The 57,671-nt window shown below is 40.4% G+C and carries 53 protein-coding genes; 9 read left to right on the forward strand and 44 right to left on the reverse strand.

The window, feature by feature from the left end:
• The 12 genes from DCC39_RS09735 to DCC39_RS09790 form a co-directional block, all read right to left on the reverse strand.
• Positions 1 to 322 (reverse strand): TRAP transporter small permease (locus DCC39_RS09735; RefSeq protein WP_240613596.1); only part of this gene is annotated, 322 nt, incomplete at its 3' end.
• 66 nt (positions 323 to 388) lie between these two features.
• Entirely contained in the window at positions 389 to 1,504 is a 1,116-nt protein-coding gene (gene dctP, locus DCC39_RS09740) for a TRAP transporter substrate-binding protein DctP (RefSeq protein WP_116554707.1), read from the reverse strand.
• 227 nt (positions 1,505 to 1,731) lie between these two features.
• Positions 1,732 to 2,490: an IclR family transcriptional regulator gene (locus DCC39_RS09745; protein WP_116554708.1), complete on the reverse strand. Its 759-nt coding sequence runs from the start codon at positions 2,488 to 2,490 to the stop codon at positions 1,732 to 1,734.
• Positions 2,491 to 2,693: 203 nt separating this feature from the next.
• Positions 2,694 to 3,092, reverse strand: a complete 399-nt coding sequence (locus tag DCC39_RS09750) for an acyl-CoA thioesterase (protein ID WP_116554709.1) — start codon at positions 3,090 to 3,092, stop codon at positions 2,694 to 2,696.
• A gap of 270 nt (positions 3,093 to 3,362) precedes the next feature.
• Positions 3,363 to 3,896 carry a gamma carbonic anhydrase family protein gene (locus DCC39_RS09755; RefSeq protein ID WP_116554710.1) on the reverse strand — a complete coding sequence of 178 codons (534 nt, stop codon included), beginning with the start codon at positions 3,894 to 3,896 and terminating at the stop codon, positions 3,363 to 3,365.
• 16 nt (positions 3,897 to 3,912) lie between these two features.
• Positions 3,913 to 4,314 (reverse strand): FxsA family protein, encoded by a 402-nt coding sequence (locus DCC39_RS09760; protein WP_116554711.1) that lies wholly within the window; start codon positions 4,312 to 4,314, stop codon positions 3,913 to 3,915.
• Positions 4,315 to 4,427: 113 nt separating this feature from the next.
• A complete protein-coding gene (gene pyk / locus DCC39_RS09765) occupies positions 4,428 to 6,182 on the reverse strand; it encodes a pyruvate kinase (RefSeq protein WP_116554712.1) in 1,755 nt (584 codons plus the stop codon).
• Between the two features lie 26 nt (positions 6,183 to 6,208).
• Positions 6,209 to 7,168 carry a 6-phosphofructokinase gene (gene pfkA / locus DCC39_RS09770; RefSeq protein WP_116554713.1) on the reverse strand — a complete coding sequence of 320 codons (960 nt, stop codon included), beginning with the start codon at positions 7,166 to 7,168 and terminating at the stop codon, positions 6,209 to 6,211.
• Positions 7,169 to 7,193: 25 nt separating this feature from the next.
• Entirely contained in the window at positions 7,194 to 8,177 is a 984-nt protein-coding gene (gene accA, locus DCC39_RS09775) for an acetyl-CoA carboxylase carboxyl transferase subunit alpha (RefSeq protein WP_116554714.1), read from the reverse strand.
• Positions 8,167 to 9,030: an acetyl-CoA carboxylase, carboxyltransferase subunit beta gene (gene accD, locus DCC39_RS09780; protein ID WP_116554715.1), complete on the reverse strand. Its 864-nt coding sequence runs from the start codon at positions 9,028 to 9,030 to the stop codon at positions 8,167 to 8,169. The genes accA and accD overlap by 11 nt, the downstream gene beginning before the upstream one ends.
• Before the next feature lie 249 nt (positions 9,031 to 9,279).
• Complete coding sequence (locus DCC39_RS09785; RefSeq protein WP_116554766.1) at positions 9,280 to 10,518, reverse strand: NAD(P)-dependent malic enzyme; 1,239 nt, start codon at positions 10,516 to 10,518, stop codon at positions 9,280 to 9,282.
• A gap of 385 nt (positions 10,519 to 10,903) precedes the next feature.
• On the reverse strand, positions 10,904 to 14,257 hold the full coding sequence (locus DCC39_RS09790; RefSeq protein ID WP_116554716.1) for a DNA polymerase III subunit alpha: 3,354 nt from the start codon (positions 14,255 to 14,257) through the stop codon (positions 10,904 to 10,906).
• A 127-nt stretch (positions 14,258 to 14,384) separates the two neighbouring features.
• Here DCC39_RS09790 and DCC39_RS09795 point away from each other — a divergent pair, with 127 nt between their 5' ends.
• Positions 14,385 to 14,714, forward strand: a complete 330-nt coding sequence (locus DCC39_RS09795) for a YtrH family sporulation protein (protein ID WP_116554717.1) — start codon at positions 14,385 to 14,387, stop codon at positions 14,712 to 14,714.
• Complete coding sequence (ytrI, locus tag DCC39_RS09800; protein WP_116554718.1) at positions 14,714 to 15,217, forward strand: sporulation membrane protein YtrI; 504 nt, start codon at positions 14,714 to 14,716, stop codon at positions 15,215 to 15,217. Before DCC39_RS09795 ends, ytrI begins: the two co-directional genes overlap by 1 nt.
• Here the strand turns inward: ytrI and DCC39_RS09805 are convergent.
• Entirely contained in the window at positions 15,204 to 16,157 is a 954-nt protein-coding gene (locus tag DCC39_RS09805) for a DHH family phosphoesterase (protein ID WP_116554719.1), read from the reverse strand. The two genes, ytrI and DCC39_RS09805, sit on opposite strands and share 14 nt — an antisense overlap.
• 109 nt (positions 16,158 to 16,266) lie before the next feature.
• On the opposite strand from DCC39_RS09805, the gene DCC39_RS09810 reads away from it, so the two are divergent.
• The gene (locus DCC39_RS09810; protein WP_116554720.1) at positions 16,267 to 16,575 is read left to right on the forward strand and encodes a YtpI family protein; all 309 of its coding nucleotides are present in this window, start codon (positions 16,267 to 16,269) and stop codon (positions 16,573 to 16,575) included.
• 4 nt (positions 16,576 to 16,579) lie between these two features.
• Here the strand turns inward: DCC39_RS09810 and DCC39_RS09815 are convergent, their stop codons facing one another.
• The 6 genes from DCC39_RS09815 to DCC39_RS09840 form a co-directional block, all read right to left on the reverse strand.
• Positions 16,580 to 17,893: a DRTGG domain-containing protein gene (locus tag DCC39_RS09815; RefSeq protein WP_116554721.1), complete on the reverse strand. Its 1,314-nt coding sequence runs from the start codon at positions 17,891 to 17,893 to the stop codon at positions 16,580 to 16,582.
• 67 nt (positions 17,894 to 17,960) lie between these two features.
• Positions 17,961 to 18,191 (reverse strand): hypothetical protein, encoded by a 231-nt coding sequence (locus DCC39_RS09820; protein WP_116554722.1) that lies wholly within the window; start codon positions 18,189 to 18,191, stop codon positions 17,961 to 17,963.
• 215 nt (positions 18,192 to 18,406) lie between these two features.
• Positions 18,407 to 19,093: a metal-dependent hydrolase gene (locus DCC39_RS09825; RefSeq protein WP_116554723.1), complete on the reverse strand. Its 687-nt coding sequence runs from the start codon at positions 19,091 to 19,093 to the stop codon at positions 18,407 to 18,409.
• Positions 19,094 to 19,175: 82 nt separating this feature from the next.
• Positions 19,176 to 20,300 (reverse strand): alanine dehydrogenase, encoded by a 1,125-nt coding sequence (ald, locus tag DCC39_RS09830; protein ID WP_116554724.1) that lies wholly within the window; start codon positions 20,298 to 20,300, stop codon positions 19,176 to 19,178.
• A 97-nt stretch (positions 20,301 to 20,397) separates the two neighbouring features.
• Positions 20,398 to 20,766: a hypothetical protein gene (locus tag DCC39_RS09835; protein WP_116554725.1), complete on the reverse strand. Its 369-nt coding sequence runs from the start codon at positions 20,764 to 20,766 to the stop codon at positions 20,398 to 20,400.
• A 144-nt stretch (positions 20,767 to 20,910) separates the two neighbouring features.
• The gene (locus tag DCC39_RS09840) at positions 20,911 to 21,669 is read right to left on the reverse strand and encodes an SDR family oxidoreductase (protein WP_116554726.1); all 759 of its coding nucleotides are present in this window, start codon (positions 21,667 to 21,669) and stop codon (positions 20,911 to 20,913) included.
• Positions 21,670 to 21,848: 179 nt separating this feature from the next.
• On the opposite strand from DCC39_RS09840, the gene DCC39_RS09845 reads away from it, so the two are divergent.
• Positions 21,849 to 22,310 carry a universal stress protein gene (locus DCC39_RS09845; RefSeq protein ID WP_338066549.1) on the forward strand — a complete coding sequence of 154 codons (462 nt, stop codon included), beginning with the start codon at positions 21,849 to 21,851 and terminating at the stop codon, positions 22,308 to 22,310.
• A gap of 54 nt (positions 22,311 to 22,364) precedes the next feature.
• On the opposite strand, the gene argH is transcribed toward DCC39_RS09845, so the two are convergent.
• The 19 genes from argH to ezrA form a co-directional block, all read right to left on the reverse strand.
• Positions 22,365 to 23,756: an argininosuccinate lyase gene (gene argH / locus DCC39_RS09850; RefSeq protein WP_116554728.1), complete on the reverse strand. Its 1,392-nt coding sequence runs from the start codon at positions 23,754 to 23,756 to the stop codon at positions 22,365 to 22,367.
• Entirely contained in the window at positions 23,753 to 24,961 is a 1,209-nt protein-coding gene (locus tag DCC39_RS09855) for an argininosuccinate synthase (RefSeq protein ID WP_116554729.1), read from the reverse strand. The genes argH and DCC39_RS09855 overlap by 4 nt, the downstream gene beginning before the upstream one ends.
• A 300-nt stretch (positions 24,962 to 25,261) precedes the next feature.
• Entirely contained in the window at positions 25,262 to 26,080 is an 819-nt protein-coding gene (locus tag DCC39_RS09860; RefSeq protein WP_116554730.1) for an EcsC family protein, read from the reverse strand.
• A 6-nt stretch (positions 26,081 to 26,086) separates the two neighbouring features.
• Positions 26,087 to 27,082, reverse strand: coding sequence for a class I SAM-dependent methyltransferase (locus DCC39_RS09865; protein WP_116554731.1), 996 nt, complete (start codon positions 27,080 to 27,082; stop codon positions 26,087 to 26,089).
• A 73-nt stretch (positions 27,083 to 27,155) separates the two neighbouring features.
• Positions 27,156 to 27,653 (reverse strand): thiol peroxidase, encoded by a 498-nt coding sequence (tpx, locus tag DCC39_RS09870; protein ID WP_116554732.1) that lies wholly within the window; start codon positions 27,651 to 27,653, stop codon positions 27,156 to 27,158.
• Positions 27,654 to 27,876: 223 nt separating this feature from the next.
• Positions 27,877 to 28,350, reverse strand: a complete 474-nt coding sequence (locus DCC39_RS09875; RefSeq protein WP_116554733.1) for an RDD family protein — start codon at positions 28,348 to 28,350, stop codon at positions 27,877 to 27,879.
• Between the two features lie 8 nt (positions 28,351 to 28,358).
• Positions 28,359 to 29,366, reverse strand: a complete 1,008-nt coding sequence (gene sppA, locus DCC39_RS09880) for a signal peptide peptidase SppA (RefSeq protein WP_116554734.1) — start codon at positions 29,364 to 29,366, stop codon at positions 28,359 to 28,361.
• Between the two features lie 218 nt (positions 29,367 to 29,584).
• Positions 29,585 to 31,171, reverse strand: a complete 1,587-nt coding sequence (gene mbcS, locus DCC39_RS09885; protein ID WP_116554735.1) for an acyl-CoA synthetase MbcS — start codon at positions 31,169 to 31,171, stop codon at positions 29,585 to 29,587.
• 206 nt (positions 31,172 to 31,377) lie between these two features.
• Positions 31,378 to 33,360 carry an acetate--CoA ligase gene (locus DCC39_RS09890; protein ID WP_116554736.1) on the reverse strand — a complete coding sequence of 661 codons (1,983 nt, stop codon included), beginning with the start codon at positions 33,358 to 33,360 and terminating at the stop codon, positions 31,378 to 31,380.
• 39 nt (positions 33,361 to 33,399) lie between these two features.
• Positions 33,400 to 34,191 (reverse strand): ABC transporter ATP-binding protein, encoded by a 792-nt coding sequence (locus tag DCC39_RS09895; RefSeq protein ID WP_116554737.1) that lies wholly within the window; start codon positions 34,189 to 34,191, stop codon positions 33,400 to 33,402.
• A 169-nt stretch (positions 34,192 to 34,360) separates the two neighbouring features.
• The gene (locus DCC39_RS09900) at positions 34,361 to 35,617 is read right to left on the reverse strand and encodes an ABC transporter substrate-binding protein (RefSeq protein WP_116554738.1); all 1,257 of its coding nucleotides are present in this window, start codon (positions 35,615 to 35,617) and stop codon (positions 34,361 to 34,363) included.
• A gap of 62 nt (positions 35,618 to 35,679) precedes the next feature.
• The gene (locus DCC39_RS09905; RefSeq protein WP_116554767.1) at positions 35,680 to 36,741 is read right to left on the reverse strand and encodes a branched-chain amino acid ABC transporter permease; all 1,062 of its coding nucleotides are present in this window, start codon (positions 36,739 to 36,741) and stop codon (positions 35,680 to 35,682) included.
• 4 nt (positions 36,742 to 36,745) lie between these two features.
• Positions 36,746 to 37,630 (reverse strand): branched-chain amino acid ABC transporter permease, encoded by an 885-nt coding sequence (locus DCC39_RS09910; protein ID WP_116554739.1) that lies wholly within the window; start codon positions 37,628 to 37,630, stop codon positions 36,746 to 36,748.
• A 2-nt stretch (positions 37,631 to 37,632) separates the two neighbouring features.
• Positions 37,633 to 39,540, reverse strand: coding sequence for an AMP-dependent synthetase/ligase (locus DCC39_RS09915; protein ID WP_240613597.1), 1,908 nt, complete (start codon positions 39,538 to 39,540; stop codon positions 37,633 to 37,635).
• A gap of 17 nt (positions 39,541 to 39,557) precedes the next feature.
• Positions 39,558 to 40,331, reverse strand: coding sequence for an ABC transporter ATP-binding protein (locus DCC39_RS09920; protein ID WP_116554740.1), 774 nt, complete (start codon positions 40,329 to 40,331; stop codon positions 39,558 to 39,560).
• A gap of 172 nt (positions 40,332 to 40,503) precedes the next feature.
• Complete coding sequence (locus tag DCC39_RS09925; RefSeq protein ID WP_116554741.1) at positions 40,504 to 40,701, reverse strand: alpha/beta-type small acid-soluble spore protein; 198 nt, start codon at positions 40,699 to 40,701, stop codon at positions 40,504 to 40,506.
• A gap of 99 nt (positions 40,702 to 40,800) precedes the next feature.
• On the reverse strand, positions 40,801 to 42,006 hold the full coding sequence (gene thiI / locus DCC39_RS09930) for a tRNA uracil 4-sulfurtransferase ThiI (RefSeq protein ID WP_116554742.1): 1,206 nt from the start codon (positions 42,004 to 42,006) through the stop codon (positions 40,801 to 40,803).
• A 5-nt stretch (positions 42,007 to 42,011) separates the two neighbouring features.
• Positions 42,012 to 43,154: a cysteine desulfurase family protein gene (locus DCC39_RS09935; RefSeq protein WP_116554743.1), complete on the reverse strand. Its 1,143-nt coding sequence runs from the start codon at positions 43,152 to 43,154 to the stop codon at positions 42,012 to 42,014.
• Between the two features lie 201 nt (positions 43,155 to 43,355).
• Entirely contained in the window at positions 43,356 to 45,065 is a 1,710-nt protein-coding gene (gene ezrA, locus DCC39_RS09940) for a septation ring formation regulator EzrA (protein WP_165820829.1), read from the reverse strand.
• A gap of 191 nt (positions 45,066 to 45,256) precedes the next feature.
• Here ezrA and hisJ point away from each other — a divergent pair, with 191 nt between their 5' ends.
• Positions 45,257 to 46,084 carry a histidinol-phosphatase HisJ gene (gene hisJ, locus DCC39_RS09945; protein ID WP_116554745.1) on the forward strand — a complete coding sequence of 276 codons (828 nt, stop codon included), beginning with the start codon at positions 45,257 to 45,259 and terminating at the stop codon, positions 46,082 to 46,084.
• Here hisJ and refZ read toward each other — a convergent pair.
• Positions 46,074 to 46,736, reverse strand: a complete 663-nt coding sequence (gene refZ / locus DCC39_RS09950) for a forespore capture DNA-binding protein RefZ (RefSeq protein WP_116554746.1) — start codon at positions 46,734 to 46,736, stop codon at positions 46,074 to 46,076. The genes hisJ and refZ overlap by 11 nt on opposite strands.
• Before the next feature lie 512 nt (positions 46,737 to 47,248).
• On the opposite strand from refZ, the gene rpsD reads away from it, so the two are divergent.
• Positions 47,249 to 47,851 carry a 30S ribosomal protein S4 gene (gene rpsD / locus DCC39_RS09955; RefSeq protein ID WP_116554747.1) on the forward strand — a complete coding sequence of 201 codons (603 nt, stop codon included), beginning with the start codon at positions 47,249 to 47,251 and terminating at the stop codon, positions 47,849 to 47,851.
• Positions 47,852 to 47,997: 146 nt separating this feature from the next.
• On the opposite strand, the gene DCC39_RS09960 is transcribed toward rpsD, so the two are convergent.
• Positions 47,998 to 48,522, reverse strand: coding sequence for an ATP-binding protein (locus tag DCC39_RS09960; RefSeq protein WP_116554748.1), 525 nt, complete (start codon positions 48,520 to 48,522; stop codon positions 47,998 to 48,000).
• A 207-nt stretch (positions 48,523 to 48,729) separates the two neighbouring features.
• Between DCC39_RS09960 and DCC39_RS09965 the strand changes: the two genes are divergently transcribed.
• From DCC39_RS09965 to DCC39_RS19105, 3 genes are all read left to right on the forward strand, one after another.
• Positions 48,730 to 49,500 carry a class I SAM-dependent methyltransferase gene (locus DCC39_RS09965; protein WP_116554749.1) on the forward strand — a complete coding sequence of 257 codons (771 nt, stop codon included), beginning with the start codon at positions 48,730 to 48,732 and terminating at the stop codon, positions 49,498 to 49,500.
• Between the two features lie 127 nt (positions 49,501 to 49,627).
• Positions 49,628 to 49,822 carry a hypothetical protein gene (locus DCC39_RS09970; protein WP_116554750.1) on the forward strand — a complete coding sequence of 65 codons (195 nt, stop codon included), beginning with the start codon at positions 49,628 to 49,630 and terminating at the stop codon, positions 49,820 to 49,822.
• Between the two features lie 25 nt (positions 49,823 to 49,847).
• Positions 49,848 to 50,000, forward strand: a complete 153-nt coding sequence (locus DCC39_RS19105; RefSeq protein WP_165820830.1) for a hypothetical protein — start codon at positions 49,848 to 49,850, stop codon at positions 49,998 to 50,000.
• A 71-nt stretch (positions 50,001 to 50,071) separates the two neighbouring features.
• Here the strand turns inward: DCC39_RS19105 and DCC39_RS09975 are convergent, their stop codons facing one another.
• From DCC39_RS09975 to DCC39_RS09990, 4 genes are all read right to left on the reverse strand, one after another.
• Positions 50,072 to 51,340, reverse strand: a complete 1,269-nt coding sequence (locus DCC39_RS09975; protein WP_116554751.1) for a hypothetical protein — start codon at positions 51,338 to 51,340, stop codon at positions 50,072 to 50,074.
• A 292-nt stretch (positions 51,341 to 51,632) separates the two neighbouring features.
• A complete protein-coding gene (locus DCC39_RS09980; protein WP_116554752.1) occupies positions 51,633 to 53,288 on the reverse strand; it encodes an AMP-binding protein in 1,656 nt (551 codons plus the stop codon).
• A 255-nt stretch (positions 53,289 to 53,543) separates the two neighbouring features.
• Complete coding sequence (locus tag DCC39_RS09985) at positions 53,544 to 55,475, reverse strand: AMP-binding protein (protein ID WP_116554753.1); 1,932 nt, start codon at positions 55,473 to 55,475, stop codon at positions 53,544 to 53,546.
• Between the two features lie 130 nt (positions 55,476 to 55,605).
• Positions 55,606 to 56,985 carry an MFS transporter gene (locus tag DCC39_RS09990; protein WP_116554769.1) on the reverse strand — a complete coding sequence of 460 codons (1,380 nt, stop codon included), beginning with the start codon at positions 56,983 to 56,985 and terminating at the stop codon, positions 55,606 to 55,608.
• Positions 56,986 to 57,671 lie beyond the last annotated feature (686 nt).

A 57,671-nucleotide genomic window follows, 5' to 3' on the forward strand; every position in this document is an offset into this window, starting at 1 on the left:
GCTGCATTTCATTTTTATGGTTTAGGAAAACCCCGACATAAATGTAGGCAATAATCAGCGTGACCACAACATTTAACAGGCTGCCAATCGCATCCATCACAAGCTGGCCTTTCTGTGGGAACCTATCCACGACAATCCCGATTGAAATATGGCCATCGACCCGTTGCGTGTAGGCAAGCCCGCACATGATAAGGACGATCATGCCTAGCTGAACGATTTCCACATCACCGATGATTGGAGTAACCGTCAGACGGCTAATCACGGCAATCGCAATAAAAAACATCATAAATGCCATGACAGCTAAAGCAATCCATCGTGTCACNTATTCTTTTTAAAATGGAAAGCTTCTAACCCTTCGAAAATTAGGATTAGAAGCTTCTGTTGCTACTTAGAATGGTTTTTGCAATCCTTCTTCTTCCATTATTTTAAATAATTCATCAACCATTTCTTGGCCATTGTATCCTTTTTTGTCTGCATCTTCAATCCAAGCATCCCATGCTGGTTTGCCGGCTTCTTTAAAACGTTGGGCTTCCTTGTCAGATAGTGTAATGATTTCTCCGCGTCCTTCTACTTCTTTCTCTAATGTTTTATAAGATTTTTCGAGCTCTTTTGTATAGCTTTCGATAAACATTTCGCTAAGCTTTGGCCCAAATTCCTCATCAAACATTTTTTGGATATCTTCCGGAAGCGACTCGTAGAAATCTTTATTCATCATTGGAATGATTGGTGTTACTGAAGCCTGAAGCTTTGTAATGTAAGGTGCTGGTTCGTAAAATTTCAGCCCGACTGCCCCAATCGGTGTATAGAATGATGTATCAATTTGTTTCTTTTGAAGGCCTTCATACGTATCATCCACTGTTAAAGAAACAGGAACAGCTCCGATCGATTTTTCGAGTTCTGTTTCACTTTTTCCGCTCGCGCGCATTTTTGTTTTTTTCAAATCATCAACAGATTTAATTGGTTTTGTAGCGAACAAATCATACGGGTCAGTTGTTATCGGATCGAAAACGATTACATCTTTTGATAACGTTTCGTTTGCGTATTTCTCCCCGAATTTTTTCATTACTTTCGCAGCATCTTCAGCGTTATCAAAAGCAAACGGCAAGTTTCCAATCGTATACGGGAACATATCCGTATCGTAAAAATAGTTTGCTACTGCAAGGCTAAGCTCGTAAACGCCGCCTTTCACATCTTGGTATACGGATGAAGATTTTCCTAATGAACCGCCATGGTACAGATTAACCTTCACTCTACCTTCTGTTTTTTCTTCTACCATTTCTTTCCAAGGATCAAATACGTTGTAAACATAATGGTGCATCGATGGGTTCCAGTTGTTTACGTTAAGTTCGTATACTTTACCTGAACTTTCATCCTTTTTCTCACCTTCGCCACTGTTAGCGCTTTCATTTCCGCCGGAATTTTTACTTCCACAGGCTGTTAGCGCTAACAATAAACCAAGTAGTAAAACAACAAATCCTAAAAAACTCTTTCTCTTTGAAAACATTGTTCTCCCCCTCATTTTTTCTTACTAGATTGAGATGTTTTGCAATTCTCAATATTTACCGGAATAGCGTACCACTTTTCTATTCCTTGAAAAAGATAATATCATAGGAAAATTAATAGTTCAACAAACTTTTACAAAATAATTATTTTCCAACAATTCTATAAAGTATTAATTTACCATATAGAAAAACAAAAACCTGGAAAGGCAGCTACTTTCCAGGTTGAAATTTAAAGCATTCGGTTTGAGATTTCTTTTGCAGTTTCTTTTGTTTTTTCGATATAAGCTGGGATTTTTTCTTGATTTAATCTGGCGGTAGGAATCGTTAATGTTAGTCCGGCAATCACTTCGTTCAGACGGTTCTTTATTGGAGCACTTATTGAAAAAGCGCCTTTCACTCTTTCTCCATTGCTTATTGCATAACCCTCTTCACGAATTTTCTTCAGTTCTTTTTTTAGCTGTGGCTTGCTCGTAATTGTCCTGTCTGTTTTTTTCTGAAGCGTTATTTCGTTAAGCAACTTCTCCAGTTTTTCAGGAGATAAATAAGCCATTAATACTTTTGCCGAAGCCCCGGCATAGAGCGGCGACGTTTGTCCCACATGGATAAGTGTCGTCAGTTCATGATCGCTCGGTACGTATCCTATACACTTTCTTTGATTTTCATGAATAATACTTAACGAAACGGATTCGCCAAATTCTTCTTTTAACTTTTCCATAAAGGGTTTTGCTGTCGATAGCAATTGTGAATTTTTCTCAACAAGCTGGCCTAAAAAATACAACTCTATGCCAAGCTGGTATGTTTTATGTTTATCATCTTTATCTAATAACCTATGTTGAACGAGTGTATTTAAAATTCTCTGCAAGCTTGATTTTGAAACATTTAGTTTCCGATGAAGATCGGCCAATGATAATTCTTTCTCATTGATAGAAAACGATTTCAAAATTTTTATTGCCCGATCGATGGTCTGCATTGTTTCTTCTTTCGACATGACTTCTTCCCCAATCAATAGAGTAGGTTATCTTTACTATTAAGGGTAATGGATCTTCTTTTATTTGTCTATAAATCCCTATCTCTTTTCGGCTAGCTTTTTTGTAATAAGGAAAACGCTGACGCGTCTTTCCTGGAGGTGAGAGGTGGGATTGGTATAAATTGGCGAATTGCCAATTTATACTTTTTTTCAAAAAAAAAGCTTCATTCATTGTTAAAGTGGCGGGCAAGTTCTTTCACTACTGGAATACTTTTTCTCTCTTTTCGATCAAACATTACATTTGTAACAAAAGCTTCAGTAATCATATCCCCTTGCTCATTATAAATCTCTTGTTTATGATCAAAGCTCGTATTCCCTAAACGGATTGGAATTGTTTTAATCTTCAATCTATCTCTTAATTTCGCTTCTTTTATAAACGTTATATTTAGTTTGACAACAACTGTACCGTATTGATGTTTCTTCATTTCTTCAAATGAAAAGCCCGCTTCCCGATACCAATCCCCGCGTCCCTTTTCCAAGTATGTAACATAGACACTATTATTGACATGTTCGAGTTCATCGATGTCTTCTTCTTTTACGATGATTTCTGTCGTCGTTTCCATTTTCCAACACCTCTTTAATCCAACTTTTTCTAAAATTCATTAAATTAATCTTAGTCTCTTTTGCCACGTTATTTTTTCAATTATTGTAGCAGCCATTATGATATTCGTTGCATAAAAGTACTTTGGATTCACTATATTTAAGTCTACCATATTCTTTAGGCGGTCTATAGCATTTTTGATAAGAATAATCGCCCGCTTCTTCATTTTTTTCTTCAATGGCTTAACTACTAATCCAAAGAAAAATGGAAACGCAGTGTCGCGTTTCCATTTTCATTCACTTTTAGCTTCTTCTAAAATCTTCTGTTCTATATATTTTCTACTATTAGCAACATAGCTTGCTGCACCTTGCTGAATTCTCTTTTGTTGTTCTTCAGACAAGTTTCGAATTACTTTAGCGGGAACACCGGCAACGAGGACACCGGGCTCGATGACTTTGCCTTCTGGAACAAGACTTCCAGCGGCAACGAGAGAACCTTCACCAATGACAGCACCATTTAGTATTGTTGCGCCCATCCCGATAAGCGCTCCGTCTTTCACTTCACAGCCATGCAAAATCACATTATGCCCGACAGTGACATTTTCACCGACCGTCGTACGATAATCCGGATCGGCGTGAACGATGGTTCCGTCCTGCACACTCGATCCTTTGCCGATTTTTATTTGCTCATAATCTCCTCTTAGAACAGCATTAAACCAAATCGAAACGTTCTCTTCCAATACAATGTCGCCGATTAACTTAGCGCCCGGCGCGACATACACAGATGGGTGCAACTTTGGTGTTTTGCCATTAAAAGTATATTTCATTTTACCTTTCCCCTTTCTAAAATGGCCTTTTAATAAAGAATCCTATATTTCCCCTTCGAATTAAATGTCCTATCCATTTTTTAAGCCATAGCTTAACGATTGCCCTTGTATAAGGAATTAACAGGAAAAGGCCAGCAATATCAGTAACAAAGCCTGGGGTTAAAAGGAAAACTCCCCCGGCTAGTACACAAATCCCATCGAGAATAGCTTCTGTCGGCATATCCCGATTTTGGATTTGGACTTGAGCAAGGTGAAGGACTTGAAGGCCTTGGCGTTTTGCCAACCAAGCGCCAAGAATCCCTGTTGCAAGAATAATGAAAAGTGTCCATCCAACGCCTATTTTGCTGCCTGTCCATATTAAAACCGTAATTTCAATCGCTGGTACAAGAATAATTAATGCCAATACTATACGAAACATTGAAGAACTCCTCTTCAGTAAGAATGTTCGCTAACTTTTAAAAAAGAGAAGGCGCAAATCCCTTCTCTTATCCCCGATTTCTACCAGTCCGGCTTCTGACATCTGACTTCCGTTTATATAACACTTGTATACCCATCGTAGATATCGCCTTTATACGTATCGACTGTAATTTCTTGATCGTCTTTTAAAATACTTGTTGCGTTCTCAACACCTACAATAACCGGTACGCCAAGGCTTAGCCCGACGACGGCGGCATGGCTTGTCAGCCCGCCTTCTTCTGTTAAAACAGCCGCTGCTTTTTTGAATGCTTCAATCATTTCTTTGTCCGTTCCATAGGTGACTAAAATCGCGCCTTCTTTCATCTTTTCATTCGCTTCGATGTGGTCTTTTGCAATGACGACTTTTCCAGATACTGTTTTGCGGCCGATGCCTTGCCCTTTTGCTATGATATCGCCAATCACATGCACTTTCAGCAAGTTGGTCGTTCCGATTTCTCCAACGGGTACACCGGCTGAGATCACAACTAAATCTCCCCGTTTTACCACACCTGTATTTAATGCTTCTGCCACGGTGATTTCCAGCATTTCATCGGTGGTTTCCGCACGTTTGCCGAGCTTTGGAATAATTCCCCATACGAGAGATAGTTTCCGGCACACTCCTTGATAGCTAGTAACCGCAATAATTGGTGCCTTTGGGCGGAATTTGGAGATCATTCTTGCGGTATGTCCACTTTCGGTTGCAGTTATGATTGCCGAGGCGTCCAAATTAAGTGCGGTGTATGAGACAGATTGGCTAATTGCATTTGTCGTTGTAATAAAACTTTCCCTGCTTCTGTTTCTTAAGATTTCTCGATAATCGAGTGCTTGTTCAGTACGGGAGGCAATTTTATGCATCGTTTCAACCGTCTCTACCGGGTACTTGCCTGCTGCCGTTTCCCCCGACAGCATAATTGCGTCTGTCCCATCAAATATGGCATTTGCAACATCGCTCGCCTCGGCTCTTGTTGGCCTTGGATTTCGCGTCATTGAATCAAGCATTTGTGTAGCGGTAATAACTGGCTTGCCTGCTGTATTGCATTCGTGAATAAGCATTTTTTGTACGAGGGGCACTTCTTCTGCAGGAATTTCAACGCCAAGATCGCCTCTTGCAACCATAAGGCCATCAGAAACTTCTAAAATTCCGGCGATGTTATCGACACCTTCCTGATTTTCGATTTTAGGAATGATATGTATGGACGTTGCATCGTTTTTTTCTAATATTTCCCGAATTTCCAGAACGTCTGAAGATCTTCTTACAAATGAAGCGGCGATAAAATCAACGCCATATTTGATGCCGAATTCGATATCTTCCGCGTCTTTTTCCGTAATTCCGGGCAAATTAACCCTGACATTTGGAACATTAACCCCTTTTGTGTTTGTCAGTGTGCCACCATTTAAAATTCTTGTTTTTATTTCTTTCGTAGATTTTTCGATGACTTCAAGTTCAATTAGCCCGTCATCAAGCAAAATTCTGTCTCCTGCCTTGACGTCTTGTGCCAATCCAGTATAGGTTACTGAAATTTTTTCGGGGGTGCCTATGACTTCATCCATTGAAATAATGAGCTCTTTTCCTTCTTCTAGCTTGATTTCACCGTTTTCCATCATCCCCGTACGAATTTCCGGCCCTTTCGTATCGAGTAAGATGGCAATTGTTTTGCCGGCTTGTTCCTCCGCTTCCCGAATATTATTTATACGCGCGAGATGTTCTTCATGATTGCCATGGGAAAAGTTTAAACGGGCAACATTCATGCCAGCATTGATTAATTTAACGAGCATCTCTACACTGTCGCTTGCTGGTCCAATTGTACATACAATTTTTGTTTTTCGCATGATTATGAGGACCTCCTTAGGCTTTTCTAGATCGATAATTGTTGAGCCAACTGATACATTGAGCGGTTAATTTCGCGGCCTGCTGACAAAACTTCACTTATTGAACGTTCAACAATTTGATTGTTATACAAGCCTACTGCCTTGTTGTAGTTCCCATTAACGAGCAATTCAACGGCTTTTGCTCCGAACCTGCTAGCTAAAACACGATCAAAGGCTGTAGGTGAACCGCCCCGTTGAATATGACCTAGAATAGTTACCTTTGTTTCAAGATTGCTTTCAGCTTGAATTTGTTTTGCAACAGCAACGGCACTTGCAATACCTTCCGCCACAACGATAATGCTATGCTTTTTTCCTCTATTGTACCCTCTTTTGATTTTTTCAACGATTTGATGCAAATCATAACTTTCCTCCGGAATTAAAATTGATTCTGCACCACCGGCAAGCCCGGACCATAGCGCAAGGTTTCCAGCATCTTTGCCCATCACTTCAATAACGAAAATACGTTCCAATGATGTTGCTGTATCACGAATTTTATCAATAGCTTCGATGACTGTATTAAGCGCGGTATCAAAGCCGATTGAATAGTCTGTAAGAGGGATGTCGTTGTCAATTGTAGCAGGAAGGGCAATCGTAGGAAAGCCATCCTCAGCCAGCTTATGGGCCCCTTTGAAGGTTCCATCCCCTCCTATAACGATTAACCCTTCGATTTTGTGTTCCTGAAGGTGGCGCAACGCTTTTTTTCTTCCTTCTTCTGTTTGGAATTCGGGACACCTTGCCGTTTGAAGAATCGTCCCTCCCCGGTGAATAATGTCCCCAACCGTTCCAAGTTCTAGCTTTTTTATGTTTCCTTTTATTAATCCGGCATATCCGTTATAGATACCATTCACTTCTATATCATGGTAGATTGCTTTTCTGACGACTGCCCGGATGCAGGCGTTCATTCCAGGAGAATCTCCACCGCTTGTCAATAATCCGATTCGATTCAAGTTTAAAGCACCCCTAAATGACCCGTTAATCGTTGGCAATGCTTACCGAGCTTTTTATAAACGTGTACTCACCGATTTTACGGAATTTTTCATAACGCGTTGAAACTAGTTCTTCGCTTGATAATAGCAAAAGCTCATCAAGTGATTTTTTTAAAACGGCATCAATCGCACCTGCTTGCTTTTGCATATTTCGATGTGCTCCGCCTTTAACCTCTGGAATGATTTCATCGATAATGCCGAGCGCGAAAAGGTCTGGTGCCGTAATTTTCATCGTTTCTGCTGCCAGCTTTGCTTGAGATGCATCTTTCCACAGTAATGCAGCTGCGCCTTCAGGAGAAATAACGGAGTATGTCGAGTTTTCCAGCATGTGAATCCGATCTGCAATGCCTAATGCCAGCGCTCCACCACTTCCGCCTTCTCCTATTACAATGCAAATGACAGGCACAGACAGCCCGGATAACTCCACCAAATTTCGCGCAATCGCTTCACTCTGCCCTCTTTCTTCTGCTTCTTTGCCAGGGTAAGCGCCCTTTGTATCAATAAACGTGATGACCGGGCGGTGAAACTTCTCAGCTTGTTTCATTAAACGGAGCGCTTTCCGATAGCCTTCCGGATGTGGCATGCCGAAGTTTCTTCGAATATTTTCCTTTGTATCTTTCCCTCGTTGATGGCCAATGATCGTGACAGGTTTGCCATCGTATTTCGCAATCCCTCCGACGATCGCTTCATCGTCACCGTACAGGCGATCTCCGTGAAGTTCTATAAAATCTGTAAAAAGGTGCTCGATATAATCCAGCGTTGTCGGCCGTTCTTGATAGCGTGCGATCTGCACGCGGGACCAGGGCTGTAAGTTCTCATAGGTTTCATCTTCCAATTCTTTAAGCCGTTCTTCCAAATGTTTTAATTCTGCAGTCAAGTCAATGTCTTTTTCTTCCATAAAGGCTTTCAGTTCATTGATTTTTGTTTTCAGATCATTGATTGGGCGTTCAAATTCCAGTTCAGGCACGATTTTCCCCTCCTGGCCGGTGCATATCTAAAATTTTGGCTAATGTTTCTTTCATTTCTCCCCGAGGGATAACCCGGTCCAATTGACCGTGCTTCATTAAAAATTCTGCTGTTTGAAAATCGTTTGGCAGCTTTTCTCTTATCGTTTGTTCTATAATTCTTCTTCCGGCAAAACCAATGAGTGCACCGGGTTCCGCGAAGTTGAAATCTCCGACCGAAGCGAAGCTTGCAGAAACGCCGCCTGTTGTTGGATGGGTCATAACTGAGATGAATAAGCCCCCATTGTCGCTGAAACGTTTTAATGCAACACTCGTTTTGGCCATCTGCATTAAGCTTAAAACACCTTCTTGCATTCGCGCACCACCGGAAGCTGTAAAAATGATAAACGGGATATTTTTTTTGTCAGCCTGTTCAATGGCCCGAGTAATCTTCTCGCCAACGACCGATCCCATGCTGCCCATTCTGAAACGTGCATCCATTACTGCCAATACGGTTGGATTTGAGTCAATTAAGCCTTCTCCTGTTACAACAGCTTCATTTAGTTCGGAAACTTCCCGATCTTTTTCAAGGCGTTCGATATAGTTTGGAAAATGAAGCGGATTTTCAGAAATCATATTTACGTCGTATTCGATAAATGAATCATCATCAAGCAAACTTTCTATACGCTCATAGGCTGTTAAAGGCATATGATACCCACATGATTGGCAAACATTCCAAGTTTTCTTCAATTCTTTTGAATAAATAATATGTTTGCATTGGGGACACTTCTTCATAATCCCTTCTGGTACTTCCTGTTTCAGTCTCTCAGAAGGAACTGTTGCATACTTTTTCTTTTTTGCAAAAAAGTCTTTGATCAATTGGGACCTTCCTTTCCCGCAAATACTAAGAAAATCTCATATTTTTAGCACTTGTCTCTATATTATTCTAACCGATGAACGTTTGAAAAATCTAGTGTTTCTCATATTCATGACAAAGCTTGACAAATGTTGATGGGATTAGAGTTTTTTTCAGCGATAACGAGCTGTGGAAATGGGAAACAGGCAGCTCTCGCTTTTTACACATAAAAAAGCGGAGAAGATGAACTTCTCCGTTCTAAAAAGCAAATATTATTTTTCTCCGATAATCGCAAGTCTTCGTGTTTTTTCTGCTATCTCTTCAGGATCGACTTCGATTCTTGCCACCCCTGATGACATTGCCGTCGTTGCAACGGCTGCAGCCACCGCAGGTGCAACTCGAGGATCAAAAGGCGCTGGAATAACGTAATCAGCAGACAATTCTTCGTCAGATATTAGTGAAGCGATTGCATATACAGCGGCCTCTTTCATTTCTTCATTGATTTCAAGTGCCCTTACATCAAGTGCTCCGCGGAAAATCCCTGGAAATGCCAAAACATTGTTGACTTGGTTTGGATAATCCGAACGGCCTGTTCCAATGACTTTTGCTCCCGCTGCTTTTGCTTCATCAGGCAAAATTTCCGGATTTGGATTTGCCATCGCAAAGATAATCGGATCTTCATTCATTGAACGAATCATCTCTTGAGTCAAAGCACCTTCAACAGATACACCAATGAACACGTCAGTGCCTTTAATCACTTCTTCAAGCGTACCTGCTTTTTTCTTATGATTCGTAAATTTAGCTACTTCTTCCTTCATAGGGTTCATTCCAACAGGACGTCCTTCATAAACTGCTCCCTTGGAATCGCACATGATAATATCTTTCACACCAAATCGATTCAAAAGCTTAATAACGGCAATTCCTGCAGCACCTGCACCATTTACGACAACTTTTACATCTGAGATCATTTTATTTGTAAGCTTGAGTGCGTTAACAAGGCCTGCTAACGTAACAATGGCAGTGCCATGTTGATCATCATGAAAGATCGGAATGTTCGTTTCAGCTTTTAACCTTTCTTCGACTTCAAAGCATTCCGGTGCTTTGATATCTTCCAAATTTACCCCACCGAAAGTTGGTTCAAGCAGCTTAACTGTTTCTACAATCTCGTCAACACTGTTCGTATTTAGACAAATAGGAAAACCGTCTACGCCGGCAAAGCTTTTAAATAATACAGCCTTGCCTTCCATTACAGGAAGCGAAGCTTCAGGGCCGATATCACCAAGTCCGAGAACAGCCGTTCCATTTGAAACGACAGCAACCATATTCCCTTTCATTGTATATTCATATACTTTACTCGGATCTTTATTGATTTCCATGCATGGCTCGGCCACACCTGGGGAATATGCAAGACTTAAATCCTTTGCATCCCGCACTTCAATTTTCGATTTTGATTCAAGCTTTCCTTGGTTTTTACGGTGTATATGTAACGCTTCTTCTCGCAAGGTCGACAAAGAAGTTACACCCCTTTTCTCAACAGTCTCTGTCACTCCAACAACACCTCAATTCTCTGTAATTCCAAGTCCGAAAACTTGTGCTCACCTTTTCAAACTTTAAATAAAAAGTAAGATTGTATTCACGGCTCCTAAGCTATTTCTTCCTTTGTTTGAAAAAAGTTATACTTTATATAATATAACAACAAACATCTAGTTGTAAACAAGTTTTTGCATCATTTCTGAAAATTTTGATAGGCGTATCAAATGCGCCTTTACGTATTTGCGCCCAGATTTTATCGAGCCTTTCTCGATAAACGGGCCTTATTAAGGGAGTAGCATGTTATTCCCCATTTAGACCTCTTCGATTCTTCGAAGCCTTGAGGTGGGGGACTTCTGAATGAAGTTAAAACATAATATTTTTTTCACCGATAAGCATTTTTATCTCGTTCAAACATTCATTGGACGCCGAAATCGAATACTGCTTCGACAATTGTCTTACTCGCTTTTCTTCCTCATAATAAAGATAAACGGGAAAATCCCCCGGATGCTTCTTTAAAACATGTTGAATAAGCGTAAGGGTTTTTTGATTTTGATGTTTCTGTTCAATCTTTAAAAAAATTTTTTTCGTTGCATTTTTCACTAGTTCTTCTACCTTCATTGCCTTTTCTGCAATGATTTTAACGCCATCTTCACCCTTATTCTCAACTTTTCCTTCGATATATAATAAAGCTTCAGGGGTGAGTATCTCATTTATTTTGCTGAAAACTTTTGGAAAAACGACAATCTCCGCCTCGCCTGAATGATCACTTCCCTTCAAAAACGCCATTTGATCGCCTTTTTTTGTTTTTATTGGTTTTACATTTTCAACCATTACAGCAACTCTTACTGAATTGACATTCGGGATATTTTTTAAATCGGAAAGAAATGTATGCGGGAATTGCCAAAGCAGGTTGCTGTAGCGTTGCAGTGGATGGCCACTCAAATAAAACCCAAACACTTCTTTTTCGTGTGCCAACCTTTCATCTTCGCTAAGAGGCGGAACGTCAACATACGTAAACCCACTCTCATCAGGCTTAAAAAAACCAATTTGATTTGCATTCTTTTGCTCTTTTTCCGCGTCCTCAAGCGCATCGTCAAGCGTGGCCAGCAAACTGCCCCGTTCAACCCCAAATTCATCGAAAGCGCCGGATAAGATTAACGACTCCAATGTGCGCTTATTGACATTTTTCAACGATACCCTTCTGCACAAATCAAACAAATCTTTATAGTCCCCGAGCTGTCGGCGATTTTTTATGATTTCATTTATCGCCTGCAAACCAACATTTTTAATGGCAAGCAAACCAAATTGGATGCCGCCTTTATCCATTGTAAAAAAGGCATGGCTTTTATTGATTGAAGGAGGATAGATTTCAATTCCTTTCCTTCTCAGCTCAGAAATGTAACTTGCAAGCTTTTCCTGGTTTCCGATCACACTTGATAACAACGCAGCAAAAAATGCGACAGGTTCATTCGCTTTCAAAAAAGCAAGCTGGTAAGCAATCATACTGTAAGCAACAGCATGGCTTCGATTAAACCCATAGTTGGCAAATTTTACAAGTAAATTGTAAATGTCTACAGCCATATGCTCGCCATATCCATTTTTCACACAACCGGCTACAAAATGCTCCCGTTCTTTTTCTAATATGTCTCGTTTTTTCTTAGAAATTGCCCTTCTTAATAAATCGGCTTCCCCTAATGAAAATCCTGCCATCATTGATGCAATTTGCATAATTTGTTCCTGGTAGACGATAACGCCGTACGTCTTCTTTAAGACAGGTTCAAGATCAGGATGGGGATAAGATACTCGGCGTTTTCCATGCTTTGCGGCAATATAGGCCGGAATGTTTTCCATCGGTCCCGGCCGATACAAGGCATTCACGGCTACGATATCTTCAAATTCACTCGGTTTTAAATTCGTTAACACTTGGCGCATTCCGGAAGATTCCAATTGAAAGATGCCCGTTGTATCACCTGCGCTTAGCAAGTCAAATGTTTTTTGATCGTTGTACGGGATCATGTCAAGCTGCAATTTTCTTCCTGTGCTTTTTTCGATGTTGTGAAGGATGTCTTCGATAAGCGATAGATTTCGGAGACCGAGAAAATCCATCTTTAATAATCCGATCTCTTCCAAATCCTCCATCGGAAACTGGGTTAATGCAATGTTTTCATGCCCAGCTCGAATCGCAATGACATCAGTAAGAGGTTTTTCGCTAATGACAACTCCCGCCGCATGCGTTGAGGAATGTCGCGGAAACCCTTCAATCTTACAGGCGAGTTCAAACACTTTCTTTGCATCTTCTGAACGGTTTATTAATTTTTCTAATTCAGGAGACTCTTTGAACGCTTTTTCTAACGTTATTCCCTGCCTTGAAGGAATCCGCTTTGCCAGCTGGTCAATCGTTTTCTGTTCAACGTCAAGCAGCCGCCCCGCATCCCGAACCGACGCCCTTGCCGCAAGCGTACCGAACGTTATAATTTGGGCAACATGTTCTTTCCCATATTTTCGCCCTACATATTCAATCACTTCATCTCTTCTCGTATCTGAAAAATCGATATCAATATCTGGCATTGAAACACGCTCTGGATTTAAAAAACGTTCGAACAACAACTCATGTTTCATCGGATCGACATGTGTAATATAAAGAACATACGCGACGAGAGAGCCTGCGGCTGACCCTCTTCCCGGACCTGTTAAAATTCCATTGTCCCTAGCATATTTCATAAAATCCCAAACAATTAAAAAGTAATCATTAAATCCCATGTCATCGATCACGGACAGTTCATACTCTATGCGTTCTATAATTTCATTGGTCACATCGTTGTAACGTGCTTGCAGTCCTTGAAAACACAAATTACGCAATGCTTCTTTCGATGAAATATGAGGAGGCAGTGGAAATTTAGGCAAGATGGGTTTGCCAAGCGATAAGGTTAGAATGCATTCATCAGCAATTTTAGCGCTGTTTTCCATCGCTTCAAAATAGTTGTCTTCCAGTGCCTCTGCCATTTCTTCAGTAGATTTTAAATAAAATTCAGCATTATTTATTGATAATAGCCCTGTCCCTCTTTTTATTGCCAGAAGGGCTTCGTATGCAATCGCATCCCCTTTTTCTACATAATGAACATTGTTCGTGGCGGCGAGTGGAGCGCCAATTTTTTCTGCCAATCTGGCAGTCAGTTTATTTACTTTCGCCTCTTCAGGTAGCCCGTGGTCCACAATTTCAAGGAAAAAATGCTCCTTATCAAATATCCTTTTAAACAAATTGGCAATTCCTAAAGCTTGGTCGTATTCTTCGTGAAGAAGGCATTGTCCGATTTCTCCATCGAGCCCAGCCGACAGCGCAAAAATGCCTTCCGTATAGTTGGACAATGTTTCGATATGAATCGCTTTGGTTTGCTCATTTTCCTTTAATTGAATCTGGCTGCTAATTTTTAACAAATGACGGTATCCTATTTCATTTTTTGCCAAGAGTACAAGAGGATAGCTCCGGCCATTTTTTACCGAACTTGTCATTACGTTCGCTTCCAGTCCTATAATCGGTTTGATTTCTGCCTTTCGACAAGCCTTGTAAAATGGTATTGTTCCATACATTACATTTTTGTCGGTTATCGCAAGAGAGTTGAATCCGAGCCGCTTTGCCTGCGCAACAAGCTTTTCGAGGCGGCACGCACTTTCCAATAGGCTGTATTCGCTATGTATTCGCAAATGTGTGAATCTCATTGGAAATCCTTCCTTAGTTAGAGGTTGTTCAGTCCGTACATGTTCTCCTTTTAAAAGTCATATTCGCCGATGTTTGTCCATAAAATGTCTAGAAGAACATTTGTTATTGGATGAAAGGAGAACAGAGATGGAAAAGTTTCTGATTACACTAATTATAGCATTTTTCGTTGCAATCGGTGTTGTCGTCGGTGGTTCAATCATTGGTGGGATCGGGGCTTTTCTCATTAATGAGCCTCCAATGAAAACCATAGCACAGCTTGCAAATAATTTAAAAATCTGGGCACTTGTTGCCGCAATCGGCGGTACGTTCGACATGATTACAAATCTCGAACGAGGATTGTTTTATGGAACGCCGACAGAAATCGTAAAACAGATTTTACTCGTCATGTTTGCCATGAGCGGGGCATATACCGGAACACAAATCATTCAATGGTTTACACAGGAGACCATTCACTAATGCGTGTCCCTTCTACTCGCACATTATACAGATGGCAGCGTTTTTTCGCTGGGATTGTCATTGGTACCATTATTGGCTGGTTGCTCTTTTTAACTTTTTTCGGCATGATGCAAGAACGCCAAGTAGATATCATTTCAAAACAGCAGAAGCAAATAAAAGATTTAGAGGATAAAATTGCACTTTTCCAAAAGGATATTGAAGACATCAACGAAAAAAACGAAAAAAGCTTATTAATCCGTGAAATAAAAATTGAATTTATGAATGCAGATAAGCTTAAACTAAACGAAATGGAAAAATTTGAACTGGAGAAAAATGCTACACATTATTTAGAACAGCTGCTGTTAAACAAAAAAATCGACATCGTTTCAAAAAATAAAGAATTGCTTATTTCATCACTGGAAAATAAGCAATTCTTTGTCGAAAAGAAAAAATATAACTTAAAAGTGAGACAGCTTTATTTATATACAACGATTGAATTGTATATTGATGTCACTCTGTCTTAGAATCATATTCCATACAAACATTGCGCAGCATCTGTAAAATCGGTTCAACATCATCCCATGAATAAATTGTCGCACCTGACGCCAATGGATGGCCACCTCCATTAAATGTTGCTGCGATTGTATTTACAATGGGCCCTTTTGAACGGAATCTCACCCGAATTTGCCCGTTCTCCTCAATGAAGAATACCCAAACTTTTATTCCTTCAACATCGGAGAAAGCGTTCACCAATAGGGAAGCTTCGCTTGGCGACACATTGAATTTCTCCAATACAGACATCGGAAGTTTCATATGGCCAACGCCGGTTTCGTCCAGCGAAAAGTGCTGGAGAACATAGCCGTTCAGATGGACAAGTTCAATTCTTTGTTTATAGAGCTCTTCATAAATCGGTACAAAATTGAGGCCGTTTGCAACTAATTCATACGCATATTTGAATGCTTTTTCAGTTGTAGTTGGAAAAAGAAATCTCCCGGTATCTCCCACAATTCCAGCATAAATCAAAGAAGCGGCTTTCTCATTTAATAGGAGCCCCTTGTCTTTTCCGAAAAGATAAAACTCATAGATCATTTCACTGACAGAGCTCGCATTCGTATCCACCCACACAATATCCCCATACCGATCTTCGTTCGGGTGGTGATCAATTTTAATGAGCTTATCCCCCATCGTATAGCGCTTATCACTGATCCGTGGTTGATTCGCCGTATCACAAACGATAACGAGCGCCCCTTCATAAACGTTATTATCAATTTCGTCCATGCGGTTTAAAAAAGTTAATGACCGATCCTCTTCTCCTACGACAAAAACTTTTTTATTTGGAAAGCTTGCTTTCACAATTTCAGCGAGCGCCCCTTGGGATCCAATCGCATCAGGATCAGGCCTTACATGGCGGTGGATAATAATCGTCTCATACTTCTTTATCTCTTCAAGAATTTGTTCTTTCATAATTTCTCCTTCTCACAATTGAAGATTGTGTCGATTGTATGGCAAACATAGAAATTATCGGATAGAAGCATTAGTATATAAGTAAGAAAATACTTTCGGAGGTTTATTCATGCCAACACTCGCTATTCTTATCGTCATTTCAATTATGTTTTACTTTTTTTACAAAGTAAAGTCGTTTCGAACGAAAGCTCCAGCTGAAAAAAGCTGGATCAATACGAAAGCAAATATCGCTATTGGAAATTTCCTCTTATTTTTCGGCTTAAATCAAATTTTTATTTATTATAATTCTACGATTACGATCATTGTTGGTTCGGTCTTCATATTGTTAGGGTTGGCAAATATCATTTTGGGGTATCGGGCGTATCGTTACTATCTTCCGATTGCCATCGAGGAAGCGGCCCAAAACAAAGAAAGATAGAATCCTAATGGCGATCGATGAGCTGCGCCACCATTAAAGCCTTGCCGACGATTGTTCCTTCATGGAAAATTTCAACATCAAGCCTTCCATATTTTCTGCTTACTTCAAGAATGCGCGGTCGTATATCGATCGTGCTTTCAATTTGAATGGGCTTAATAAAAAAGATCGTTAAGTTTTCTACGACTGGATCACCTTTTTTATATTTTTTTAACACTCTGCTGCCTACCTCTGTTACAAGAGTAGTCATCACGCCATAAGCCAATGTCCCAAGATGGTTCGTCATTTGCGGAGTGACCTCACAAGTGAAAGACTCCACCCCATTTTCCTCTTTTTCTACAATTTGGTTTGCGATCAAATCAGCGAACGTTTCGCCAATTTGCGGCTGCTGCTGCATCGTTTGCATCGCTTTCAAAACATCCTGCCTGCTAATAATTCCTACCAATTTTTGGGACTGATTGACAACTGGAACCATTTCGATGCCTTCCCAAATCATCATATGTGCAGCCGTTGCAACAGATGTGCGTTCATTAACTGTCAAAGGATTTTTTGTCATAATTTTTTCAATTAGTATTTCATCGCCTGCATTAATGACATCTTTTGAAGTAACGATTCCAACAACTTTCATATTTGTGTCAACGACAGGGTAGCGGCTATGGGTCGATTCATCATGATGTTCATGCCATCTTTCCACCGTATCCCCGCTGTATAAAAATTGAGTTTTCTCAAGCGGCGTCAAAATATCGCTTACTTGGACAATTTCTTTTTTAATGAGTTGATCGTAGATGGCGCGGTTGATCATCGTTCCTGTTGTAAATGAATCGTATGATGTGGAAATAACAGGCAATTCCCGTTCATCTGCCAGCTGTTTAACCTCATCATTCGCATCAAAGCCACCTGTAATTAAAACAGCAGCTCCCGCTTCGAGTGCAATTTTATGCACTTGATCACGGTTGCCAACAATTAAGAGGCTTCCCGGCTCAACATATCTCATCATTGCTTCAAGTCTCATCGCACCGATGACAAATTTATTTAACGTTTTATGAAGTCCAGCCCGTCCACCAAGGACTTGGCCGTCAACAATATTTACAACTTCAGCAAAGGTTAATTTCTCTATATTTTCCTTCTGCTTTTTCTTAATTCGGATCGTGCCGACGCGTTCAATTGTGCTGACAAAGCCTTGATTTTCAGCATCTTTTATTGCTCGATAAGCTGTCCCTTCACTGACACCCAACTCTTTTGCAATTTGACGAACAGAGATTTTATCCCCGACTTCAAGTGCTTCAATAAAAGCTAGAATCTGTTCATGTTTCGTAGCCATTCTGTTTCACCATTCTTTCATCTGTATCAATAACTTCATTATACAAATGAACACAGCCCGCGGCAATCTAGGTACCGTAATATCGTTGTTTCTCTTCTTTGAATGCTTTCTTCATTTCTTTCTGCTTGCTTTCAGCATACAAAAAAGCTGCCAAATTCCCCCCAATAGCGATAACAGCAAATGTTAACCAAAGTAAACTAAAATAGCCTGGCAGGCCTTCTGTAAAAGACAGGCGGGGCATTGCATAATAAATCAGTGCCAATGCTGACAAAATAGATAATAACCAACGTTGTTTCACATTTTTCCCTCCCAAAGCTTATCTCACTTTATTGTATGAAGAAAGGAAATAAAAATGAAAAAAGAAGCAGGGTTGCCCTCACTTCTTTTTGAAACGCGCTGTTAACAATTGTTAGTATACCCACGGTGCAATTTACCTTCCAAGAAAAAAGGTTTTCAGGCAAAATCGCTTCGTTTGATTCCTTAAATACGAATATCGTCTTTTGAAAGACAAGCTTATAATGTAATTGATTCGCCAGCCTTCAATACTTTCCCTTCTATCCCTTCTTTTAACAGCTGAACAAATTGATTCGGGTCTTGTTCAATAACCGGAAATGTATTGTAGTGAATGGGGACAACCGTTTTTGCGCCAACCCATTCAGCTGCAACCGCGGCATCTTCAGGTCCCATCGTAAAATTATCTCCGATTGGAATGAAGGCCAAATCAATGTCGTTCATTTCCCCGATCATTTTCAAATCAGAGAAAAGCCCTGTATCTCCTAAATGATAGATCGTCTTGCCTTCAGCTGTAAACAAAATTCCTGTCGGCATTCCCGTATAAACGATGTTTTTATTTTCATCTTCTGTGTAATGTGAACTGTGGAATGCTTGAGTTAATTTTACTTTACCGAAATCGAATTCATATGCGCCGCCAATGTTCATTGGATGAACGTTTACGCCTTGCCAGCCTAAATATGTAGCGAGATCAGCCGTTGCAACGACTAATGCATCATTGCGCTTGGCAATTTCAACCGTGTCGCCGACGTGATCATTATGGCCGTGTGTCAAAAGAATAACATCACATTCAACCTTCCCTGCATCTAGATCCGTTTGATTATTTCCACTAATAAACGGATCGATTAAAATTTTCTTCCCATTCGTTTCAATCATGACAATGGAATGGCCATGGAAGCTTAGTTTCATTTGAGACACCCTTTCAATGATTACTCTCATAAATTAAAATACGCTATTTTTTTTAATTCCCCTGCATATTTTTTGCTAAACTTTACTTTTTACTTTTTAAAAGTCGATCTACTGGCTGGTACGGCATGTTGTGCGCTTCGGCGATCGCTTGATAAACGATTGAACCTTTTAACGTATTCAGCCCTTTCCTAATTGCAGGATTATCTAAGCTTGCTTGTTCGTAGCCTTTATTCGCAATTTCCAATGCGTATGGCATCGTTGCATTCGTTAAAGCGATCGTTGATGTCCGTGGAACAGCTCCAGGCATATTCGCAACCGCGTAATGGATGACGCCATATTTTTCGTAGGTCGGGTGGTCATGTGTCGAAACTCGATCGGCTGTTTCGACGATCCCGCCTTGGTCGATTGCAACATCGATAACGACTGAACCAGGCTCCATCGACTGAATCATTTCTTTCGTAACCAGCCGCGGTGCCTTGGCCCCCGGGATTAAAACGGCTCCAATCACGAGATCAGCTTCCGCAACGGCTCCGGCAATGTTGTAAGGATTCGAAATGAGCGTGTTTAGATTCGAGCCGAAAATGTCATCAAGCTGGCGCAAACGGTCAGAGCTTAAGTCAATAATCGTTACATCAGCCCCAAGCCCGACTGCTATTTTGGCTGCGTTTGTTCCTACAACGCCTCCGCCGATAATCGCTACTTTCCCATGCTTAACACCCGGTACACTCCCTAGCAGGACACCTTTTCCGCCATACGTTTTTTCAAGAAACTGTGCACCGATTTGCGCTGCCATTCTCCCCGCAATTTCACTCATAGGAGTAAGCAGTGGAAGTGTCCCATGATCAAGCTGTACCGTCTCATAGGCAATGGATACAATTTTTTTATCTGCCAATTCTTTTGTTAGTTCAGGGAACGCAGCCAAATGAAGGTATGTAAAAATAATTAATTCTTCCTTAAAAAATTGGTATTCTTCAGGCTGCGGTTCTTTCACCTTCAAGACCATATCAACGGCCCAAGCCTCAGCCGCGGTTTCAACGACTTCAGCTCCTGCAGCCTCATAATCTTTATTTAAAAAACCAGCATTTAAACCCGCATCTTTTTCAATCACAATTTGATGGTTGTGTTCGGTTAAAATCGATACACCCGCAGGCGTGATCGCAACACGATTTTCGTTGTTTAATATTTCTTTCGGAATTCCTATACGCATGTCTTTTCACCTTTTTCAATTCTTATTCATTTTCATTTTACAATACAATTCACATAGAAAAAAGTTTTTGCCCAATTAAGAATGGGCAAAAACTCTATTACTTAGAACTCCAGACCCAGGTGTAAAGTTCATTCTTTTTATTGATCCAACGAATATCTAAGCGTTCCAACTGTTTGTATTGTTGGCCTTTCAGTGAGGCTGCCATCTGATTGACATCCGCTTGTTCCGTCAATTGAAGCATTCGGACTATTTTTTGCACTTCTTTTTCCGCTTGGGCTCCTTTATAAACTCTTCCATTTTTTGAAAAAAGATAAATGCCAGACTCCTTGTACTCCCATATGTATTCATTTTCTTTTTCATGGATTGAAACTTTTAAAGAGATGCTATTCGATAATTCTTTAGCGGAAACCTGTAACGGAAAGACCGCAAACACCAGAAGCATAATAACTATGATTGTTCTTCTCATCTTATCAACACACCTTTTTAAGGTTGTTCAAAAAGGCTCGAGTTCTCGAACAAGCCGGGATGGTGATTGGCTCTTTTTTGAACGCTCTCTTTTATTAATAAGATGCGAAAAATATATTTTTTTATACGGACATTTTTACTTTTTTTACCGGTTCCGGTGGACAACGTCCACGCCGCCCGTTACATCGATAATGGCACCTGTCACCATGTCTGAATCTTCCTGGCAAAGGAACGAAATCATTCTTGCGATATCCTCGCCAGTTCCGGAACGGCCAATCGGCGTGTTGCGATCAAATGTCTTTCTAGCTTCATTGATGCTTGCTTCTTTCATATCGCCGACAATGTCCCCTGGACAAACCATGTTTGCCGTAATGCCATTTTCGGCTTCTTCGAATGCAACCGTTTTCGTTAAGGAGACCAACCCCACTTTTGCAGCGCTAAAAGCGGAGCGATTCACCCATCCCGGAGCAGATTCTGCACCTTGGAAACCGTATGTAATAATGCGTCCAAATTTTTGTTTCCGCATTTCGGGAATCGTTTTTTTCAAAAGATGAAATACTGCACTTAAATTCCCTTCCAGCATGGTGTACCATTCGGTATCTGTGTAATCAACTAATTTTTTCCGTTCAAAAATGTAAGGTCCCGCATTATTAATGAGGAAATCGATTGTACCGAAAGCAGAGAATGCTTCATCCACAATATGCATAATATCTTCTTTCTTCGTTACATCTCCCTGTGTAAACAAAAGCTGATCTTTGTATTCGCTCCATTCGTCTTTCAATCTTGTAACAGCAGCTTCATCACTTCTATAACTAATCGTAACATTGCAGCCCTCTTGAAGCAGTTGTTCAGATACCTTTTTCCCCAATCCTTTCGATCCTGCAGTAATTAATGCGTGCCTCATCATAACCCCCCTCTTCTATTCAACATCTTACAATATTCTTATCTTCCTCGCCAATTGAATAGGATTATGCTTACACTCTGTTCATTTCGGGTATATAATAAAAAGGAGTCGGATGCCAGAAGCAAGATTTGTATAAATTTGCGATAAAGCAAATTTATTTAAAAAGGGGAGGGAACATGATGGCGATTTACCGGAATGTCATGGTTGCTGTTGATGGTTCAAAGGAAGCGGACGGCGCATTCAGCCGGGCACTCAAAATTGCGGCTGCAGATGGCGCAAAGCTCCATATTGCCCATGTCGTTGATACGAGAAGCCTCACACCGATGGATCAATATGCGCCTTATAACATTTCAATTACCGATGCTGAAAGCTATGGTGGAAAGCTGCTGGACGAATATGTTGAAAAAGCAAAAATGCAAGGGTACGAGAATGTTGAAGCCGTGCTGCAATCAGGAAGCCCTAAACGAGATTTACCGATTACACTGGCGGATAAATACAATACTGATCTTATTGTATGTGGCGCAACCGGTTTAAATGCAGTTGAACGTTTCTTAATCGGAAGCGTATCGGAACAAATTGTCCGTAACGCCCATTGTGATGTCCTCGTTGTGAGAGACAAAGAAATTTCTAGAGAAAGTTAATTTCGATCCTTCAGGTGAACACATAAGTATTAAAAAAGCTCGCAAGTCAATTTTTTAGACTGCGGGCTCTTTGCCTTCCATTATTTTCTTCGCTTTTTCAATTGCCGCGGAGACTTGTTTGAATCCTGTCCCACCAGCACTATTCCGGCGTTCAACGACTTTTCTCGGTTCAAGCATCGTATAAATATCGTCTTCAAATAGAGTGGATGCTTCCTTGAATTCCTCTATGCTTAAATCAAGCAAGAATTTGTGATGTTGAATGCAATAGAGGACGAGCTTTCCTACCACTTCATGCGCTTCTCTAAATGGCATTCCTTTTGTTGCGAGATAATCAGCAAGTTCTGTCGCATTCGAGAAATCTTGTGATACGGCCTTTTGCATTTGTTCACGTTTGACTGCCATCGTTTCGATCATGCCAGCAAAAATTTTCAGAGAACCTTTCACTGTTTTTACTGTGTCAAACATGCCTTCTTTATCTTCCTGCATGTCTTTATTGTAAGCAAGCGGCGTTCCTTTCAAAACGGTTAGCAAGCCGAATAAATTGCCGTAGACACGCCCTGTTTTTCCACGAATCAATTCAGCCATGTCAGGGTTTTTCTTTTGAGGCATAATGCTTGAGCCTGTTGCAAAACGGTCATCCATTTCAATAAATTGAAACTCTTGGGAAGACCAAAGAATCAACTCTTCACAAAAACGCGATAAATGCGTCATTAAAATTGAGGAGTCGCTTAAAAATTCGAGAATAAAGTCGCGATCGCTAACCGCATCAAGGCTGTTCTCATAAATGCCGCCAAATCCGAGCAGTTCTGCACTGTAGTGGCGGTCAATCGGAAAAGTTGTCCCAGCTAAAGCGCCGGCGCCTAGCGGGGACAGGTTAATCCTTTTTAAGCTTTCCTGAAAGCGTGCATAATCGCGCTCAAGCATCCAAAAATACGCCATAAGATGGTGTCCGAAGGAAATAGGCTGCGCCCGCTGCAAATGGGTATATCCAGGGATAAGAGTTTCCTGCTCCTCTTCTGCTTTTCTAAGCAGTACATCTTGCAGTGTAGCAATGGCATCCAAAATCTCTTTTACTTGCTTGCGAAGATAGAGATGCATGTCCGTTGCCACTTGGTCGTTTCGGCTTCTTCCTGTATGAAGCTTGCCTCCAACTGGGCCAATTTCGTCAATAAGCATTTTTTCAATATTCAAGTGAATATCTTCAAGGGCAACGGAAAATTGGAGCTGCCCATTCTTTGCTTTTTCTTTTAGTTTTGTTAAGCCTTCTATAATTTTCTGTGCTTCTTCGCCTGCTAAGATGTTTGTCTTTTTCAGCATGCTCACGTGGGCAAGGCTGCCTTCAATGTCTTCTTCGACAAGCTCCTTGTCAAAGCCGATTGAGGCGCCGAATTCGTCAACCCACTCTTCAGCATGCTCGACAAACCGGCCTCCCCATAGCTTTGTCACGCTTTCACCGCTTTCTTCGAGTTCACCATGCTATGAACTTTTGTTGGCAATCCAAAAAGTTCAACAAAGCCTACTGCTGCATCATGATCAAATTCGTCTTCTTTCGTATACGTAGCCAATTTCTCGTCGTAAAGAGAGTATTCGGATTTTCTCCCTTCGACAATCGCATGGCCTTTAAATAGTTTTACTCTCACTGCACCTGTGACAGATTTTTGTGTTTCTTTCAAGAATGCGAGCAATGCTTTTTGTAGCGGCGAGAACCAGAGTCCATTGTAAATAAGCTCTGTCATTTTTTGTTCGATGACTGGTTTAAAGTGAGCCACTTCTCTCGGTTGTGTTAAATCTTCAAGCTCTTTATGCGCTTTAATAAGTGTCATTGCGCCTGGGCACTCGTACACTTCCCGAGATTTAATTCCGACGAGACGGTTTTCCACATGATCAATCCGGCCAACGCCGTGCTTTCCAGCAAGCGCATTTAATTCCAAAATCAATTCATCGAGCTCATATTTGATGCCGTTTATCGAAACTGGCACCCCATGTTCGAATTCGATTTCAACAATGTCAGGCGTATCTGGCGCATCTTCAATCGAAACAGTAAGGTCATATGCATCTTCAGGCGGTGTCACCCAAGGATCTTCCAATACGCCGCATTCGTTGCTTCTTCCCCACAAGTTCTGGTCGATAGAATATGGGCTGTCAAGATCAATGGGAATCGGAATCCCGTTCGCTTTCGCATATTCAATCTCTTCTTCCCTCGACCATTTCCAATCCCGAACAGGCGCCAATACTTTTAAATTAGGGTTTAACGCTTTAATGGAAACTTCAAAACGGACTTGGTCGTTTCCTTTGCCGGTGCAACCGTGGGCAACAGCCTCCGCACCAAATTGCTCCGCAATTTCTACAAGTTTTTTTGCAATGAGCGGTCTTGATAATGCCGAAACGAGCGGATATTTTTGTTCATACAATGCATGGGCCTGCAATACAGGCAATGCATATTCTTCCGCAAACTCTTTTTTTGCATTAATGGAATACGACTGGATGGCACCGACTTTCAATGCCTTTTCTTTTACGAAATCCAAATCTTTTCCTTCCCCAACATCAAGTCCAAGCGCAATGACATCATAGCCCTTATCTTGGAGCCACTTAATTGCAACCGACGTATCTAATCCTCCAGAATATGCTAAAACGACTTTAGGATTTGCCATTGTTAGTCCCCTTCCAATTTTGAATAATCATTCATGATGTTAAATGTTTATACATTTTTATGCAAAAATTTTAGAGGCCTCAATAAAACCTCTTCCTTGGCGAATGACTTTTCTTTATAATGATATCCTTACTTTAACAGCTTCTTGGATCTTTTTCAATAGTTATGCATAAAAAAGCATAAAAATTTATTCCCTTGTCATTTCTTGGCCATGTTTGCATGGCGTACCAGTTGCCGAGTATGAAGCCAAATCTACAAATCATTGGGGAGACAGAGGCCAAGTTTGCCATCAAAAAGAAAATTATAACTCATCGCCTGCCGCTGCCCTCTCTTCCAGTAATCTTTTTGCATAAAATTTATCTGCAATCTCTAATACTTTGTGAGAGAAGTGGTAGTTTAACCAAGCGCCAATTGCAATGCTGAGAAAAGGGATGCCTTGTCTCGTTTTTTTTCTTAGCATCATGATTAAAAATGCTTTTGCAATTTGTTTCAACTGGTTTTGAAGCCAATCATTGTCGATAATCTTGTCGCTTCCCTCATAAAAGAATGGGTGGTTGAGCATTTTTGCTTCTTCCTCTAAATTTTTCCACATGGCATATTGGTCCTTTTTCGAAATCGTTGCCGTATAAAAAACTTTAAGAGATAAAAGCATTTCAACCGGATGAATGACAGAATAACCATATGTCATCGCAATAAATTGTACCGCACGTAAATTGAGCACGAGCAGTGACGGCAGATCAAGCCCTAAAAACAACAAATTTCCTGTTCCGGATAATCCTCCTTGCAAAAGGGATCGAATCTGCTCCTTATCGATTCGCCGCTTCGAAATATACATAAGGGTGTGCACAGGCAAGCGCTGCATATCTCCGATTGTTTGTATGGATTCATCGAAATTCCGTGCTTCATCAAGAAGCTTGTCTGCTGCTGATGTATGCCACTTCGTTGACTGCATGAACAAGTTAAATAGAAAAAGTAGATTATCGAGCAGCTCTAAGCTCTCCCCATCGAAACGGAAAAGCGGCTTGCTCGGCTGTTGTTGTCTTTCAGGATTTTGGAAAAAATCCTCTTCCCAACGAAGAATGTCTTCATAGATCGCTCGTTCCTTTTTTGTTAGGCTCAAATTCTGCTACCTCCTTTTACGAGGAACATTTTCATCAAACCATTCGTTAATTTTTGTGATCGCATGTGATAACTTCCGTTCATCTGAAAAACTTGGAAGGGATGCCAGCAACACTTGCTTTGGCGGTTCAATTTTATCCGACTTTTTCCGGATCATAAAGATGCTTTTTTGGCTTTCTTCATTTTTAAACATGGAAAGCGGGAGTTGAAGCAACCCTTGAATGACTGCCTTTTCTTTTAAAAATGTATGCAGTTTTGCCGCTCCTTCTTGCTCAAACAGCCCATTTGGAATTAGAAAAATAAGAACAGCGCCTTCTTTTGCATAGCGCAAGCTTTGTTCAATTAACAAATGATGAACGAAAGAATGGCCTGATGATGCCTTAAGCTCATAGCCTTCGGCGATGTCATCATTTGGATAATAACCGATAGGCAAATCGGCAACAACAAGATCAACCGGATCAACAAAGAGCGGCCGGACAGCGTCGCCGTGAAAAAGTTCAATGCGGTGTGCCTGCAAATTCGCATTCACATAAGCCAATCTTAGCAATGTCTCATCCGCTTCGATGCCAAATGCTGCCGTTTCCTCTGGCATGCCGTTTAAGATAGCTGTCAGTAGATTTCCTGTGCCGACAACTGGATCAAAGATCGCCACCTGCTTTTCATCACCCATCCATTTATTTACGAGATAGCCGATAAAAATCGAAACAGCATCGGGTGTCATTGCGTGGCGGGGCTGAAGCGCTTCTTTCATCCCCTTAAGTACAGAAAGCTGCATGGCTTTTCTTATCTCTTCTTTTGAATATCGATCAAGCTGAATCTTTCCATAGATGTTATGCAGCTTTTTTTGGCTAAGATCGCTAACCTGCTGGAGAATCTCTTTTTGGAAAATATTTTCTCCCGTCTCGGCAACCGCTTCTAAATATGTAATCGAAAGTTCATGCTGCAAAATGCCCGCACTGCCATCAATCGACTGAAAAAGAAATTCAACATATGATTTTGTCATAAAAAATCCTCCGAAACCGTAATGAAAAAGCTTCGATGCCAAATTCAACATCGAAGCTGTATGAAGCAGATTTCTATTGAGCTTGCTTAGCTGCTTCAATTGCCGCATCATAATCAGGATGGTTTGTTGCTTCTTTTACGTATTCAGTATACGTTACTTTTCCGCTTGAATCCACAACGAATACCGCCCGCGCCAGAAGCCTCAGTTCTTTTATTGCGACGCCGAAAGCTTCGCCGAACGAAAGATCGCGATGATCCGATAGTGTGATCGCTTTTTCAAGCCCGGCGTTTCCGCACCAGCGTTTTTGGGCAAAAGGAAGGTCCACACTAATGGTAAGCAGTGTAACATTACCCAGCTTTTCGGCTTCTTCGTTAAATCTGCGGGTTTGTGCATCACATACGCCAGTGTCTAGCGATGGAACGACGCTAATCAAGCGTACACCTTCATAATCATCAAGCGACTTCTCTGTTAAATGATTGTCTAACACAGTAAAATTTGGGGCTGAATCCCCAACTTTCACTTCATTTCCGAGAAGTGTTACCGGGTTTCCTTTAAACGTAACTTCAGCCATACGAAAGTCCCCTCCGTTTTTAAAATTGGCTCGATCACCCGCGGGTACGATTTACCTTCCGAGAAGCGGGTTTTTCTAACGGAAAAAAGGTTCTCTTCAGGCAAAATCATCCCCGCTAATTTTATTTAAGCCTAAAAATGAGTGAAGCCCAAACCTAGCCAGTATGTAGCTTCCTGTACACTACAATTCAACGGAAATGGTTTGATTCCTGCCAAAACAACTTTTATTTTCTTGTGTGGACGACCCACGTATCGGCAAAATAATCATGAACCCCTTGCTTGTCAGGAGGAAATGCAACCCATACGTAAACAAGGCCAAACAAAGCTTTGCTAATAAATCTGCCGACAACTTCACGAAAAAGAATCGTATCCCATGCCAATTTCTCATCTTTCGATATCACTTTAATGCCGAGCACCATTTTTCCGATAGTTTGGTTGAAATACTTCGTCATCAAGGCAAAATATAAGAAAAACACAACCCCTGTTAAAATCGTTTCAATCGGTAAAAAAGCCGGCTCTCCTGGTTCAATATCAAAAATCTGAATGATGGGATTGACAACGATTCGATTTAAACTCCCGATGACTAACAAGTCAAGAAGATATGCCCAAAAACGAATCCAAAAACCTGCGTATACATATTCCGTCTGTTTCGGAGTGTCAAGTTCTTCCATCAAATCTGTATTTGACGTTATATCCATATTTCCACCTACTCTGTAAATAAATACATTAATCGAGGAGAATTTGATTCGCCAATCAGTTCCCGAATCCCAAGCAAGTCAGCATCCTTGCCGAACATTTTTTGGGCAGTCATTTGGAATAGAGACCCGAATCCGAAGCTTTGTTCATATTCAATGACGCTTACGTTTTCATCACCGATCTCTTTTTTCATTGCTGCAATCGTATCGTCCAAATTTCCAAGTTCATCAACTAAGCCCAATTCTTTCGCTTGGCGTCCATCATACACCCGGCCGTCCGCAATTTTTTTCACGGAGGCTTCGGACATATCCCTTCCGCTTGCAATCACCTTAACAAATTCATCATAAGAATTGTTTACCATCGATTGAAGAATGTTTCGCTCTTCTTTTGTCATATCCCGATCAGGTGAACCAATATCTTTATGCGGGCCGCTTTTGACCGTTTCAAATTCAATGCCCAATTTATCTGCCAACTCACTGTAATTGAGCGTTTGCATGATGACACCTAATGAACCAGTCATTGTAGAAGGATTTGCATAAATTTTATTTGCCGGAGCTGAAATGTAATAACCGCCTGAAGCTGCTACACTGCCCATTGATACATATACCGGCTTCTTCGTTTCCTTCTGGATTTCTGTAATTTTTCGATGGATATCTGCACTTTCAACAACGCCGCCGCCTGGTGAATTCACGCGGAGAATGATCCCACTAATGGTTTCATCTTCCCCAGCTTGATCAAGCATTCTTAAAAACTGGCGATGATTGTACCCTACTGATTGATAAAACGGATTAGCCGCCACATCTTCAATTGTCCCATTCACTTCAAGAACTGCAATTCGTTCAAGGCTCGTTCCGGACTCCAACGTTTTTTCAGCGAATTCTTCTTCCGATAATGCTAAGAGATTTTCTTGAAAGCTTTCAAAATTGCCGAAAGCCATTGAGTAGGCGAAATTCAGCATAATTGACACTACAAAAATACCAGCCGCAATTCCGAGCGCGGCCCATCTTTTCGCGTTCATAGTAACCCCCTTCAAAAGTGCGTTCTAAAACAAGATTAATCATAACATATTATATGTATGGTTTGAAATCTTAAAAATAAAACAGAGCCGTTTTTTACAGGCTCTGTTTTATTGTATTTATAGAACTGGAATAAAAGAATTTTAATTCACAATTGGTTTGAGTTTGACAAAGAAGCGGGCATGACTGCTCCCTATTCTTTCATTCCTTTCTATAGTTTTTAATTGAATTGTCTGTTCATTTCTAGCTGGCGCAGTTCAATGCGTCTTATTTTTCCTGATGTTGTTTTTGGCAAATCGCTTACAAATTCAATTTGGCGCGGATATTTATAGGGTGCAGTTAATTGTTTAACGTGATCTTGAAGTTCCAAAATTAAATCCTCGCTTTTTTCAATTCCATCTTTTAAAACGACGAAAGCTTTCACGATGTGGCCGCGTATTTCATCCGGGCTTGCTACAACGGCGCATTCCTTCACACTCGCATGTTTGACAAGTGCATCCTCTACTTCAAATGGCCCGATTGTATAGCCTGAACTGATAATAATATCATCTCCGCGGCCTTCAAACCAAAAATACCCTTCTTCGTCTTTTCTCGCTTTATCACCCGTTAAATAATACTCACCTACATAAGCAGCCTGTGTTCTTTCGGGATCCTTATAATATTCTTTAAACAGTGCGGGAACGCTCTTGTGTACTGCAATATTGCCGACTTCACCGACTTCAACTGGTTTGCCATCTTCATCAATAATTTCAACGCGATTGCCCGGTGTCGGTTTTCCCATTGAGCCCGGTTTGATTTTCATTCCTTTTCCGGTGCTTACAATCAATGAATTTTCTGTTTGGCCATAGCCGTCTCTGACATCAATCCCGTGATACTTTTTGAAAACATCGATCACCTCACGGTTTAACGGTTCACCAGCTGAAACCGCACTATGAAGCGCACTCAAATCATAGGATGATAAATGATCAACCTTTGCCATCAGGCGGTATTCTGTCGGCGTGCAACACAAAACATTAATTTTTTCTTCTTCCAATAAGTTTAAATACGTTTCTGGTTCAAACTTGCCGTTATAAATAAAGCCTGTTGCGCCTTTTCCTAAGACGGAAACAAACGGGCTCCAGATCCACTTTTGCCACCCCGGACCTGCCGTTGCCCAAACTGTGTCGCCTTCTTGAATGTCAAGCCATGAATCGGCGGCCGTGCGCAAATGGGCATAGGCCCAACCGTGGCGATGGACAACACCTTTCGGCTGTCCAGTTGTTCCAGATGTATAGGAAAGAAATGCCATATCGTCACGACTCGTTTCAACCCCTTGGAATGAGTCGCTTTCATTTAACGTTAAAGTATCAATTGATGTCCAATTGTTTGCGCCTTTACCATATACAAGCCGGTGTTCAAGCGTCGGAATCGGTTCTGTAATCTTGTTCACTTGTTCAATAAACGGTTCATAAGCAATAACCGCTTTCGCTTCTCCGTGATTGATCCGATAACTTAAATCCTTTGCCCGCAGCATTTCCGATGATGGGATTACGACAAGCCCCGCTTTTAGACAGCCCAGATACGTTACATAGGTTTCGATTAAACGAGGCATAATGATCAAAACACGATCGCCTTTCGTTAAACCAAGATTTGTTAAACCATTTGCGAGTTTATTTACTTGTTTAAATAGTTCAGTATAGGTAATTTCCTTCTTTTCTCCAGATTCATTTCTCCAGATTAGAGCCTTTTTTGTCTTATCTTGTGTAAAAGCTTCCATCTCTTCCGTTAAATTGTATGTTTCTGGAGCAAGCAAATCTTTCATATCCATTGAAAATACATCCCCTTTGATAGCTTATGGCTTTAAATCATTATACTATAGACTTGGAATAAAAGAATTTTAATTCACAGTAAGTTTGAGTTTGAAAAAGAAGCTGTCAGGACACTCCGAAAGCTTTCGAGCGTCTGGAAGTAAATTCAATGATGACCGTTCTCCAGCTTTCTACGTTCAGATAATCAAACTCAAAAGACTGCTCCTTACAATTCTTTAGTTCCATTCATATACTTTTTATTCGCTAGAATCCTCTTAATATGTTCCACCGTTTCAGGATCTTCGAGTCCTGTAATATCTCCTGCTACCTCTCCTTTCAGAACAATTTCTTTTAATAGGCGACGCATAATTTTCCCGCTTACTGTTTTAGGCAAGGCTTCCGAAATGATGACAGCGCTTGGACGAGCAATTGCCCCAATACGCTTTACAATCGAATCAGAAATTTGCATTTTTATGTCTTCTTCGTTTTCAACGTGTGCGGAAAGTCTCACAAAAACAAGTGGAACTTCACCTTTTATTTCATCGGGAATCCCAATGACCGCAACTTCTGCAACACCAGGGGCTTCTAACGCAGCGCTTTCCATTTCCATTGTGCTAAGCCGATGACCAGCAACGTTAAAGGCATCATCCGATCGGCCAACTACCCAGAAATGGCCATCATCATCTTTTAACGCGATATCGCTGGCATAGTAAGCCCCTTCCACTTGGCTGAAATAGGAAAGATAATATCTTTCAGGTTCTTTCCATAACGTGCGGCAAAGCATTGGAAATGGTTTTCGAATGACAAGATTTCCCAATGTATTTGGCGGTAATGAGTTTCCTTCATCATCGACAATATCCATATGTGCCCCAAGGAATTCGATCCCCGCTGATCCCGGCTTCATCGGTGTAAGCCATGCTGCACCAGCTAACGGACATCCTGCCGTTTCCGTTTGTCCCCATGTGTTGTTTACACATACTTGTTTTTTACCTAGTACTTCATACGTCCAATGCCATGTCTCGGGATCAAATGGTTCGCCGACTAAAGAGATGACATCTAAGCAATCGAGGTGATATGGTTTGATTGCTTCTTCCCCCAAGCTTTTTAACATACGAAGAGCTGTTGGTGCGGTAAATAGTTTGTTGACACGATATTTGTCGATAATTTGATAAAATCGGTCTTTTTCTGGATAATCTGGGGCTCCTTCGTAGATAACGGTTGTCACGCCATTTGCCAAAGCACCAGCAATTCCCCATATGTGCATGGTTAACCATCCGATATCTGCTGAACACCAAAATACATCATCGGCATGATGATCCATATGATATTTTGCATAAATATAATTTTGTATGACAAACGCGATGCCGGAATGGACAACCCCTTTTGGTTTACCTGTTGTTCCACTTGTGTAAAAGACGATCCCGGGCTCATTGGCTTCCACTCGCGCTGGTTCACAGACAATGCTTGCGGTTTTTCGAATGTCATGCCACCATATATCACGGCCCTCTTTCATCGGTGGATTTGTATTTAGACGATTAACAACAAGAACGTTTGTAATAGTAGGAATCGAATCAATTACCCGATCTACTTTTTCTTTCAATGGGATGATTTTTCCGCGGCGGTAGCTCGCATCAGCTGTGACGATGACTTTCGGTTCATAGTTAATTAACCGATCTTTTAATGATTCTTCAGAAAATCCGGAAAAAATGGCATTGTAAACAGCACCGAGACGGAAACAAGCCAATACCGCTATGAATGCTTCCGCCAAATTCGGAAGATAAATCGCGACGGCGTCCCCTTTGCCTACACCAAACGATTTAAGGGAGTTTGCAAACCGATTCACCTCAGCTAACAGCATACTATAAGTATAAAATTGGGTGTCCCCATTTTCCCCTTCCCAAATGATCGCCGTTTTATTTCCCAACCCATTTTCAATATGGCGATCTAGCAAATTAACGCTAGCATTACTAATTCCACCTTTAAAAAAGGAAAAATTGGGCAACTCCCCGCTTATTGTCTCTTGCCACGGTTCATACCAGAACAATTCTTTTGCCACTTCTCCCCAAAATTTTTCAGGATCTTCTTTTGATTTTTTTAATAGCAATTGAAATGCTTCTTGGCTCCCCTCCGAAGTCATGCGAACTTTTTCCTCTTTCGGGTGAACTAATGAGCTATTTTCCACCACGCTTTGAATGCCGACAACATCCACTGTATCTCCTCCTTTTTAAAGTTTTTTAAAAGATCTTGTTCACCATGCTATCCTTTTACGTCGCTTATACGCTTTAATTTCTTTGTAATCGATGTCTCCTTCTTTGCTGACACCTAAATAATAATCTCGTACTTCTTCGTTTGACAGTAATGAGTTGACACCCCCTTCCATCACGATGCGGCCATTTTCCATAATGTAGCCATAATCTGCAATAGACAAAGCTACATTTGCATTCTGTTCAACAATTAACATCGATGTTCCTTCTTCTTTATTAATTTGTTTAATATTTTCAAAGATTTCTTTAACGAGAAGTGGCGCAATCCCTAAAGATGGTTCATCCAGCAGAAGAAGTTTTGGCTTCGCCATAATTCCCCTTCCGATTGCAAGCATCTGTTGTTCCCCTCCTGATAGCAATCCAGCATGGCGGCTATGAAGCATTTTTAATTTGGGGAAATAATGATAAACCCTCTCAATATCATTTTTTAGATTTTTGCGATCCTTACGAGTATAAGCCCCAGCCATTAAGTTTTCTTCTACTGTGAGATGTTTGAATACCCTTCTCCCTTCCATACAATGGAAAATTCCTTTTTTTACGATCACATCCGGGCTAACATCATTAAGTTTCGCGCCTTCAAATTCAATCGTTCCATCCGTAATCTGGCCCCCTTCCCCTTTAAGCAGCCCCGATATTGCCTTAAGGGTAGTCGATTTACCGGCGCCATTGCTTCCAAGTAAAGCAACGATCTTTCCTTCTTGCACTTCAAGTGACATTCCTTTTAAAACAAGAATAATTCTTGAATAAACCGTTTCAATATTGTTAACGCGAAGCATAAGCATCCCCTTTTCAGAAAAACGCTGGCGCGTCTTTTCTTTGGAAGTCGAAGTTAGAGGTTAAAAAAGAGCAAATTAAGACTTTCTTTTAAAATGGGGAGAGTAGAAGCACCTGTTTGAACAAGTGCCTCTCACATCATTTTTAATCGCCTGAAGCACTACTGCCTGCTTACCGATGGCTAAAGTAATCTGTAATGGCTACCCATTTACCATTTTCCACTTTGCCTAGACGCGTTTTAGTTGTACCTGCATGGTTATCAGGTGTAAATGTAACATTCGCACCTAAGCCCCCCAAGTCAAAGTCAGTAAGTGTTTCTAGACCGGCACGGATATCTTCCCCAGTGATTTCGCCATCTGTCGTTTCAGCTGCCTTTTTAATTCCTTCTACCAAAATTTTGGAAGTCTCCCAACCTTGAACAAACTTCTGATCAATGTCATCCACTGTTTTTCCCTCAGAATCTAAGTATTCTTTAATTTCTTCCATGCCGGGTAAATCTTCGTACGGGAATGCGTGCGAAAGAATTCCCATGTACCCTTCAGCAGTATCACCAACAAGCTCAATTACCCCTTCACCAGCAGCCCAGTTTAAGCCAATAAATTGTGTATCAATACCGAGTGTCTTCGCGTCTTTTAAAATCGTTGCCGTAGCTCCCCATGTTTGTTGGATAATCGCATAATCAGGGTTTTTCTTTTTCATGTTTAATAGTTGTGATTGCGCTTCTGTCGCTTGTACGTCAATGACTTGTTCATCAACAATTTTGACACCAATTTCTTCACCATGTTTTTTAATATCTTCAATCGGTGAACGGCCAAATGCTGTATCGTTATAAAGCAATGCAACCGTTGGATTATCACCTTCGTGGTTTTCTTTAATCCATTGTAAAACCGCCCGCCCTTGATCAGAATACGAAGCAGCAACAAGGAAATTGTAAGGACTTTCTTCTAAATTCTTCAAGTTTTCGGAATAGGAAGCGGAAAGGAACGGTAATTTATCATTTGCCACTTGCTGGCGCAATGCTTCCGTATCTCCTGTCCCCCAACCAAGAATGGCAGAAACGCCATCTCGATCACGAAACGCCTGGTAAACGCGTTGTGCTTCTTGTGTGTCATAAGCATAGTCTTCTCCCCTATGCTCGATCTTGACCCCTTCAATGCCACCTGTGTTTTCTAAATGTTTAAAATAGGCCTCTTCCCCTTCAGCAAAAGGGGTTCCTACATCTCCTGTTCCCCCAGTGATATCGTAAATACCACCGACCTTCACTACTCTTTCACCACCTGACGCTTTATCATTTCCTTCGGATTTTTCCTTTGAATTTCCGCCGCTTTCAGCCGGAGCAGACGATTTTCCTCCCCCGCAAGCCGCTAGAAGACCAACCAGGAACACAACAAACAACAATCCAAAAAATTTCTGCAAACTGTTCTTCATGAATATTTCCCCCTTAACTTTTTATATGGAATGAAACCGCATGGTTTCGATTTCCCAATGATTTAGTGAGAAAATGGCCATAAACGGAAATAATTTTTAATATTTGTCCAAATATGGGCCAATCCACCAGGTTCAAAGATTAAAAACAAGATGATAACACCGCCAAACACAAACTCACTTAAGGCGGAAAATAATTGATACAAGTCTGGCATATACACTGTAAGAAAATTGATTAAATAGTTTAATGCAACAGGTAAAAGTGTAATAAACATAGCACCTAAGATTGAGCCTAGAACACTGCCTAAGCCGCCAACTAAAATCATCGCCAAATATTCAATCGAGACATGTGTACTATATAGTTCGGGACTGACAATCATTGTGTAATGTGCAAGTAACGCACCGGCAATCCCAACAAAAAATGAACTGATTGCAAAAGACATGACCTTATATTTAAATAAGTTGATACCCATAATTTCCGCAGCAACGTCGCGATCACGAACTGCTAAAAATGCTCGTCCTGTTCGCGTTCGAACTAAATTCAGGGCATACATTGCTGTCAAAATAAGAATGACGATACAGAGATAGTAGTAGCTCATCGTACTTGAAAATGAAAACCCGCCGACAGAAGGACGACTAAGTACCATCCCGGCTGTTCCGCCTGTTAAGCTATCCCAACGGCTAATCACAAAAAGGATAATAACTTGCGCTGCAAGTGTGGCTATCGCCAAATATAAACCTTTTAAACGCAGGGAAGGAATTCCGAACAGACCACCAACAATTGCTGTAGCAATTCCTGCTAATGGAAGGGCGAGCCAAAAGCTCAATCCTAGCGTTGACGTCAATATCGCTGACGTGTAGCCTCCAACACCTAAGAAAGCACCAACACCAATCGAGATCTGTCCAGTATATCCCGTTAAAATATTAAGACCGATTGCGCCAATCGAAGCAATTGCACACAATGTTAAAAGACCAACCACATAACTCGATGCGAACAGTGGCAACAATAGGAAGAATAAAACAAGAACGAGTATCTGTATTTTCATTCTCGGCACGCTAAACAATGCCATATCTTTACTATAAGCGGTTTTATAGTTTCCGCATTCCATCACAAATGGATTTCTCATCATCTCATACCCTTTCTATTCCACCCTTACCAAATAACCCGTGTGGTTTAATCATTAAAATAAGAATAATAACGATGAATGGTGCAACTTCTTTCAAACCGCCACCGACAAGCGGATCTAAATATCCTCCCGCCAGACTTTGCAGAATACCGATGATAAAACCGCCGATAATGGCACCTAGAATGCTATCTAATCCTCCAAGGATGACAACAGGTAATACGGTTAAACCGATAATCGCCATTGTCGAGCTTACACCATTGATATTCCCTAACAAAATACCTCCAACCGAGGCTACAACAGAAGCAATTGCCCATGTGATTGCATACACCGCTTTTACACTAATTCCCATTGATAAAGCGGCTTGTTGGTCATCTGCTACAGCGCGCATGGCAATGCCTATTTTTGAAAATTTAAAGAAAAGTGAAAAAATAATCAGAAGAGCGATTACAATAACGAAAGACCAAAGATAAACAGGCGTAACGATAATTCCACCGATTTCGATTGGTTGAGACGGGAAAACTTGAGGGAATGCTTTTCTTTGGTGTCCCCAAATCATATGCGCGGCACCGGCAAGTAAGCTAGACAATCCGATGGTCGCCATAATGACAGAGATAACTGGGGCATTTAGAAGTGGACGGAGTACAATTCTTTCGACCGCAAGTCCTAGAAAAGCGCTAAAAACAAGCGTAATAAGTAGTGCTGCAATAAATGGTAATTTGTACGCTGTGACTAACGTCACACAAACATAAGCACCAATAAGCACAAACTCACCGTTCGCTAAATTTAACGCATCACTTGCTCGATAAATGAGGACAAACCCCAATGCTACAAGTCCATAAATACTTCCAACAACAATCCCTGTAACAAGCATTTGAAAAAAAAATGTCATATTTATGCAACCTCCTGTACAGCTTCTAACTGAATGACTCGTAGATTTGTCTCAATAATGGATTCTTTACCATCAGCAGCCTCGACTTTGTCTGTCACTTTCACTTCTTGAGTATCCGTGTAAAGACCTTCGATTAGTGTACGATATTTTTCAGAAATGTACTGTCTTCTAACTTTTAATGTTCGAGTCATTTCTTCATCGTTTGCATTCAGTTGCTTATGGAGAAGCACAAACTTCTTAACTCTAGATTGCTGCGGAAGTTGTTTCATTAACTTTGCGACTTCTTTTTCAATCAATTGAATAACCTCTGGTTTTCTAGATAATTCTGAATATGTCGTATAAGTAATTTGATTTTTTTCCGCCCATCTTCCAACACTATTCATATCAATATTTAAAATAGCTGACATATACGGTTTATTTTTACCAAAACAAACAGCCTCCTGAATATATGGACTCACCTTCAACTTGTTTTCAACAATAGTTGGAGAAATGGTCTCGCCGTTTGTTCCCTTCATAATTGCCTCTTTATGATCAAGGATATGTAAGTGGCCATTATCATCAATGCGGCCATAATCTCCGAGTGAAATCCAGCCTCCGTCATCGTGCTTTGTGTCTTCATGTAAATATCGCAAGAAAACCGATGGGCTTTTCACAAAAATTTCGCCATCTTCGCCCACCTTCACTTCCGTATTAGGAAGTGGGAGCCCTGCATTCTCGACTCGTATATCATCATCTCGATGCACAAACGCAATTCCCGCTAATTCAGTGCCTCCATAGGACTGCTTGACATTCACGCCAATGCTATGAAAAAAATGAAAAAGTTCCGAACTAAGTGGTGATCCAGCAACATATGCCCGCTTTATTCTTGCCAATCCTAAATGATCACGAATCGCACTAAAAACGAGAAAATTCCCTAACAGATAAATAAACTTTACTCCGCCTGAAATTGGTTTTTTGTTCAGCTTCATCTCAGCAACTTTATCCCCAAACTTCTTAAATGTTTGGTAAACCTTTTTCTTAAACCAGCTTGTTTCTTGAATTCGGAGCATAAAATTAGAATGGATACTTTTGTAAACTCTCGGAGGTGCTATAAGTGTATGTGGGCCTATTTCTCGCAAATCAGCTAAAATCGTGCTCGATTTCTCAGGGAAATTAATGACCATCCCTCTGGTTAGCGGCATTGCAATACTCATTACTTGTTCATAGATCCAAGCGAGCGGTAAAAAAGACAAGTAATCATCCTTTTTTTCCATTTTGTCAACATCACCGAGATTTTCGGCTGCAGCAATTAAATTACTGTGAGAGAGCATAACTGCTTTCGGCTTACCAGTTGTTGCAGAACTATATGAAATAACCGCGACATCATCGCTGAGCAACCGCTCAGTTTTGCTGAATAAAAAATCGTCCTTCTCATTTAGTAAAGAGCTACCAATCTCTATTAAGTCATGGAAATTGTATAGTTTCGGGTGATCGTAATGCCTCATTCCTTGATTATTGTAGAATATAATCTGCTTAACTAGCGGAATCTTTTCCTCTATTTCAAGCAATTTATCGACTTGTTCTTGACCTTCAACGACGACAACACTTGCCTGAGAATCATTTAAATAATAAATAAGCTGTTTGGGTGATGATTCTTGATAGACACCGACAGAAATTCCACCTAAAAATTGGGCTGCCAATTGTGAAAATAGCCATTGTGGACGGTTATCGCCTATGATGGCTAGTTTCTCACCCCGTTTAAAATTACATTTAACAGAAAGAGCTATCGCAAATTGTTTCACTATTTCGTAATATTCACCCCAAGTTATTTCATTCCAAACTCCTAAATTCTTTTCCCTTAATGCTACGGTATGTTCTTCCTCTATCGCTCGCTTCGCGAGAAGCTGCGGCAATGTTTGTTCCAATGCCACCGATTTATCCCCCCAATCTAGCCAACTTCTTTTTCACCAATATAGGCCTTAATCACTTCTGGATTATTTTGGACTTCTTTTGGTGTTCCAAAGCCAATTAACTTGCCGAAATCCAACACAGCAATATGATTAGACAAGTTCATAACTACCCCTAAATCATGCTCAATTAATACGACTGTCATCCTTTTTATCTCATGCATATCGATAATAAATTGGGCCATGACTTCCTTTTCTGCATTGTTCATCCCGGCCATCGGCTCATCTAACAAGATTAATTCGGGCTCTAGCGCTAACGCCCTTCCAACTTCTACTCGCTTTTGTAAGCCATAGGGAAGAGTTCCGACAGGTGTATGCCGAATCTCTTGAAGTTCTAAAAAATCAATCACTTCTTCAACGGCTCTACGATGTTCAATTTCCTCCTTGGACGCTTTTCCAAAATAAAGTCCTCCGCTTATTGCACCTGAATTCATCAATGTGTGGCGTCCTAACTTTAAGTTATCGAGTACAGACATATGCTCAAATAGCGCAATATTTTGAAAGGCCCGGGCAATTCCAAGAGTCGTACGTTTAAAAGGTTTCATATTGAGTATTTCTTGTCCTTTAAATCGAATCGATCCGTTTGTCGGCCGGTATAAACCACTAATACAATTAAGCATACTCGTTTTGCCTGCGCCATTCGGGCCAATGAGAGAGAAAATTTCTCCTTTCTCAATTTGATAGCTTACATCACTTAATGCTTTAACTCCTCCAAATTGCAAAGATACATTTTCTATTTCTAGCAAAGCTCCCACTTACCGAAGACCCCCTTTTTCTTTTTATTTCAGCAATGTAAGCGCTATCTTGATTATAGGGATGAACAATAAGAGAGTCAACTAAATTTTTAGAATTTTTTAGTTGAAATGAGTATAATATGCAAAAAGAGCGGCACGATGCCGCTCTTTCTTATAAGCCATTAATATTCAATTATTGGCGTGGTGTCATTTGTTGTTGTGCTTGCTGAACTAATCGTTTTGTGATTTCTCCTCCAACCGAACCATTTGAACGGGAAGTAGAGTCAGCCCCCAAATTCACGCCAAATTCTCTTGCAATTTCATATTTCATTTGCTCTAGTGCCTGTTCAACACCAGGGACAAGCAATTGGTTTGAATTGTTATTAGCCAAGGATATCACCTCCTTGACTATATTTTTTGTAAAACCTGTTTAAACATACAAAAAAAGATGTGGGAATGCCCTCCAAGTTTGCCAACCACTTAATTTAAGTTAAAAAAGCTCTTCAAATTTTTGATCGCTCTTCACTTCTCTTGAAAAAGTAAATGTTTCTGTCCCGTTGACCGCATCTTCCACAAGCTTCTCGATATCAAGCGATTGTTCGAATGCCATGGCCCGGTCAAGCTTTGGTTTTGTTTTAGGCGCAGTTGGCAAAAAAATCGTGCAGCAATCTTCATATGGACGAATGGAAATTTCGTACGTATCAATTTTATGCGCAATGTCCATAATCTCCACTTTATCCATTGAAATAAGCGGACGCAAAATCGGCATGTTCGTTACAGCGTTAATAGTGTGCATGCTTTCAATCGTTTGGCTTGCGACTTGTCCAAGGCTTTCGCCGGTCGCAATAGCAAGCGCTCCTCTTTTTCGAGCTAATTCTTCTGTCACTCGAAGCATCATGCGCCGCATTATTGTCATCGAATAGTTATCGGGCACATTTTTTTTGATCTCTTGCTGCGTGACTGTAAAAGGGACAATATGAAGCTGAATTTTTCCCCCATATTGGCAAAGTTTTTGGGTTAAATCTTCTACTTTTTTCTTCGCTCTTTCACTTGTGAATGGCGGGCTATGGAAATGGACGGCTTCAAGCCTGACGCCCCGCTTCATCGCAAGATAGCCAGCTACCGGACTGTCGATCCCTCCAGAAAGCATCAGCATCACCTTGCCTGCGCTTCCGACCGGAAGGCCTCCTGCCCCCTTTATTTGGATGCAGCTAATATATGTGCCGTCACCTTTCACTTCAACACGCAAATCAATGTCAGGATGATGCACATCAACTGTAAGACTATCCGTATTTCTAAGCAAGTGGGCTCCGATCAATTGATTTAATGCTTGTGAATCAATTGGAAAATTTTTATTCCGCCTTCTTGCCGATACTTTAAATGTCTTTTTTCCATGGCTTGCTTTTTGCAGCGCAGCAAGCGAAGCTTCTTTAATGGCTTCAATGCCATTTTCCGCTTTTATCGCGACGCTTAATGACTGAATGCCGAACACTTTTTTTAGTCTATCGACAATCGGCTCATAATTTTCTCCGTTTAACAAAATATACAGCCGATCAAATGCTCTTTTGAGCCGGGCGTTTGGATAATCCTTTAATAGCGGTTTAATATTCCTTCGCAGCTGTTCTTCAAAACTGCGCCGATTTTTCCCCTTTAGCGCAATTTCCCCGTATCTAATTAAAATGTGATCGTATTCCATATAATTCATCCTATCCATTTTCTTTGCTCATGAATGATGTTGCGCAGCACGATTAAGAACTGCTCCGCCTGTTCTTTATCTGTTTCAAAGGAGAAACTGATTCGAATCGCTGTTTTCGCACTTTCTTCCCCTGCCCCAATCGCCAGAATAACATGGCTTGCTTCACTTTGTTTTGATGAACAGGCTGATTTCGTTGAAACATAAATTCCTTTTTCAGAAAGCGCGTGAATAAGCACTTCCGGCTTACATCCGGGGACAGAGAAATTAATGATATGCGGTGCTGAATGTTCTTTTGGGGTATTCAAGATAATCCCTTTTATTTTTTCCAGCTCTTCCATTGTGTATCCTTTTAAAGCCTCGAGCTCGAGGATGCCTTCTGAAGCTTTTTCGTAACAAAGCCGCATTGCTTTCGCAAGAGATACGATGCCAGCTACATTTTCCGTTCCGGAACGGTAGCCTTTTTCTTGGCCTCCCCCGTGAAAAAGCGGAGAAAGACGCACCCCTTCTCTTACGGTTAATACACCCGTTCCTTTTACACCATGAAGCTTATGCCCAGAGATGGTACAAAGATCGATGTTCGCTTTCCGAATGGACAACGGCACCTTCGAAGCGCCTTGAACATGGTCTACATGAAAAAGAACTTTTGGATAACGTTTAATAAGTTCGCCAATTTCTTCGATATTTTGGACTGTTCCAATTTCATTGTTCACATGAATGATTGATACGAAAATCGTATCTTCACGAATCGCATTTTTTAGATCTTCCAAAGAAACGAGGCCTTGGCTATTGACAGGCAAGTATGTCACATCGAAGCCTGTCTCCTCTAAATATTTGAACGCTTCCATGCTTGCAGGATGTTCGATTGTTGTTGTAATGACATGCTTTCCTCGATTTTTGTACGCCGTTGTGGCACCTTTTATCGCAAGATTGTTGCCTTCGGTTCCGCCAGAAGTAAATACAATTTCCCCGGGGCTGGCATCAAGAAGCTTCCCAATCTGTTCTCTTGCTTTTTCAATTAATTCTTCTGCTTCCATCCCTTTGCTGTGGAGTGAGGATGGATTGCCAAAATAATTTTCAGATACCGCCAAAAAGGTATTTAACACTTCTTTATACGGCTTTGTCGTTGCACTGTTATCTAAATAAATCATGCGAAAAACCCTCTTTTACATTCCAAATAAGTGTTTAAAGTAAGAAGTTTGGCTAACAGTATCACTTCCAATGATAACGTCGAACTGACTGGCAGAGCCAGGACTTATCAAACACTCTCACTAATCATTATTATATTGAAGCACATTCCCCAATCCATTGTAAAGAAAAGAAAAACACCCGGATCTCCGAGTGTTATCCTGTTAGTTTACAGAAACTTCCGTTTCAAGTTCTATATTCTCGATATTTAATTTTTCCAATGCATCCGGATCGATTTTTTCGATTTCCCTTGCAGCGATTTCCAATGCCGCTTCATAGTTAAAATGGCGAAATGCCGCTTCGGCTTCGTTTAATGCTTTAGCAACTGCATCATATTGGCTCCGATAACGATTTCCATACTGTATGAGTTTCTCGCTTAAAAGCGCGGTTTCCACCAGCTCTTCCGTGCTTTTCAAACAGTGCCCAACACTTTCAAGCGCTTTTTTTAACGCGTAATTGATTGCCGGAATGTCAAGTGGTTTTTCATTTAATTTTTCTTCTACTTCGCCGATTTTGGCTTCCGATTCTTCAACCATTTGTAAATAACTTTCAGGAATGCCGGGCAAATTATATCGTTGAATGAGCTTTCTTGCGTTGATTAATTGTTTTGCCAATGATTCAATCGCCGCTTTCGCCTCAAGCTCATCTTTTCTTAAATTGCTAAGCATTTCGGCATAATTGGCACTCGCTTGCTTCAATTCGAGTAGTTTTGCTTTTATCTCTTCAACCATTTCATGAATAGAAGAATATGTCTGTTCCTTTTTTTCAATTGCTTCTTCGATAAGCAGAAATCTTGCGTATAATTGTTCGACCCGCTTTTCAAGGGCTCCTTGAGATTTTAAATCTTTCTCATCAATACGATAGCTCTCTGCAACGACTTGGACTTCTTCTTTTAAAAATTCGACATCTTTCATAATCACTTCAAATTCGTTCTTTAGTTTTTCTTTTTCTTTCACAACAGAGTGCTTTGCTTCAACCTCGTTTTCAAGCAACTCATAGATGCCTTCAATGCTATCGCTAATCCCTTTAATTTTTTCAGGGACGTCCTTCACATGATTTTCTTCAACTTTTTGCAATTCCTCTTTAATTTGTTTGCGGATTCCTTCGAGCTCGTTTTTAATCGATTGCCGTTCTAGCATGTAGCCTTGCTTTTCCATATCTTCGATGCCTTTTTCAAGTTCATCGATTTTTTTGGGAAACTCGGCTATGAGTTGAATGCGAAGTTCTGGTAAAATTTCCATCCTTTCTTTCGTCTCATCCATATGCTGCTTTGTCGAGAGTAGGATCGTGCGTGCTTTAGGGTAGTTTCCTTCATCATTTGCTTCTTCATATTGCTTAAAGCCTTCGTCAATTTTTTGAAATGATTGTTCTAATAAAGGAGCGGCTTTACCGAAACTTGAGTAATGAGTGAGGAGAAATTGCTTCCCATGCTTATATTCTTCATATAGCGACACGATCTCACTTTTATTTTTTTCTTCACTATTTACCCAATCATTCACTTCTTCGAGCAATTCTTCAATTCGTTCATCGATCTGATTTAGCTCATCATCGATGCCTTTAAGAATTTCCTTTGCTTTTCGATAGCGATATTTATCTGATGCTTCTTCCGCCTCAAAAAGTTTTTCCTCCAAATCAGGAAGCTTTACAGTGACGATGTGATCCCATTCTTTCCGCCAATATTCGAATTTCTTCTCAGTTTCGCCTACCATATTTAGACCTTTTACTTTTGCAATCTCATCTTGAACAGGCCGGTTTAAAATTTCGATTTTCCGTATGCCAAGGCGATCAACCTCGTTGTAAATCTTTTTGCGAATGATTGCCCCGATAATAATAAAACAGGCAAGCAGTAACACAGCCCCGATAATATAACCCACTGGAAGCACCCTTTCTTTCCACGTACAGCTTTACATTCTATACTTTATTAAACGTAACTTTTTTTCACATAATCTTGCTTTTATGATACCATGTAACCAATCATTTGAGTATGTGTTTTCTACATATTTTGTCAAATTTCCGTTTTTCTTTTAATAAAGCAGCACATCATATAGATAGGGTGATTTTCTTGTTGGTTTACGATGGGCATGTCCATACCCCGTTTTGCCCACACGGTACGGCAGATCCTTTTGAAGAATATATCGAAAAAGCGATTTCACTTGGGCTGAAAGGCATGACGTTTACCGAACATGCGCCCCTTCCTTATGGTTTTACAGACCCGACACCTGAACAAGACAGCGGCATGAAGAGCGAAGAATTGTTGCCTTATTTTGAAACACTGAAACAGTTACAATCAAAATATAAACATCAGATAACAATTAATATTGGGCTGGAAGTGGACTACATTGAGGAATTTGAAAGAGAAACGCGGGAACTCCTTGATGAGTGGGGCGATTATTTGGATGATGCCATTCTTTCGGTTCATTTTTTAAAAAATAACGAAAAATATTTTTGCTTAGATTTCAGTCCAGAAATGTTCGAAGAATTGGCAGAGGAAGCGGGAAGCATTTCGAAAGTGTATGAAGCGTATTATAAAACAGTAGAAAAAGCTATTTTGTCTGATCTTGGTGTAAACAAGCCGAAAAGAATTGGCCACTTAACGCTTATCCGTAAGTTTCAAAAAAAATTTCCTGTTGAAAAGACTTACGAAGAAACCGTTGTACACTTGCTCGATTTAATGAAACGAAAGCATTATGAACTTGATTACAATGGAGCCGGCTTTTCAAAACCGCTTTGCAAAGAACCTTACCCTCCGGCATGGGTGATCAATGAAGCGGTAAAACGAAACATCCCTTTGATCTATGGTTCTGATGCCCATAGCGTCAAAGGGATGGCTCAAGGTTTTCAACAATTATATTTAGCAAACGCGACAACTTCCCCATCGCTGCTCAAGGGGTAGCTCGAAAATGGATGACTTCTGCAGTCTGTTGTGCTTGAAGTACTTCTTTTCTGCAGAAGCGCTCATCAATCCAATCGAGCACCCTCATTCCGTACCGTTTCGCAAAATAATGTTCAGATGGCGACATATTGAAAATTTCCTGCAAATATTGTGGATTCATAAAAGGCATCATAATCATGCCCTTCAATTGAACAATTGTTAAATCGACAGCTTGCTTTTTGAATTCTCCCATTTTGAAACCTTTGTCGAACAGCTTTTGCCAATAAAACTTTTCTTTACGTAAATAAATTGTCATGATTTCCCGGGTCAATGTTGTATCAAGCGTTGTCTCTCTATAGACAAATCTTGCCAAATGATTGTTTTCCTGTTGATAAACGAGCAAATCCCAAATCGCTTTATGGAGACAGTGGCGAAGCGGCAAGGAGTCACTCAATTTATAGGCGGTCTCAAGCTTTTCCAAGTATCCTTCAAAAAACGAGCCCATCAAACTCTCAAGCAGTCCTTGTTTTCCATCAAAATAGTAGGAGATAAGAGCAGGATTTACTTTTGCTTTCTTTGCAATTTCTCTCACCGAAGTGCCACTAAACCCTTTCGTAGTGAAAAGTGAAACGGCTGCGCTACATATTTTCTGCCTAGTCTTTTGTTCCTCCATCTTTCACCCACCTCACTTTTAAAGCTTGTCCTTTTCTTCTATTTTCCACCTTTTCGGCAAAAATTCCCACAAAAATCGTCCGACAATTTACACAATTTTTTCTACAAATTTTGCGGTTCTTGACTATAGCGCGAAAACTCTCTATACTAGAGTTTGTGTAAAATAAGACAGCCAGCGTAAACGTCATCTGTCTTCATTTTATTTCTCATTCTTATAGGTGTTCAATAAGGAGGACAACGAGAGGCAAGAAGATCGAGGAAGCGCAGCTTTGAGCAGCGGAGCGTATGCCGTTAATACGTGAGCAGCGGAAAAGCAAGCTGACGAAGAGATTCGCGGCCTATCGTACCGGACTTTTTGAACATTCTATTCTTGCGGCTGCGAATGAGTGAGGTGCATCGCGTAGCTTCCAGCTGTCGAAGTGAAGGTGTGTGAAAATAAAATGGGCAAATGTCGAGATTACGGACACTGTTTCTGTTTTATGCAAGAAAACATGTGAATAGGAGGAGCTATCTATGGCTCGTTATACAGGACCTACTTGGAAACTTTCCCGCAGACTCGGTATTTCTTTAAGCGGTACAGGAAAGGAGCTTCAAAAACGCCCTTACCCTCCTGGCCAGCACGGTCCAAACCAAAGAAAAAAACTTTCTGAGTATGGACTTCAATTGCAAGAGAAGCAAAAGCTTCGTCATATGTACGGATTGAATGAACGCCAATTCCGCCGCATTTTTGACGATGCAGGCAAAATGAAAGGCGTTCACGGTGAGAACTTCATGATTCTTCTTGAATCACGCCTTGATAATATTGTGTATCGTTTAGGACTTGCGCGTACCCGCCGTCAAGCACGCCAGCTTGTCAATCATGGCCATATTTTAGTTGACGGACAGCGCGTCGATATTCCTTCATATCGTCTAAAACCTGGTCAAACGATTGGTGTTCGCGAAAAATCCCGCAATCTTGATATTATTAAAGAAGCGGTGGAAGCAACGAATTATACACCTGATTATTTAACGTTTGACAGTGAAAAATTAGAAGGTACATTCAGCCGTTACCCAGAGCGTTCTGAGCTTCCTGCTGAAATTACAGAAGCGTTTATCGTTGAGTTCTACTCACGTTAAGTTTTATACTTTGCGAAGTGTAGTATTAAAAGCCTTAGGAACCTTGTTAAATCAGGGTTTCAAGGCTTTTTTCACTTTTTAAGAAATGCAATATAATGCATCTAAACTCGCATTTATTACATAAAACATCACTTTCATTTCGTGAGTTATTTGATACTTCTATCCATCTGGTTATTGTTCACAAACGATCCGCTTAACCCATCACCTGACGATGAGATCATCGTCTGCAACTGTAGTGTGGAATCGTATTGCTTGATGACATCAATCCCTTCTTCCGTCTTAGGGGGTTGAAAAGATCGGTGAAAGGATTGAATTACGGGAATGGGAACATGTCTATCCCTTTTGGCATTTCTTTCAATGGCCGTTTGTAGTGGACAATCGACCCAGTGCAGAATCACAATGGCCTGATGATTTTTCGCTAATCTTATCCATTTTTTTCGTGTTTTGACTGTTAAATTTGTGGCGTCAAAAATAACACTGTTTCCCTGTCCGAGGTGATAATCCATCATCCGTTCCGCTACGTTAATTACAAAACGATCCTGCGTAACGACAGATTCATCTCCCAATAAGAATTGACGAATGGCATCTGTGGATATGACATATCCGGATAAATATTGGGTTAAGGTTGATTTGCCGCTTCCCGGAATTCCACATAACATATGAAGTTGCATAGGTCACCACCAAGTTATAATCTTTACATGATAGGATGGACACACACTTGATTTTTTATAAAAACACCACAGGCAATGAAGTTTTTTCGGATCGATACAAATATACATGTCCATTTTCATCTTTTATGAACTAACTCACCGACCGTATTTTCTCGAATTTCTATTTTAAAGTATAATTCACATTATAAACTTACAGGAGTGAAAAAATTGGATTCACATTCAAACGACAATTGGAACGCCGATTTATACGATGAAAAACATGCTTTTGTTTCAAATTTCGGAAACGATCTCGTTAAGCTATTAAATCCCAGGAAAGGCGAAAAAATCCTTGATATCGGCTGTGGTACGGGAGATCTGGCAAAACGATTATCCGATTGTGGATCAGATGTCATCGGTATCGATCAATCGGAAAATATGGTGTCGCAAGCTAAAGAAAAATATCCAAATCTCACATTTATTGTTCAAGATGTGGCCGATATGAGTTACGACTACGAATTTGATGCAGTTTTTTCCAACGCTACCCTTCATTGGGTAAAGCAATCAAAGCAGGCACTGCGCTGTATTTTCAAGAGTTTGAAGCAAGGCGGACGATTTATAGCGGAGTTCGGCGGCAAAGGAAATGTGCAAATCATAGCAGATGAGGTGATAAAACAAATCAAAAAGTCAGGTTTCAAATGGAATGAAGAACAATTTCCCTGGTATTTTCCGAGCATCGGAGAGTACACATCTTTAATGGAAGAAACAGGATTTAGAGTTACGTTTGCACAACATTTTGATCGACCAACGCTTTTGGATGGGGATGAAGGATTAAGGAACTGGATCGAAATGTTTTGCAGTGGGATGTTTGAAGGGATTGATCATAAAAGCAAAGATAACATTGTTTTAAACGTTGAAGGTGAAGTAAAAAGCCGTTTATACAAAGATGGGCAGTGGATGGCGGATTATAAAAGAATTCGGGTTATTGGCGTGAAAGAATAATGGCATCAAAAAAATAGGAAGTCCCAGAATTCAACTGTCTGGACTTCCTTTTTTCGTCTATTCAACAGCAGAAGAAATTTATAATTTTTTTCTTACTGGATATATTATCGTTAGGAGGTGGAAAGACGTGAAAAAGGAAAAAGAAGAGATCAATGAAAAAATAAACGTTGAGCTGGGCGGCATGGGCTTATTTGGTACAACATCCAATGTCGAAGTTGCAGGTTACCAGGCTTCTGGCGACATCGAAAATGCCGGCAGGTTAGATAAAGGTTTTAAAAGAGCAGAAGGTGCAAAAGCTTCAGCTAAAGAAGAAAAGGATTAACCTAAAAAAGAAATGAGGCTTTCCTATGGCTTATAAAGGAAAAAACCAATATAAGGTCAGAACTGGTGAATATGATAATAAAACAGGCGGCCTAGATTTTGGCTATGAATATACAACAGGAAACAGAACAAGCCAAAACCCTAAAACAAAGAAAAAACCAGAAAAAAAGAGTGAATGAGCACCCTGCCGAGGTGCTTTTTTGATGGGCTGCAACAACAACCTTTGCTTAGAAATAGTATGGGAAAAATTTTAAATATCTTTCAACGAAATCACTTCACCATTCGACGCATTAACGCCATATTGGCAGTCAATTTCCCCGCATAATCTGTATTTGTCCTGATTAAAGTCATAAACATAAACCGGTTTTAACTCGATCAATGATTTAATTTTTTCATATGCATCGTCTTTATTTAATGAAATTTCCTCTGGTTCCTCATAGTCTTGAAATATTTCCAAAAACTCACGGTTATCCATATAATTTATTGGTTGTAATGTTGTTCTATCTAGAAATACAAGCAGTTTTCGTTGAAACACGCGCATGTCTGATTTGATTCGCTTTAATGTTGCGAGAATGAATCCTTTATCACGACGCAATGTTTTAAGAATCCATTTTCCACAGTCCTTTGGAAACACTTGGCGTAAAAATTTTTCAACCGCATCAACGCATTGCTCCTGCTCCATTTTACTGATTGGAAGCGAGTCTGGATGCGGCTCGCTTGAAAATGCCTGCTCAAGAGTCACTTCTTCATCTAAGCTGATTTCTTTTCGTTCAAAAGGTTTCTGAATCGGTGTATTCCAATGAAGAATCTTGCCTATTTCAAGACGTGCTCTTTCAGCTACAATGGTCTCATATGGAATAGTGGATGTTTTATCATTAGTGACGTAAATTTCTTCGATACCATATAAAGGAATAAACTGCTTCCGTTCATCTGATGGAAATTCAAAGAGTTTGAATTGATCTTTTGCCAGTTTTTCTACATCTTCAAGTTGAAGTGAAAAATGACTTCTTGCTACTTTATCTTTGGATGGAAATTGGCCAATAACAGAAAAATGGGTGAGCTTACCTTCCGCATCAAATTCGATTTCTATTGACCCAGAAGGTGAAACCGCAACGCCATCAATACATTCCCTGAAACAATATTCTCCTACTTCCTCTTTTACCAATTGAAATTGATTTCCATACTTTAACCCTGTTTCATTTTCAATCCAATGAATGATGTCATTTTTATTATAGTTTTTGAATGTATTCTTATTTGTATAAGACTTATCCCCAACAAAAATAACGCTTTTAAATTGACGAGTATTGATAGTAATATCAATGGCTGCGGTGCCATCTGGATTCAAATCTTCATCCTCTTGTTCAGTGATGTGATTTGGAAACCATTCCATACTTAGAGTGTAAATTGTCTCATTAAAAATATTTACATCCCGACAGAGCTCGTATGTGTGTAAATAGTAATTGCCTAAGCCAAATTTTGTTTTCGTAAAATCAATTAATTCTTTAATTCTTGTATCCATCGGTCACACTCCTAAGTTACTAAGAATAGAATCGGAACAGCAGGTGGCAGATTAAGATGATTTTACATTTTCAGCAAGTTCAACAAAAACCTCTTTAAGCTTTTCATTTCAAAATAAAAAAGGTGCCCTCTCGGCATTAAAACGGGCACCAAATCAAATGTAAATTATATTATATAGGAAAAATAAAAGAAACGTACAGAGTGGCTTTCATCCCCCTTTTGGTTATGTCCTATTTTTTAAAGTTAATAATAGAAAAAGACCCCTCTCAATCCTTGCATTTTCGTATTGTCTTCTACTTTTCCTTCAATAATCTCCGGAGTACTTTACCTGAGCTAGTTGCAGGCAGGCTGTCCAAAAATTCAACTTCCCTCGGATATTTGTAGGCAGCCATTTTTTCTTTCGACCATTCAATAATATCTCTTTCAGTAATTTTTCCTTTATATTCTGGTTTTAAGACAACGAATGCTTTCACGCTTTCGCCTCGCACAGGATCAGGGATGCCCGCGGCCGCCACTTGCAATATGGCTTCATGATCATTCATAAGTGCTTCCACATCTTCCGGAAAAACGCTATAGCCTGAGCATTTTATCATTTCTTTCACGCGTCCAATAAAATAGACATATCCATCTTCATCAATTTTCCCGATGTCGCCAGTAAAAACCCAGCCATCCTTTAAAGTTTCTGCTGTCGCGTCCGGCCGATTTAAATATCCTTTAAAAACACCGGGATTTTTGACGGCAATTTCTCCTTGTTCCCCAGGAGGCAGATCTTGTCCAGTTTCTACGTCTATAATCCGTATGTCCGTATCATAGGTGGCGATGCCGCACGTTCCAAATCGGATTTTATCGATCGGCATAAATGTATCGCACGTATGGGTTTCGCTCAGTCCGTATGCTGTTTCGTAAAGAAGACAGCCGTTAGTCAACTTTTTCCAGCTCTCGGCCAGTTTCTCATCAACTGGAATGCCAAAACTTGTTGAGAAATTTAATTCAAGCGATGTTAAATCACGCTTTTCAATACCAGGATCATTCAATATCGCTACATTCATCGGTGCAACGGTATACATTTTGTTGATTCGGTATTTTTCAATAGCAGAAATTGCCGCTTCAGGCTCAAACCTTGTTAGCAGCACACATTCGCATGCACTGTAAACAGGAATATTAACGCCCATTACCATTCCCGCTATGTGGCAAAGAGGAGCCACAGCCAATGTTGTATCTTCATCATTCAACTGATAGGCTTGAGTGGTTGCAGCCGTTTTAAACAGCGCGTTCCCATACGTAAGCATAGCGGCTTTTGGCCTCCCTGTTGTGCCTGAAGTGAATACCATTAAGCCAACATCATCCCAAATATTAATTTTTTCTGTTTCATTGATTGGTTCAGTCATTTGAATTACTTTCAACAAGTCGAAAGCGTTTTCAAAATACTGTTTCTTCATTTTTAATTCTTCTGGAATTGGCAACGCGACATCCTGAGTCAAATAGTCAGCATAATTCGTTGTAATAATAAATTCCAATGATGAGGTGTTCTTTTTCGCTCCAATTAATAAGCTGTGCAACTCCTCGCCAGCAACAACAGCCTTGATTTCAGCTTCATTAATAAAATATTCCAGCTCCGATTCCTTATACATTGGATTTAACGGTACGACTGTCGCACCCAACATTTGTATAGCATAATGTCCAATCAAATATTGCGGGCAATTTTGCATAAATAAAGCGATGCAATCGCCTTTTTTCACACCTTGATTTTTAAAAAATTGAGCAAGTCTGATCGTGTCGTTATGCAACTGTCGCCATGTTATATGATTTCCGTAATAAACATAGGCTGTTTTATTTGGATGTTCTTTCGCATTTTGGATTAAATATTCATGGAGCGGTTTTTCACCAAGTCGATAAGTTAGTGTCTTTGGTACTCCATTTGGCCAGCTTTTTTTCAAGATTGTCTGCAATGTTATTCCCTCCCAGATGAATATTTCTTACCTTAATTATATTTTATGTTTTCACTGAAATCTATCTTTTTCGAATTTGGGTAAAACGCAAAAAATCAAAATACGTTAACTTCATCGTCAACAAGTATTAAACCAGTATATCCAATGGCTGCAGTGAATTCATCTCCCAGTTAGCCATCATCACCACCGGAATATTGTTCAGCTAAATAAATTCCCACTAAATCGAAAGTCATTATATCCTGTTTTATTTAATAACTATTGTATTACCTTTTTTATCTCATCTAAAGATTGCGGATTGTCCATTGAACTCAGATTGCCAGGATCTGTATTTAAGTAGGCGCTTCGGATCGCACGGCGCATAATTTTTTCATTTTTGGTTTTAGGGAGATCAGGCACAGCGTAAATGTGCTTTGGACGCAAAGCTTTCCCCAACCGTTTAGATACCATCTCCATGAGTTCCTCCAATAGGGCATCTGTCGCTCGATATCCCTGATTGAGTACAACAAAACAGACGGGCACTTCTCCTTTCAGGGTGTCAGGTACGCCAATCACTGCTGATTCAAGAATAGCGGGATGATCAATAATGATAGACTCCACTTCTGCCGGCCCCAAACGCTTTCCGGCTACATTTAATGTGTCGTCAGAACGACCGATAATCGTCCAGAAACCTTCTTCATCTTGAATGACAGCATCGCCATGAACCCATGTATCCTTCCAGACATTCCAGTAGGTTTCTTCATACCGTTCCGGATCTTGCCAAAAGCCATCGGTGATTCCAAGCCAAGTCTGTCTTAGAACTAGCTCCCCTATTTCGTTCACTACGGGCTCACCGGCTGAGTTGTAGACTTGTGCATCCATCCCGAGCGCTCGAGCATTAAAATTAGCTGGTGCGATTGGCTTAAGGGGAGTGTTTGTTAAGATAATACCACCGATTTCCGTTCCACCAGAAAAATTGATAATAGGCATTTTTTTGTTTAGAACTTTTTCATACAACCAGTTCCACGGGTCCGGATTCCAAGGCTCACCTGTGGACACGACAGATTTTAAACTTGAAATATCATGCTTTTTCACAGGTTCCTCACCATATTGCATTAGGGAGCGAATCAATGTTGGAGCAATACCAAGGGATGTAATCTGATGGCGTTCTACCAATTCCCATAAACGATCAACGTTAGGGCGAGTCGGTGAACCTTCGTATAATAACATCGTTGATGCGCTCAACAGACTACCAAAGACATGGGAAGGCCCCATGATCCAGCCCATATCCGTGATCCATAATTTGACGCCGCCAAGCTGCCGATCACCCGTACCAAAAGCCCCTTTCACTGTATAGGGGCCGTGATTATGAACCGTTCCTTTCGGGCGACCCGTCGTCCCCGATGTATACACCACCATGAAAGGTTCCATGCTATCCATTGGCTCGGCTTCAAATTCCTCGATTCCGCTTTCTACTTCCATCCACACGAGATCTCTACCTTCCGTCCAAGGAATCTCTCGATCCATTCTCTTCACGACGACTACTTTTTCCACACAGGAAACCATTGAAAGGGCTTGATCAACTTCTTCTTTCACCGGAATAATTCTACCTGAGCGTAAAAATCCGTCTACGGTTATCAACATTTTTGCTTGGGCACTATCGATTCTTTTAGCAATGGGATCTGCCCCAAAACCTGAAAAATTTGGTACAAAAATGGCTCCTAGTTTAATAATAGCGAGAACGGCAACAACCACTTCGGGGATCATAGGCATATGGATGGCCACTCGATCCCCTTTAGAAATACCTTGTTGTTTCAGTCCATTGGCAACTTGATTTACCCAGTTATTTAATTCAGCATACGTATATTTCTCAACCTCGTAATCCTCTCGCTCCCAAATAATGGCGGGACGTTGAGCGATTTCCGGTTGTTGCAGCCACCGCTCCAAGCAATTGTAGGCTAGATTCAATTTCCCGCCGACAAACCAAGAGGGCCATGCGTTCCCTTTACTAAGATCCAACACTTGATGATAAGGCTGAAACCATTCAATATTGGCCCGCTTCTCCGCTTCTTTCCAAAACCACGGGATATCCTGAATCGAAGCTTCATACAATTCATCATAGCTTTCAAACCCTAGCTCTTTGATCCAGCTATAAAGCCCTGATTCTTTCATTGTTTCTTCGGTTGGAAACCACACAGCTTTTGTACTCATTTTTTTCTCCCCCAACGTCTAAATTTAATATTGTAAGTATTCCGATAGTTCGGTCTATAAGACTATATGAAGAGCCCACTTCCTACAAATTAACACAAAATAGTGTAAGCTGACGAGGTCTGAAGTGGATCTATTCATTTTTTCGCCGTTGAAGTTCCTCAACAATTTGAGGGTATATTTTATCAAGTTTATACAACCACATTAACAAAAACATGATGATAGCTATCAAAAAAGGGATATGTATATTCAAATATAAAATCATTTGTAAAGCTGTATCAGACTGTTGTGATAGATTACCGACATATCCTCCAAAGGCTAGTAACCAACCTACGATTGCTGTTCCTAACCCCGTTCCAACTTTCATACCGAAACTCGCAGCACTGTTCACTAAGCCACCTGTTCTTACCTTTGATTTCCATTCACCATATTCAACGGTATCATTAATCAAAGCATACAGCATGGCTCCGAATATCCCTTTTCCAAAACCGTTAAATGCACTACCAATGAGAAAATAATTAAGGCTTGTCGGGTCCAAATACTTAATGAACGTAGAAAGTATGATGGATAATATACCGATAAGCACCATATTACGCTTGCCGATTTTTTTAACGATCGGTGCCATGAAAAATATAGCAAGGATTCCTGGAACCGCCTTCACCAGACTGATGATTGAAAAATAGCTGGCATTTCCAAGTATATATTTTGCAAAATATAGTTCTGCCCCGACAAAACCTAATAGAGTATAATAACTAATGCAAAAAAGTGTGATAATCATCCAATATTTATTTTTGAATAAGGCTTTCACGCCTGAACTTAACTTTACTTTTTCCTCCTGTTTAGCTGTAGGAACGAATCCAACTCTTTCTTTTGTAGTCCGAAAAGTGATGTATAGCGTTACAACCGCTAGCACACCAAACAAAGTACCGGTCATAACCCAACCTAGCTGTCCACCTATACCGCTTGCCATCGGTTCCGTAATCATATTCACGAGAAGGGCTGAACTTTGTATAAAAAAGGCCCCAACGATCCCAATCATTGATCTAGTATGCTGTTCTTGAGTCATCATTCCGAGCAAGGTTTTAAATGGAATCGATACAGCCGTATACAGCAAAATAAATAAACTATAGGTTATCGCTGCGTAAGTGATTTTACCGGTCATACCAACATCCGGTACCGTGAATAAGAAGACTGTCGTAATGGCTAATGGAATGGGCATCCAAATGAGATAAGGACGAGCTTTGCCGTGCTTTGAATTCGTACGATCGACTAATATACCCATACCGATATCGCTTACCCCATCCCATAGACGAACAAAAAGCATGAGGGTACCAACGGCTCCTGCGGCTATACCAGCAACATCCGTATAAAAATAGGTTAGGAAGGAAGCAACTAGAGTCCAAATCAAAACATACCCAAAATCACCCAGTCCATAGCCGATTATTTCTTTACGGCCAGGTATGTCTTTATGAATTTCATTATTTTGAGAATAGTGATTTAAGCTAGTTTGCATAACCTTGTCTCCTGACTCTTGAATTTTTGCAGATTGAGATGACACCTGTTCGTTGACTACTAGAAGGCATAACCCTTTGCACAAAACATCTCTCCTTTAAGTAAGATTAACTATCTCCACCATTTCGAAAGAATTTTCCTATGTCCTTCCACTTAATGATTCATCTAATGCATTGATGTTTTCTTCTATCCCCCCAATGCGATCCGTTTCCAGTTCCGCTGATTTATCAGAGCTACTTATCGTCATTAATGTATTCTTGAAACTACTTGCTTTTTCCCGTACCTCTAATTTAAACTTATGGCTATATTTCGTGGCTAGTACACAAAATTTTATTGGTGATTCATAAGATGTTAGTCATTCCTATTTTCATAAAGAAAATAGCAGGAGAAGCAACGATAAATAATATTGCTTATACAAAATATGCGAAGAAGCCAATATCCCTCCCCCTAAAAGGATTACAAGGTTCTTAAAAGACAAAGAGTCGTCTAAAACGTGAAGAAACAAGGGCTATAAGCGCTGTCAAATTGCCTATAAAAGAGAGTTTCCCCGATATCTACAGGAAACCTCCCACAAAAGCTTGACTCAGTCATAAACAAAGCTTCCTTCACTATGAATATTTTATATATTAAAATAGTAGAAAAGGCTTTCTATCATTATAAAGCGAATAAATAGGGATAAGAATATAA

The sequence above is a fragment of the Pueribacillus theae genome, assembly GCF_003097615.1.
In the GTDB taxonomy this organism is placed as follows: Bacteria; Bacillota; Bacilli; order Bacillales; family UBA6769; genus Pueribacillus; species Pueribacillus theae.

Bases quoted from the DNA above. Each gene is read 5' to 3' on its own strand.
- DCC39_RS09990 (WP_116554769.1), bottom strand. From the start codon at position 56,985: ATGCAAACTAGCTTAAATCACTATTCTCAAAATAATGAAATTCATAAA.
- DCC39_RS19105 (WP_165820830.1), top strand. From the start codon at position 49,848: ATGGCTTATAAAGGAAAAAACCAATATAAGGTCAGAACTGGTGAATAT.
- DCC39_RS09805 (WP_116554719.1), bottom strand. From the start codon at position 16,157: ATGAAAGAACAAATTCTTGAAGAGATAAAGAAGTATGAGACGATTATT.
- thiI (WP_116554742.1), bottom strand. From the start codon at position 42,006: ATGGAATACGATCACATTTTAATTAGATACGGGGAAATTGCGCTAAAG.
- DCC39_RS09910 (WP_116554739.1), bottom strand. From the start codon at position 37,630: ATGACATTTTTTTTTCAAATGCTTGTTACAGGGATTGTTGTTGGAAGT.
- DCC39_RS09745 (WP_116554708.1), bottom strand. From the start codon at position 2,490: ATGTCGAAAGAAGAAACAATGCAGACCATCGATCGGGCAATAAAAATT.
- ald (WP_116554724.1), bottom strand. From the start codon at position 20,300: ATGCGTATAGGAATTCCGAAAGAAATATTAAACAACGAAAATCGTGTT.
- DCC39_RS09840 (WP_116554726.1), bottom strand. From the start codon at position 21,669: ATGAGGCACGCATTAATTACTGCAGGATCGAAAGGATTGGGGAAAAAG.
- DCC39_RS09760 (WP_116554711.1), bottom strand. From the start codon at position 4,314: ATGTTTCGTATAGTATTGGCATTAATTATTCTTGTACCAGCGATTGAA.
- DCC39_RS09905 (WP_116554767.1), bottom strand. From the start codon at position 36,741: ATGAGAAATCCATTTGTGATGGAATGCGGAAACTATAAAACCGCTTAT.
- pyk (WP_116554712.1), bottom strand. From the start codon at position 6,182: ATGCGAAAAACAAAAATTGTATGTACAATTGGACCAGCAAGCGACAGT.
- DCC39_RS09875 (WP_116554733.1), bottom strand. From the start codon at position 28,350: ATGGATATAACGTCAAATACAGATTTGATGGAAGAACTTGACACTCCG.
- DCC39_RS09865 (WP_116554731.1), bottom strand. From the start codon at position 27,082: ATGACAAAATCATATGTTGAATTTCTTTTTCAGTCGATTGATGGCAGT.
- rpsD (WP_116554747.1), top strand. From the start codon at position 47,249: ATGGCTCGTTATACAGGACCTACTTGGAAACTTTCCCGCAGACTCGGT.
- DCC39_RS09790 (WP_116554716.1), bottom strand. From the start codon at position 14,257: ATGAGATTCACACATTTGCGAATACATAGCGAATACAGCCTATTGGAA.
- DCC39_RS09935 (WP_116554743.1), bottom strand. From the start codon at position 43,154: ATGATTTATTTAGATAACAGTGCAACGACAAAGCCGTATAAAGAAGTG.
- DCC39_RS09810 (WP_116554720.1), top strand. From the start codon at position 16,267: ATGCCAACACTCGCTATTCTTATCGTCATTTCAATTATGTTTTACTTT.
- DCC39_RS09795 (WP_116554717.1), top strand. From the start codon at position 14,385: ATGGAAAAGTTTCTGATTACACTAATTATAGCATTTTTCGTTGCAATC.
- DCC39_RS09975 (WP_116554751.1), bottom strand. From the start codon at position 51,340: ATGGATACAAGAATTAAAGAATTAATTGATTTTACGAAAACAAAATTT.
- DCC39_RS09960 (WP_116554748.1), bottom strand. From the start codon at position 48,522: ATGCAACTTCATATGTTATGTGGAATTCCGGGAAGCGGCAAATCAACC.
- dctP (WP_116554707.1), bottom strand. From the start codon at position 1,504: ATGTTTTCAAAGAGAAAGAGTTTTTTAGGATTTGTTGTTTTACTACTT.
- DCC39_RS09755 (WP_116554710.1), bottom strand. From the start codon at position 3,896: ATGAAATATACTTTTAATGGCAAAACACCAAAGTTGCACCCATCTGTG.
- DCC39_RS09825 (WP_116554723.1), bottom strand. From the start codon at position 19,093: ATGAAACTAAGCTTCCATGGCCATTCCATTGTCATGATTGAAACGAAT.
- mbcS (WP_116554735.1), bottom strand. From the start codon at position 31,171: ATGGATATGAAAGATTTGCTTGCTCCAGAAACATACAATTTAACGGAA.
- DCC39_RS09845 (WP_338066549.1), top strand. From the start codon at position 21,849: ATGGCGATTTACCGGAATGTCATGGTTGCTGTTGATGGTTCAAAGGAA.
- DCC39_RS09985 (WP_116554753.1), bottom strand. From the start codon at position 55,475: ATGAGTACAAAAGCTGTGTGGTTTCCAACCGAAGAAACAATGAAAGAA.
- ytrI (WP_116554718.1), top strand. From the start codon at position 14,714: ATGCGTGTCCCTTCTACTCGCACATTATACAGATGGCAGCGTTTTTTC.
- DCC39_RS09750 (WP_116554709.1), bottom strand. From the start codon at position 3,092: ATGGAAACGACGACAGAAATCATCGTAAAAGAAGAAGACATCGATGAA.
- DCC39_RS09895 (WP_116554737.1), bottom strand. From the start codon at position 34,191: ATGCTTCGCGTTAACAATATTGAAACGGTTTATTCAAGAATTATTCTT.
- DCC39_RS09835 (WP_116554725.1), bottom strand. From the start codon at position 20,766: ATGAGAAGAACAATCATAGTTATTATGCTTCTGGTGTTTGCGGTCTTT.
- DCC39_RS09855 (WP_116554729.1), bottom strand. From the start codon at position 24,961: ATGGCAAATCCTAAAGTCGTTTTAGCATATTCTGGAGGATTAGATACG.
- refZ (WP_116554746.1), bottom strand. From the start codon at position 46,736: ATGGAGGAACAAAAGACTAGGCAGAAAATATGTAGCGCAGCCGTTTCA.
- DCC39_RS09900 (WP_116554738.1), bottom strand. From the start codon at position 35,617: ATGAAGAACAGTTTGCAGAAATTTTTTGGATTGTTGTTTGTTGTGTTC.
- tpx (WP_116554732.1), bottom strand. From the start codon at position 27,653: ATGGCTGAAGTTACGTTTAAAGGAAACCCGGTAACACTTCTCGGAAAT.
- sppA (WP_116554734.1), bottom strand. From the start codon at position 29,366: ATGAACGCGAAAAGATGGGCCGCGCTCGGAATTGCGGCTGGTATTTTT.
- DCC39_RS09815 (WP_116554721.1), bottom strand. From the start codon at position 17,893: ATGGCTACGAAACATGAACAGATTCTAGCTTTTATTGAAGCACTTGAA.